At 62.2% G+C, this 57,671-nt stretch carries 43 protein-coding genes and 1 pseudogene (1 of these 44 running past the window's edge); 31 read left to right on the forward strand and 13 right to left on the reverse strand.

The genetic code is table 11. The features are described 5' to 3' along the window. From KBX07_RS02640 to KBX07_RS02660, 5 genes and pseudogenes are all read right to left on the reverse strand, one after another. Positions 1–725 (reverse strand): annotated as a pseudogene (locus KBX07_RS02640) (IS3 family transposase); the annotation flags it as partial. Between the two features lie 14 nt (positions 726–739). Continuing rightward, entirely contained in the window at positions 740–1,504 is a 765-nt protein-coding gene (locus KBX07_RS02645) for a hypothetical protein (RefSeq protein WP_256022910.1), read from the reverse strand. Positions 1,505–1,622: 118 nt separating this feature from the next. Further along, the gene (locus KBX07_RS02650) at positions 1,623–6,242 is read right to left on the reverse strand and encodes a DNA methyltransferase (RefSeq protein ID WP_256022912.1); all 4,620 of its coding nucleotides are present in this window, start codon (positions 6,240–6,242) and stop codon (positions 1,623–1,625) included. Positions 6,243–6,255: 13 nt separating this feature from the next. Beyond that, positions 6,256–9,156, reverse strand: a complete 2,901-nt coding sequence (locus KBX07_RS02655) for a DEAD/DEAH box helicase (protein ID WP_256022914.1) — start codon at positions 9,154–9,156, stop codon at positions 6,256–6,258. 93 nt (positions 9,157–9,249) lie between these two features. Beyond that, positions 9,250–9,870: an HAD family phosphatase gene (locus KBX07_RS02660; RefSeq protein ID WP_256022916.1), complete on the reverse strand. Its 621-nt coding sequence runs from the start codon at positions 9,868–9,870 to the stop codon at positions 9,250–9,252. Positions 9,871–10,117: 247 nt separating this feature from the next. Here KBX07_RS02660 and KBX07_RS02665 point away from each other — a divergent pair, with 247 nt between their 5' ends. The 9 genes from KBX07_RS02665 to KBX07_RS02705 all read left to right on the forward strand — a co-directional run bounded on the left by KBX07_RS02665 (position 10,118) and on the right by KBX07_RS02705 (position 21,552). Continuing rightward, a complete protein-coding gene (locus KBX07_RS02665; RefSeq protein ID WP_256022917.1) occupies positions 10,118–11,251 on the forward strand; it encodes an ABC transporter substrate-binding protein in 1,134 nt (377 codons plus the stop codon). Then, a complete protein-coding gene (locus KBX07_RS02670) occupies positions 11,251–12,204 on the forward strand; it encodes an ABC transporter permease subunit (protein WP_256022919.1) in 954 nt (317 codons plus the stop codon). Before KBX07_RS02665 ends, KBX07_RS02670 begins: the two co-directional genes overlap by 1 nt. Next, positions 12,189–13,043, forward strand: coding sequence for an ABC transporter permease (locus KBX07_RS02675; protein WP_256022920.1), 855 nt, complete (start codon positions 12,189–12,191; stop codon positions 13,041–13,043). Before KBX07_RS02670 ends, KBX07_RS02675 begins: the two co-directional genes overlap by 16 nt. Positions 13,044–13,045: 2 nt before the next feature. Next, complete coding sequence (locus KBX07_RS02680; protein WP_256022922.1) at positions 13,046–14,185, forward strand: ABC transporter ATP-binding protein; 1,140 nt, start codon at positions 13,046–13,048, stop codon at positions 14,183–14,185. Positions 14,186–14,200: 15 nt separating this feature from the next. After that, positions 14,201–15,061 carry an alkaline phosphatase family protein gene (locus tag KBX07_RS02685; RefSeq protein WP_256022923.1) on the forward strand — a complete coding sequence of 287 codons (861 nt, stop codon included), beginning with the start codon at positions 14,201–14,203 and terminating at the stop codon, positions 15,059–15,061. A gap of 107 nt (positions 15,062–15,168) precedes the next feature. After that, positions 15,169–15,582, forward strand: a complete 414-nt coding sequence (locus tag KBX07_RS02690; RefSeq protein WP_256022925.1) for a hypothetical protein — start codon at positions 15,169–15,171, stop codon at positions 15,580–15,582. Positions 15,583–15,675: 93 nt separating this feature from the next. Then, complete coding sequence (locus KBX07_RS02695) at positions 15,676–17,088, forward strand: 3'-5' exonuclease (RefSeq protein WP_256022926.1); 1,413 nt, start codon at positions 15,676–15,678, stop codon at positions 17,086–17,088. 181 nt (positions 17,089–17,269) lie between these two features. After that, the gene (locus KBX07_RS02700; RefSeq protein WP_005286230.1) at positions 17,270–20,149 is read left to right on the forward strand and encodes an exonuclease domain-containing protein; all 2,880 of its coding nucleotides are present in this window, start codon (positions 17,270–17,272) and stop codon (positions 20,147–20,149) included. Positions 20,150–20,601: 452 nt separating this feature from the next. Beyond that, complete coding sequence (locus tag KBX07_RS02705; RefSeq protein WP_005286232.1) at positions 20,602–21,552, forward strand: DUF3800 domain-containing protein; 951 nt, start codon at positions 20,602–20,604, stop codon at positions 21,550–21,552. A gap of 36 nt (positions 21,553–21,588) precedes the next feature. Here the strand turns inward: KBX07_RS02705 and KBX07_RS02710 are convergent, their stop codons facing one another. Both KBX07_RS02710 and KBX07_RS02715 read right to left on the reverse strand, forming a co-directional pair. Continuing rightward, positions 21,589–23,076 (reverse strand): dynamin family protein, encoded by a 1,488-nt coding sequence (locus KBX07_RS02710; RefSeq protein ID WP_005286235.1) that lies wholly within the window; start codon positions 23,074–23,076, stop codon positions 21,589–21,591. Between the two features lie 3 nt (positions 23,077–23,079). Continuing rightward, positions 23,080–24,906: a dynamin family protein gene (locus tag KBX07_RS02715; RefSeq protein ID WP_256022928.1), complete on the reverse strand. Its 1,827-nt coding sequence runs from the start codon at positions 24,904–24,906 to the stop codon at positions 23,080–23,082. 240 nt (positions 24,907–25,146) lie between these two features. Between KBX07_RS02715 and KBX07_RS02720 the strand changes: the two genes are divergently transcribed. The 11 genes from KBX07_RS02720 to KBX07_RS02770 all read left to right on the forward strand — a co-directional run bounded on the left by KBX07_RS02720 (position 25,147) and on the right by KBX07_RS02770 (position 33,712). Next, the gene (locus tag KBX07_RS02720) at positions 25,147–26,649 is read left to right on the forward strand and encodes a hypothetical protein (RefSeq protein ID WP_256018263.1); all 1,503 of its coding nucleotides are present in this window, start codon (positions 25,147–25,149) and stop codon (positions 26,647–26,649) included. A 124-nt stretch (positions 26,650–26,773) separates the two neighbouring features. After that, positions 26,774–28,591 carry an Hsp70 family protein gene (locus KBX07_RS02725; protein ID WP_256022930.1) on the forward strand — a complete coding sequence of 606 codons (1,818 nt, stop codon included), beginning with the start codon at positions 26,774–26,776 and terminating at the stop codon, positions 28,589–28,591. A gap of 4 nt (positions 28,592–28,595) precedes the next feature. Further along, positions 28,596–28,949 carry a hypothetical protein gene (locus KBX07_RS02730; RefSeq protein WP_005286248.1) on the forward strand — a complete coding sequence of 118 codons (354 nt, stop codon included), beginning with the start codon at positions 28,596–28,598 and terminating at the stop codon, positions 28,947–28,949. 68 nt (positions 28,950–29,017) lie between these two features. After that, positions 29,018–29,566, forward strand: coding sequence for an RNA polymerase sigma factor (locus KBX07_RS02735; protein ID WP_005286250.1), 549 nt, complete (start codon positions 29,018–29,020; stop codon positions 29,564–29,566). Between the two features lie 62 nt (positions 29,567–29,628). Then, on the forward strand, positions 29,629–30,345 hold the full coding sequence (locus tag KBX07_RS02740) for a hypothetical protein (RefSeq protein ID WP_005286253.1): 717 nt from the start codon (positions 29,629–29,631) through the stop codon (positions 30,343–30,345). Positions 30,346–30,428: 83 nt separating this feature from the next. Further along, entirely contained in the window at positions 30,429–31,946 is a 1,518-nt protein-coding gene (locus tag KBX07_RS02745) for an acyl-CoA carboxylase subunit beta (RefSeq protein WP_005286256.1), read from the forward strand. A gap of 23 nt (positions 31,947–31,969) precedes the next feature. Beyond that, complete coding sequence (locus tag KBX07_RS02750) at positions 31,970–32,194, forward strand: acyl-CoA carboxylase subunit epsilon (protein ID WP_005286259.1); 225 nt, start codon at positions 31,970–31,972, stop codon at positions 32,192–32,194. After that, the gene (locus KBX07_RS02755; RefSeq protein WP_256022932.1) at positions 32,194–32,784 is read left to right on the forward strand and encodes a nucleoside triphosphate pyrophosphatase; all 591 of its coding nucleotides are present in this window, start codon (positions 32,194–32,196) and stop codon (positions 32,782–32,784) included. The genes KBX07_RS02750 and KBX07_RS02755 overlap by 1 nt, the downstream gene beginning before the upstream one ends. A 10-nt stretch (positions 32,785–32,794) precedes the next feature. Continuing rightward, positions 32,795–33,169: a MauE/DoxX family redox-associated membrane protein gene (locus tag KBX07_RS02760; RefSeq protein ID WP_256022933.1), complete on the forward strand. Its 375-nt coding sequence runs from the start codon at positions 32,795–32,797 to the stop codon at positions 33,167–33,169. 53 nt (positions 33,170–33,222) lie between these two features. Continuing rightward, positions 33,223–33,312 carry a hypothetical protein gene (locus tag KBX07_RS02765; RefSeq protein WP_256018251.1) on the forward strand — a complete coding sequence of 30 codons (90 nt, stop codon included), beginning with the start codon at positions 33,223–33,225 and terminating at the stop codon, positions 33,310–33,312. 4 nt (positions 33,313–33,316) lie between these two features. Beyond that, positions 33,317–33,712 carry a DUF3151 domain-containing protein gene (locus tag KBX07_RS02770; protein WP_005286270.1) on the forward strand — a complete coding sequence of 132 codons (396 nt, stop codon included), beginning with the start codon at positions 33,317–33,319 and terminating at the stop codon, positions 33,710–33,712. A gap of 7 nt (positions 33,713–33,719) precedes the next feature. Here KBX07_RS02770 and KBX07_RS02775 read toward each other — a convergent pair whose 3' ends face one another. Further along, positions 33,720–34,943 carry a DUF4282 domain-containing protein gene (locus KBX07_RS02775; protein ID WP_256022935.1) on the reverse strand — a complete coding sequence of 408 codons (1,224 nt, stop codon included), beginning with the start codon at positions 34,941–34,943 and terminating at the stop codon, positions 33,720–33,722. Between the two features lie 245 nt (positions 34,944–35,188). On the opposite strand from KBX07_RS02775, the gene betT reads away from it, so the two are divergent. The 3 genes from betT to KBX07_RS02790 are packed head-to-tail and all read left to right on the forward strand — an operon-like array spanning position 35,189 to position 40,522. Next, the gene (betT, locus tag KBX07_RS02780) at positions 35,189–37,405 is read left to right on the forward strand and encodes a choline BCCT transporter BetT (protein WP_256022936.1); all 2,217 of its coding nucleotides are present in this window, start codon (positions 35,189–35,191) and stop codon (positions 37,403–37,405) included. Positions 37,406–37,456: 51 nt separating this feature from the next. Further along, the gene (locus KBX07_RS02785) at positions 37,457–38,941 is read left to right on the forward strand and encodes an aldehyde dehydrogenase family protein (protein WP_256022938.1); all 1,485 of its coding nucleotides are present in this window, start codon (positions 37,457–37,459) and stop codon (positions 38,939–38,941) included. A 15-nt stretch (positions 38,942–38,956) separates the two neighbouring features. Further along, on the forward strand, positions 38,957–40,522 hold the full coding sequence (locus tag KBX07_RS02790; RefSeq protein WP_255998149.1) for a GMC family oxidoreductase: 1,566 nt from the start codon (positions 38,957–38,959) through the stop codon (positions 40,520–40,522). An 87-nt stretch (positions 40,523–40,609) separates the two neighbouring features. Here KBX07_RS02790 and KBX07_RS02795 read toward each other — a convergent pair whose 3' ends face one another. Beyond that, positions 40,610–41,671 (reverse strand): Cj0069 family protein, encoded by a 1,062-nt coding sequence (locus KBX07_RS02795; protein WP_256022939.1) that lies wholly within the window; start codon positions 41,669–41,671, stop codon positions 40,610–40,612. 221 nt (positions 41,672–41,892) lie between these two features. On the opposite strand from KBX07_RS02795, the gene KBX07_RS02800 reads away from it, so the two are divergent. After that, on the forward strand, positions 41,893–42,771 hold the full coding sequence (locus tag KBX07_RS02800; protein WP_256022941.1) for a sulfurtransferase: 879 nt from the start codon (positions 41,893–41,895) through the stop codon (positions 42,769–42,771). A 146-nt stretch (positions 42,772–42,917) separates the two neighbouring features. Then, entirely contained in the window at positions 42,918–44,678 is a 1,761-nt protein-coding gene (locus tag KBX07_RS02805; RefSeq protein ID WP_005286290.1) for an acetyl/propionyl/methylcrotonyl-CoA carboxylase subunit alpha, read from the forward strand. Between the two features lie 67 nt (positions 44,679–44,745). Here KBX07_RS02805 and KBX07_RS02810 read toward each other — a convergent pair whose 3' ends face one another. The 3 genes from KBX07_RS02810 to KBX07_RS02820 form a co-directional block, all read right to left on the reverse strand. Next, on the reverse strand, positions 44,746–45,990 hold the full coding sequence (locus tag KBX07_RS02810) for an amino acid permease (RefSeq protein ID WP_005286293.1): 1,245 nt from the start codon (positions 45,988–45,990) through the stop codon (positions 44,746–44,748). Between the two features lie 104 nt (positions 45,991–46,094). Beyond that, positions 46,095–47,585: an NAD-dependent succinate-semialdehyde dehydrogenase gene (locus KBX07_RS02815; RefSeq protein WP_040423411.1), complete on the reverse strand. Its 1,491-nt coding sequence runs from the start codon at positions 47,583–47,585 to the stop codon at positions 46,095–46,097. 152 nt (positions 47,586–47,737) lie between these two features. Further along, the gene (locus KBX07_RS02820; protein WP_256022943.1) at positions 47,738–49,291 is read right to left on the reverse strand and encodes a PucR family transcriptional regulator; all 1,554 of its coding nucleotides are present in this window, start codon (positions 49,289–49,291) and stop codon (positions 47,738–47,740) included. A 141-nt stretch (positions 49,292–49,432) separates the two neighbouring features. Between KBX07_RS02820 and gabT the strand changes: the two genes are divergently transcribed. Next, entirely contained in the window at positions 49,433–50,761 is a 1,329-nt protein-coding gene (gene gabT / locus KBX07_RS02825; RefSeq protein WP_256002365.1) for a 4-aminobutyrate--2-oxoglutarate transaminase, read from the forward strand. A gap of 6 nt (positions 50,762–50,767) precedes the next feature. Here the strand turns inward: gabT and KBX07_RS02830 are convergent, their stop codons facing one another. Beyond that, complete coding sequence (locus KBX07_RS02830) at positions 50,768–51,442, reverse strand: TetR/AcrR family transcriptional regulator (protein WP_005286304.1); 675 nt, start codon at positions 51,440–51,442, stop codon at positions 50,768–50,770. Between the two features lie 113 nt (positions 51,443–51,555). Here KBX07_RS02830 and KBX07_RS02835 point away from each other — a divergent pair, with 113 nt between their 5' ends. The 5 genes from KBX07_RS02835 to KBX07_RS02855 form a co-directional block, all read left to right on the forward strand. Further along, positions 51,556–53,052: an NAD(P)/FAD-dependent oxidoreductase gene (locus tag KBX07_RS02835; protein WP_255994502.1), complete on the forward strand. Its 1,497-nt coding sequence runs from the start codon at positions 51,556–51,558 to the stop codon at positions 53,050–53,052. 11 nt (positions 53,053–53,063) lie between these two features. Further along, positions 53,064–53,996, forward strand: a complete 933-nt coding sequence (locus KBX07_RS02840; RefSeq protein ID WP_255994501.1) for a universal stress protein — start codon at positions 53,064–53,066, stop codon at positions 53,994–53,996. Then, positions 53,993–55,546: an APC family permease gene (locus KBX07_RS02845; protein ID WP_005286311.1), complete on the forward strand. Its 1,554-nt coding sequence runs from the start codon at positions 53,993–53,995 to the stop codon at positions 55,544–55,546. The genes KBX07_RS02840 and KBX07_RS02845 overlap by 4 nt, the downstream gene beginning before the upstream one ends. A gap of 110 nt (positions 55,547–55,656) precedes the next feature. Continuing rightward, positions 55,657–57,042, forward strand: a complete 1,386-nt coding sequence (locus KBX07_RS02850) for an NAD-dependent succinate-semialdehyde dehydrogenase (protein WP_005286313.1) — start codon at positions 55,657–55,659, stop codon at positions 57,040–57,042. A 155-nt stretch (positions 57,043–57,197) separates the two neighbouring features. Next, positions 57,198–57,671, forward strand: the 5' portion of a protein-coding gene (locus KBX07_RS02855; RefSeq protein ID WP_005286315.1) for a GNAT family N-acetyltransferase. Its footprint extends 6 nt past the window's final position; the window shows 474 of its 480 coding nt (coding positions 1–474); it begins with the start codon at positions 57,198–57,200; its stop codon lies off the right edge, out of view.

Here is a 57,671-nt window from a genome sequence, read left to right on the forward strand (position 1 = left end):
AGCGACCCACAGCCGGTGCGGCGCTGACGCGGTGAAGTCACGATTGACCAGATCAGGACGACAATCCGGGACATCAGTCCGAAGCGTTGTGATCGGAGTGCGGCCCCTTCTGCGGCCTTGGATGCCGGCGAGTTTCATCAACCGGGCGGTCTGATCACGACCGATGTCCCAGCCGGCGCGCTGCATGGCCTTCCACATCTTGCGTACCCCGTACACGCTGAAGTTGTCCTTGAAGACTTTCACCAATTCGGGGATAAGCAGCGCGTCTGACAAGCTCCTGGCTGACGGGGCTCGTGTTTTCGCTGCTCGGTAGCCGCGAGAGGTGATAAACCCACACTCTGTCTCTTTCAATGTGCGACAGATGGCCTCGACCCCGAAGCGATCGCGATACGTGTCGATGTATTCGATCATCTTCTGGTGGGACGGTCGAGTTCCGCTGCGAAAAAAGCTGACGCGGTCTTTAAGATCTCGTTTGACCTGCGCAGCTCTTTGTTCTCTTGCCGCAGACGCTTCAGTTCGTCGTCGACCGACTCGCCAGTGCTCCGCTGAACGTCGGGGGACGCTTTGACAGGTTTCAACCAGTTGTTGAGCGTGTGCGCCGAGACGCCGAGCTTCTCGCCGATCTCCTCCGCCGCCGCCCACTTCGAACACCCCTCAAGCTCAACGAGCTCCTCGGCTAACCGCACCGCCTTGTCCTTGAACTCGTCACTGAACTTCCTAGGCATGATCCAATCCTCCTCTAGAAACGATCGGAACTAAACCCAGGACACTTCACTAGTAGGCCAGTGACATAAAAGTACCCATCTAACGCCCTGATGAAGCGGCCTCCCGGCATCCCTCGAAAAGGGTATTCCTTGTACTGAAAACGGCCCCACTCATCCGAATATTCGTAACAATCTTCGCTATCGGGCCCTAGATCAGTACGCTTGAAGAGTTCAAATTGGAAGACAAGTTGCATGCCGAACGTATGAAGGAATGTTCTAACTTCTTCTGCACGGACTTCTACCGTCCAGCCGTCAACTCCAGCCTGGAACCGGGCCAGCTTTCTTTCCTCGCCACCGAGCGTTAAATACCTCCATTCATCCCCTACTTGATAGGCATCCCAAAACCAGAGGAATGGTTGAGCAAGGAATATCTGGTGTCGGTTAGCACCAGGGGGCTTATTGGCACCACAGAAGAATTCAAGTTTGTTATCGCCGACCTCTTCATTTAAACCCGATGAAACAGCTGTACCTTTTTGCAGATGAGTTATGGACACTTCTCCGAGTTGTCTGCCTACCCATCCGTGACCGAACTGCTGGTCTCGTTCGAATGAAGGTGGCGCCAGGACCGCGCTCACCCCACCCCAAATCCCCGTTCCCTGGTAGGGGATGTCCTCCCCTACGATCAACCAACCAATGGGCGCTCGGCCAGCCTCAGTGACTTTCTTGTGGGGAAGATAGCGTTTGAGCTCACGATCTAGCTCTTGCCACTCGAATTGCCTCGACTGTGAACCTGCAGTCATGTTTCTCCTTCATATAACTAATTGAATCGATGAAAGATGGGTAAGGGGATCGGGCCCGCCAAAACAAACGAATAGCTGAAGGCTAGCTGCCACGTCGTAGCCCCGCTGACGGCCTGAATTAAGAACTAGTAACCATCCCCTCAAACCGCGCATACGCCTCCCGCATATCCGCCTCCCGATCCAACTGCCTAAACGGATAGTCGTAGACGTACTCCACACCCGATTGCGGATGCACCCACGTCCGATCCGTCACCGACAACTCTTCACCCTCACGCAACTTCGCCTGCAACTTCAACACATCCTTCGGCAGCTTCCGGCCATTGGCATCAAAGCGATCCTCCTGGTCATAACGCCGCATCACCGGAAACTGCGTCCGATAAATCATGCACAGCTCATCCACCCTCACATCCAGCGACAACGCCACAATCGCATCAATCTCCACCTGCGCAGCCCGACGCTCCTCATCCTTTCGCAAAGGCTTATCGACGCCCCAGGGTTCCCCCATAATCTCCTCCCACAAAGGCGAATACGCTTCGGTAAGGCAGTTGAGCCGGAGGTAGTTCTCGAGGAGCTGATCTCTAGCCGCATGAACCCCTAGCGGTAGCCCCTCCACCAAGGGATAAGACATCTCACTTGCTCCGGTCGATCGAGCCCAGAAATCGCAAATAAGCGACGACATCGCAGCACCAATTACCGCTGTCTTCCTGGTGTTATTTACCACTGCCGCGGAATGCACCGGGTGGACATGTTTTGCCCCTGGTGGAATCAACGCCGGATAAAGAGTTCTGAACCCGGTAGTTGCAGCCATCCTGCGCCAAGCTATACGGAAGAACAGACCGGAGGATTTCCGGTCTGTTCCCGTGGACCATTTCGGATAATCCGCATCATAACTCGGTCGTGCCGTGCGATCTGGCTGATAGGCCGTCGCAGGAATGAAGTTGGCGGGCATCGCCTCGAGGTCGTTCTCGGACCAGTCTTGGTTGTGCTTCAACGTGGGGTTGGGTTGCTTAATCATCGGTGTCGATACGCCAAGATGCGGGCCTTGGAGGATGACATCGTCCCATGAATCGGGATGCACCCAGCCTGTATCGAAGTATCCGGCTTTCTTGTCGATCGACTCGTCCCAACCGCGGGAGAATTGAAGTCCGAGCTCGCGGATACGGGGTGCGGCGGCAAGCTTCTCGAGCACTGCCGCGGCTTCGGTGTTGACCGTGTAGGCCATGCGGGACTCGATAGCCGGAACGGAGTCATCCTCAAGTATCGAGTGCCACACCTCGAGCGCATTGAGATCAACCGTTTGGATCCGGTCACGGTGGGGCCGTAGATCCCAATTCCCGTTATCGTCTTTCAGGCCAGGAAGATTGCCAGATCCGTCATGGGGGAGCGACTCTTGCACGGTGGAGGGGTGGTACAACGAGGCGGCGTGGTCGAAGCTTGGCACCTCTTGCTGTGGCCCGTAAACGTGCACACCGTACGCGTTGTGGTGGTCAATGTCGAACAGCACCAACTCGTTGATGAACTGCCAGTGGCGCCGCAATCGCAAGTAGGCACCCCGCCGGAGAGATGCAGCCTTCTTCTCGGTGAAGTGGGACTCAGGGTGGATGAGGGAGGTTGCGCCATCCTCCGACGCGTTACCCCACGTCCGCTCCATGAACCCTCGGTAGAGATCGGGCTGCTGGCCCACGAGGTGTGGGTAGCGCGTCACGTCGGAGAGCACCGCTGCGGTTGCAACCGATTCACCGAGGCCTCGGTAGATAGCCTCGCGCGCAGCGAGATCAGCGTTCCATTGCTCGCGTCGGTCGTTCTTTGCAGCTTGGGTCGGCTTGTGGGCGAGGGAGAACCATGGGTCGGCCTCGGAGTACAGCGCATCAAGGTCCGTACGCGGCCGCACCCACGGCGGGTTGCCCACCTGTAGATCGAAGCCACCGCGCGCGAAGACAGCCGCGAAGTCGAGGTCCCAGTGGAAGAAGCCTTGGTCGGCAGAGACGGATTGGACTGTTTCGAGCCACGGATGGTTTGCCATCACGGTCTCGATCTTGCGGGCACCGGAGAGGCCGATCTCAGTGCGTTCCAGCTCCACCAGTTCGTCCCAGTTGGTAGCGCTGGCCAAGCGGATCTGGTTGGTGTCGCGGGCCTGGGTGTCAACGCCGAGGAGGTCCGTAAGTGTGGCGAGCCACTCGTCGAGGTCGGGAAGCTGGTCCACTTCGGTCAATGGCCAGAAGGTCAGCGCGTTCCATGCGTCCATAGCGACGCGGAGGCGGAGGTAGGCACCGTCGGCATCGTGAAGCAGTTCTTGCTCGATCTGCTCGCGGCGCACATTCTTCGCGCTGTGCTCGGTGTCGCGGCCCCAGAGGTCGATGTCGCGGCGGATCTGGTCCTCCGCGATGCGCATCTTGGACAGCGTGATGGCCCAGAGGGACTCCACGCGCGCGGCGAGGTTGGTCAGCTTCTTCGCCTGCTCTTTGGTAGGCACCTTGCCGGTGACGGATTTGCGCCACGCTTTCATGGCCTTGATGTCGTCGGCGGCGAGGGTCTTCAGGTCCTTGGCGTCGGCAGCAGCACCCCACGTTGCGGAGGGCAAGAGGAACTGGTGGATGCGGCCGGCGGCGTTGATGTCGCGGGGCTCTCCGGCATCGATAGCTTCGGCGAGGTTCTGGACGGACTCCCGGCGCGGGACGGCGCTGAGCCACTCGCGCTTCTTCAGCTGGGCTGTGGAGTAGGTAGAGCGCAGTGCGCCGATGAGTGAGTTACCGCGGCGCAGGTGAAGGCCGAACCACGGGGCCTTGAGCTGGCTGGTCATGGTGTCCAGCCACAGGGAGATTTCGGCGAGCTCCACCGCGGTGGGGTTCAGGTCCACGCCGTAGACCTGGTGCAGGGCGATGTAGGCCTTGACCTTTTGTAGTTCGATCGCGCGCTGCTCGGGTTCAACCTGGGTGTCCAGTTCGTCCTCGCGAAGCTTGAGATAGAGCTCCGCAAGTTGGCGTACGGCCTCCACGGCGAAGGCGCCGGAGCCCATGGCGGGCTCGCAGATGGTGAGGCTGAGCACGTCCTCAGAGGTTTCGATGCGGCCTTCCTCTTGGAGGACCTCGATGGCCTGGCCGACGGTGAACTCGGTGAGCACCTGCGGGGTGTAGAAGGACGCCGAACGTTCGCGGTCACGGCTGGACTGACGGAAGACGAAGGAGCCCTCGGGGTGCAGGCGACGGGTCTTAGCGGTGCCGCCTTCCTCCATCTCCTTCGTCTCCATGACGAAGCTGTCTTGAGGGACGGTATCGGCACGGTCGGTAGGAAGCACCCACGAGCCTTTGGAGGCATCGCCCTTCGGCGCTACCTCGTACAGGTCTTCTTGGGCGATGAAGCCGTGATAGGACATCAGGCCCTCGTACACCTGCCCCAGCTCGGTCACGCCGAGGGTGGCATAGGAGATGAATCCGCGGTCTTTGCCTGCGGAGACCTTGGACAAAAGGAGGTTCTGCAGCACTTGGGTGAGGGCGGCGTTGGAGAGCTTGGTGTCGTCGATAAGCGATGTGCTCTCGCGCTTGAATAGGTCGGCCTCGAGGTTGCGGAACGTCAGGCCCTCGTTCTGCGCGTCCTTGTCGGCGCCGGGAGTCTCCAGCGGATCGTGACCGTGGTTGACCTGGGTGAACAGGAGCTGCAGCGAGTCGTAGAGGTGTGTTCCGCGGCGTGCTTTATCGGTGACAGGTGGATTGAGGATCTGGTCGCGCAGTCGGTCTAGCCCATAACCATCGACGTACTCGGGCGCGCCGGTGGGCAAGATGGCAAGCTCCGGGGACGCTTCCGCGAAGAGCAGGAAGAGGATGCGGTAGAGGTAGCGCAGGGATTGGCGGGCCAGCTCGTTGCCGTCGAGGTCGTCGATGGGCAGGTTCTGTTCGCGGCGCCGGTCCAACACGTCGTTGCCGATGATCTCGATGGATTCGCGCACCGCGTCGCGCAGGTCGCCGGAGACTTTCACTGCGTGCTGCTGAGATTCCTCGCGGGTTTGAACCCACCATGTGGTGCCGTGGGCGGCGCGCTCGAGATTCTCGCGGGCGAGGATGACGGCAATGCGTTCCAGCTCGCCCGCCTTCTTCGTGTCATTGCGTTCGACGGCCAGTTGCAGATTAATCGCCAAGTAACGGCCGAGCGGCCACGATTCGCGCTCAGCGACAAGCACCCACGTTCCCGCGATGACCACGATGAATTCGGGCGCGTCCTGCGAGAGAAACAGATCACCGATGAGCTTGGACACTGTGACTGTGGTGGGCTGCGGTTCCTTGCCTGCTGGGGTCACTCCCCCTGCGACGGGGAGGGTGACGAGGTTGTCTACCGTGACGTCATCGTCTGCTCCGTTTTCTTCTCCGTCATCGCTGTTGGTTGCGGGTGCCGCGCTCAGGACGATCAGGGTGCCGGCATTGCCGTGCCAGCCGCCGTAAATCAGTTCTTCGCCAGCGCGCTCGTAGGTCGTCTGCGATGGTGCCCCGAACCCGAAAGCTGTGCGGATGAGCGAATCGGTGGCGTTGGCATCGGCGTTGGTCGCGAACGCTTTTTGGAGATCGCCGCGGTACTGCTGGAAACGCTTGACCGGCGAGAGTGTTCCGGTCTCCTCTTCCAGTTCGGACCATTCCTTGGTGCGGTTCTTCACGCGTTTGGTGAAGGACTCGCCCTTGTTCTCATCGGTGGTGAAGTAGTGGTCGCTGATCCACTCGTCGACGTTGAGGATGGAATCGTATGAAGCCATTGGTGTGCGTCTCCTAATTTTCGCCTGCGTGTGGCTCGGCGTTGGTGTCGGCGGGCAGGATGAGGACGAGTGGGCGAATCAGTTCGCGGTCGGGTTCGAGTGAGGAGATGAGTGCTTTCTCTTCGCTGATTAGCGACGCCGAGCGGCCGACGCGCAGCATTGTCTGGCTTTCGTTTTTGGCGTGCTGCCAACGGTCCGCTCGGTCGATCCAGTACCCAATACGGTCCTCCGCATGTGAGCGCGCAGCAGACATCATCGGTTGCAGCTGACCACTGGCTACGTGCACTGACTGAGCAATGAGCTCTTGAGCATTATCAGGCAGAGTGAGCGTGCCCGGATTGATGGCTTGCTCGGTGAGTCCGATACCGCGCAACCACCCGATGGGATCCGGCACGTCCTGTGGGATCATGCCGTCCATCACCGCCACGAATGCGCGGGAGACGACCTGGCCCCGCTTGTTGGTCAACGTCGCCATGAGCAACACGGTCGGGGTGGGGACGTCGCCGGTGATGGCGGTGATCTGACCGGCGGAGAGCGACGCGAGCGCGCGGTCAGCGGCCCAATCTGTCACTGGGTGCAGTGGTCCGAGGAAGTGGGCCTTCGGCCACGTGGAACCGTCCTGCCCCGTGCGGGCGCGGCGCATGACCTCGTTTCCGATGTCCGTGTTGGTGGCCAGCTGGAATCGTTCGCGAACCTTGCGGTCCGCCAGGTAGTCCTGCGGAAGCACTTCCAGGCGGCGGCGCAGGTCCTCCGGCGGAGTGAGTTCAGCAACCTGGTTCGGGTGACGGACGTAACCCACGCCGTTAGCTGCGATGTCTTTCTCCGGGGCGTCATGGAACGCTTCGCTCAATGCGTCTTCGAGGTAGTCGATCTCGGACGCGTAGAGGCTGCCGCGGTTGGTACTTCCCGCTGTGATGTGGGTGTGCGGATCAGCGGAGTCGATGTCCTGTTCGTCGAGCTCAAGGCCGAACCCTGCCATCCATTGGTCAATGAGATCTTCTTCAGTGTGCGCGGTTTCTTCAGCGATGTGTTCCGGGGACTTCACAACGTCATCGAAACCAGCTTGATTCTGAATGATTCTGCGGATCTCGTCTTCCTCGCCTTTCACGGAGTGCTGTCCGATGAGTGAACCGACGTCACCGAGGATTTCATGGGCCTGGTGCTCGCGCTCGATGAGCTTCTGCAGCACGTGAAGCTCACCGACGTAGCCCCCTTGCGCGGTGTCGAGCAAAAGAGCAGTGATCTGTGGCGACTGCGTTTGGCCGTAACGGTCGATGCGGCCGTTGCGTTGCTGAATGCGGATGAGCGACCACGGAATGTCGTAGTGGACGAGGTCGTGGCACAGCGTGTGAAGGTTCACGCCCTCTGAAGCGACGTCGCCGGTAACGAGGATGCGGAGTTTGGAATCTTCGCGCTTGAATTCGTCGACAAGCCTCATTTGCTCCTCGTCCGAGAGCCCGCCGTGCATCACGGCGACGGCATCTTTGGGCAGCTTGAGGTCTTTAATGAGGTTGTCTTGCAGCCAGTGGAGAGTGGCAACGCGTTCCGAGAAGATCACCGCGCGGGTGTCACTTCCCTTTTTCACGCCGATGTCGTGCAGGTAGTTAATCAGCGCCGCGTACTTGTTGGAGTTCTGGCGGGTCACCGTGGAGTTCAGGTCTTTGAGCCGCTCCAGCGCCTCGCGTTGGTTCGGGTCGCTGGCAGGGACCCGCTTGAGGCGGTTCGTGACCGTGTCCTCGAGCGCGGCGGGCGAGGACAGAAATGCTTTGACCAGAGTCCACGGGAAGAGCCGATCCTGCGCCGGAATTTGGCCGTTCTCCGGGTTGATCCATATGGCCTCGAGTTCGCCGGCGACCGCGTTTTCTTCCGCTGATGCCTCCACCGGAATATTCAGTGGATCTTGCCGGACAGCCCACTGCTCCCCCACCACCGAAGCCACTTCATCACTGTGGCGATGGCGGCGGATGAGAAGACGGCTCACCGCAGTCTTGTCAATCGTGCCGTCCGGCATGACAGCAGTCGGGTCCAGCAGACGGAGGATCTCCTTGAAAGATTCGGGGTCACCGTTGTGCGGAGTCGCGGATGCGAGGAGCAAAGCTTCCGTGGTCGGCGCAAGCGTGCGGGCAAGTTCGTTGTTCTGGGTGCCCACATTCGTCGCATTGTGAATCTCGTCCATGACCACCGCGTCCCAGCGGACTTTCTCCAGCTGCGCGCGGTACTTCGGGCTTTTCAGCGTGTCCATGGAGACGATGACGCGTGAGAAGTACGTGAACGGGTTCCGGCTGGCGGGGAGAATCCGGCGCACGCGTTGAATTCCTGCAGAATCCAGACGCACGAGCGGGATAGCGAAGCGCGACCACATTTCTTGCTGGAACTGCTCCATGATGTGCTTCGGGGTCACCACGAGAATGCGGTCCCCGCGGCCACGGCGGATGAGCTCTGAGAGGATCATCCCGATTTCGAGGGTCTTTCCCAAACCGACGGCGTCGGCAATGAGAACGCGGGGGCGGAGGTTATCGTCGGAAAGCGCCTTGCGGACCGCAGTGAGTTGGTAGTCGAGCGGATCCATGAGCATCTCTTCCGCAACCGAGAGCTCTTTCTGGTACAGCGGAACCGGAGTCTGGCGCAGCGTTGTCTCCAGCCACAATCGCGTGGTGCGGTATCCGGGCGATTCATCAGCAACGACCTCGACCCTGGATGGGTCGAAAACCTCTACCTCATCAATTGCCGTGTAGAAGCTCGCCGTGGTGTCACGCACGTAATCGGACAGGCCACGCACCTTCAGAAGGTAGCCGTCCACGGATTGGGTGACATGGGTAATCAGCCAGAGCTCGTCACGGACTCGGACCATCAGGCCCGGTGCGTAGGAGGCCTGGCTGTGCTCAGCGGGATCAACCGACATCGGCGTGCTCATGGGTGTAAACATTAGCCACCTCTTCGGGTTTCCGAAGCAACAATAGAAGTCGAACGGCCTGAGCTCATCCGGTAGGCGGGGTGAGCGCGTAACTTAATTGCCGAGGTACGCCCGGGCTGCGTCATCCATACTCGGAAAGTGAGCGATCAGCCCGTCTGCTTCCACCAGGTGGGGACCAATGCCGACGGCACGAATGCCAGCACGTGTGAGCGCTTCCACCCCGGCCCGGGAGTCTTCGAACCCGATGATCCTGTCGGTGGGCACGCCGATGCTCTCTGCCCCGAGCAGAAACCCCTCGGGATCAAGTTTACCGTGGGTGACGTCTTCAATGGCGACGCTACGCTCCCCTACCGCAGCGAGCCCGGCTTGGGCTAAGCCGCTCTGCATCAGTGCGCGGAAGGTTCCGGTGACCACGGCGACGCGCTTGCCGTCGTCGATAAGCGAAGAGACGAACCGAGCCGACGCGCTCGTGATCGTCGGATGCTCAGCCACCGCCAATGTGTATGCGTCGGATAGGTGGCCGACGAGCGCATCGAACGCATCCGACGACCGCGCCGCCAAAAGCCGGCGGGCGATGTCGGGATCGGACAGGCCGACCAGGGATTCATATTCACTGGAACGTAAGCCGTCGAGCCCCACGTTCTGCAGGGCCGTGTCGTATGCCGCTTCCAGAACCGGCTCGTCATCGCTGAGCGTGCCGTTGAAGTCGAACAAGACACCGTCGCAATCCTAGAGCTTTTCTAAGAACATATCGGTCACGCAACCGATTGTGCCATGACCCGTTTTGGTGACGCGTAACCTTTTGACCAGCAGTTTTCATGGCAACTAGCGCAAAATAAAGATCAACTTCTGTTCGCCGATTTGTCACGATCCTGCCACCAATCATTAAGAAACCTGTGAAACCTTTGAGCGGAAAGCGGGCAAACTCCTGCCCTGCTTCGCCCGATTGGAAAGGCTCTACATGTTCTTTAATAAGAAGTCTGCGGCTGCACGCGTAGCAGCAGTCAGCTTCGCAGTCGCTACCACTCTCGGCCTCGCGGCCTGCGGTGGTGGGGGCGATGACGGCGCCTCGGCAAACGTTGGTGGGTCCCCGGAAGAGATCGCTCAGCTGGCCAAGGAGGAGGGTGAAGTCCGCCTCATCGCGTACCCGAAGACCTGGGCTAACTACGAAGGCCACTTCAACGAGTTCACCTCGAAGTACGACGTGAAGGTCGCCGTCGACTCCCCGGACGCGTCCTCCGCAGAGGAGCTGCAGGCTGTCCAGAACCTCAAGGGCCAGGACTCCCAGCCTGACGTGTTGGACATCGGCTATTCCTTCACCAACCCGGCCATTGACCAAGGTCTGGTGGAGCCGTTCAAGCCGTCCACCTTCGACGAGATCCCGGACGACTTCAAGGACCCGGAGGGTAAGTGGGTCTCCGCCTACTACGGCGTGATCGAGTTCGGTGTGAACACCAAGAAGGTCGATGACGTTCCGAAGACCTTCAAGGACCTCCTCGACCCGAAGTACAAGGGCCAGATCGCTCTGTCCGGTGACCCGCGCCAGGGCGCATCCTCCATCGCCGGCGTGTTCGCTGCGTCGCTGGCTAACGGCGGTTCCCTCGACGACATCGAGCCGGGTGTGGCGTTCTTCGAGGAGCTGTCCAAGTCCGGCAACCTCGTGAGCATCTCTGACCCGGCTGCCGCCCTGACCACCGGTGAGGCTGCCATTGTCCTCGACTGGAACTACAACTGGGTCGGCGCCACCGAGCAGCTGGAGAAGGACGGCGTCGACCTTGAGCGTGTTGTTCCGGAAGACGGTGTCTTCGGCAACTTCTACGCTCAGCCGATCTCGGTCAACCCGAAGCGCCCGAACGCGGCACGCCTGTGGGTTGAGTGGCTCAACTCCGACGAGGGCGCAGAGCAGTACGCTCTCGGTGGCGCTATCCCGTCCCGCTTCACCAAGCTGGCAGAGGAAGGCAAGCTCTCCGATGAGGCTATGGAGAAGCTGCCGGACCCGGCTGTCCTGGAAAAGGTGCAGGTCCCGTCCGTTGAGCAGGGTGACAAGGCCAACGAGGTCATCGCTACCGAGTGGGCAAAGAGGGTCCGCAACTAATGTCTAACGTCGTCTCTTCTTCCCAGGACGCGGTCGAACCGCAATCTACTCTGGGGCATGATGAGAACGGCAAGAAGAAGGAAAAGCGGGAGCGCACACCCAAAGGGAAGTTCAGTTTCAACCCTGCTTCCCTCGGTGCGCTCCCGTACTTCCTTTTTCTGGCTGTCTTCCTGATCATGCCGATCCTGGCGAACACCCTGAAGTCGTTCCAAGATCCCCAAGGCAACTTCACTCTCGCGACAATGGGCGAGGCAATGGGTTCGACCTACCGCAGCGCGTTCGTCCTCACCTTCAACCTGTCACTATTCACCGCTGTCGTCGGTGGCGTCTTCGGCGTGCTGCTCGCGTGGGCGCTGACCAACGACAAGCGGCCAGGCAAGCTCTCCGGGTTGATCAACAGCTTCTCCGCTCTCGCCGCCCAGTCCGGTGGTGTGGGTCTGGCCTACGCCTTCATCGCTCTTCTGGGCACTGAGGGTCTGCTCACCGTGGCCATCTCCAACGGCTGGCCCGGTTTCCGCGATGTCTTCTCCCTGACCGGTTTCTGGGGTGTGTCCTTGGTGTACCTCTACTTCCAAATTCCGCTGATGGCCACGCTGATGCTGCCGGCCATGCAGGGCATCCGCAAAGAGTGGTACGACGCTGCATCGTCTCTCGGCGCCACCCGCAGCCAATACATCAAGGATGTGGTCATCCCCGTTCTGTGGCCCGCCATCCTGGGTTCCCTGCTGCTCCTGTTCGCTAACGCATTCGCTGCCTACGCCACCGCGTACGCCCTGGCCGGCGGTTCGCTCAACCTGGTGCCGATCCTCATCGGCTTCTTCATCAGCGGCAACGTGCTGCTCAACCCGGGCCTTGCAGCTGCGCTGGTCACCTGGATGATGCTCATCATCATCGCGGCGATGGCTCTGCGCATCTACTTCACCAGAAGGAGTGAAAAATGGCTCAACCAGTAACGACAGCTCCGGCCGAGGAAGCCATCGACCCCGCGTCCGACAAGAAAGTTCGCCGCCGCAACCAGCACAAGACGTCGGCAGCCTCGACCGCGATCCTCATCGTCGCTGCGATCTACTTCGCACTGCCCTGGCTAGCGGCCGCCATCTTCGGTTTCACCCGTCCGGGTGTCGGTTTCACCACGGACACCCTGATGGAGACCTTCAACCACTCGCGCGCAGGCGAATCCCTGATCAACACGTTGCTGTTGACCGTGGTGACCACCCTGGTCATGCTGCTCCTTCTGGTGCCCACCATCATCTTCTTGAACCTCAAGGCCCCGCAGATGGCAAAGGCAGCCGAGTTCCTATCGGTTCTCCCTCTCGTCGTTCCGGCCGTGGCTCTGGTCAACGGTGTATCGGTGTTCTTCCGGCCGTTTGCCCCGGGCTTGCTCACCTCGATGTGGATCCTCGTTCCGCTATACGTCATCAACGCGCTGCCGCTGTGTTACCGCGCCATTGACGCTGGTGTAAAGGCCTTGGACCTGCGCACGATGTTCGCTGCGTCGTCGTCGCTGGGTGCGACTACCTGGCAGACGTTGAGCGGCGTGGTCATCCCCAACCTGCGCGTCGCCATGCTGTCCGCGTCGCTGCTCTGCATCGCAATGGTGGTCAGCGAGTTCGCTATCGCCTCCCTGCTCCTGCAGTACACCTTCCCCGTGTTCATGGTCGAAGTGTCCTCGACGAACCCGCGCGGTATCGCCGCCCTGTCGTTCTTCGTCATGATCTTCACCTGGATTCTGCTCAGTTTGATCTCGGCGGCATCCAACATCTCGCTCAAAAAGAATAGAAAGGCCTCGTAGCCATGGCTGAGCCCTTTGTGATCCTCAAGGATCTAGTCAAGTCCTACGGTGAAAAAACCGTCCTGCGTAACTTCAACATGTCCATCGGCGAGGGCGAGATGGTCGCTCTCCTCGGCCCCTCCGGTTGCGGTAAGTCCACCTCGCTGAAGATCCTCGCCGGCCTTGAGCAGGCAGATTCCGGCGACGTCATCATCAACGGCCGCGAGGTGTCGGGCCTACCTACCCGCAAGCGCAACCTGGGCATCGTGTTCCAGGCGTACTCCCTGTTCCCGCACATGGATGCGGTGGAGAACGTCGCATACGGCCTGAAGATCCGTGGCGTTGATGCGGGAGCTCGCCGTAAGCGCGCGGAAGAGCTCGTTGAGCTCGTCGGCCTGAATGAGCACGCCGAAAAGTACCCGGGACAGATGTCGGGTGGTCAGCAGCAGCGTGTCGCGCTCGCTCGCGCTCTCGCGGTGGAGCCGGAAGTGTTGCTTCTCGACGAGCCGCTGTCCGCCCTCGACGCCAAGGTCCGTGTGCAGCTGCGCGACGAGATCCGCCGCATTCAGCTGCAAGAGGGCATCGCTACCCTCATGGTGACCCACGACCAGGAGGAAGCTCTGGTCATGGCGGACCGCATCGGTGTCATGAATGAGGGTGTCATTGCCCAGATCGGCACCCCGGCTGAGATCTACCGCCACCCGGAATCCCCGTTCATTTCCTCCTTCGTCGGCATCACCAACCGCATCCCGGGCGTGGTGGGTAACGGCCGACTCAACGTGATGGATGTCGAAATGGACATTGTGAACAAGGACATGCCCGCTTCCGACGGCGACATCATGATCGCGCTTCTCCGCCCGGAGGAGTTCGAGCTGCGTCACGACGAGCAGGGGCGTTTCACGGTGCACGACATTCAGCTCCGTGGCATCTTCTCCGCCGTCATGCTCGACCACGACGACTACCCGGGCCAGGTGCGTGTCGACGTCTCCACGACAAAGGCCGACCAGATCGCCCCGGGCCAGCGAGTGAAGTTGGACTTGGTCCGTTCGGAGACAGTCATTGACACCCCGACCGATGAGGAGCGCACCGTCGCCCAGGAGCTGTACGCGAAGCGTCCGCTGGGCACCTACCCGACGCTCCAAGCAGGTCAGCCGCACGAGTAAGGAACAGGTTCACACATGCTGATCCCAAGCAACGAGCCTCAGGGCTCGAACGATGTCGGCCCGGGTGCGCACCGGCCCATCTTGATCATCGGTCTCGACGGGACCCGATGGGACCTCGTCCAGCGCGACGGCGTCGGTGACGTTCTGCCCCGCCTGGCGGAGGAGGGCCGCTTCTCCACCATCACGATGGAAGTGCCGACCATCTCCGGGCCAGGGTGGGCCTCCCTGCTGACAGGCGCATCGCACGCGGAGCACGGGATCGTGGACAACACCATGGTGGGAAGCCACCACTGGGCCTACCCCGACGTTCTCTCCTTGGCGTTCCACCGGGACACCACCACGCGCACCTTCGCCGCTGCCGGCTGGCCGGTGCTGATCGACCCGGCAGGACTTGGACCGATCCTCCACCCGCGGGAAGATCAGCAAAAGGCTGGCCTGCACCGCATCGTCGCACGCGACGGAGAAACCCATGGCTACATTGCTACCGACGCAGAGTGCGTGGCCTACGCCCACGCAGCGCTACGCGGACCAGCATTCGACACGGGGTTCGTCTACTGCTGCGATGTGGACGACGCCGGCCACGTGTACGGCGCAGTGTCGGATGAATACGCCGACGCAATCCGCCGGGTGGATGCGCACGTTCAGACCCTGGTGGAGGACATCCAGTTCCGCTACGACACCTTCGATGAAGACTGGCTCGTGGTGATTACCACTGACCACGGTCACGTGGACGCCGGTGGCCACGGCGGCGACTCCCCTGAAGAACGCGCCTCCTGGGCCATCGCTTGGGCCCCGAGCGGAACCCTGCCAGACTGGCCGGAGGAACTGGAGCCGACCCAGCTCACACCCTTGATTCTCGAGGCCCGATACGGGTAAACTCACGCACCGAATTCAGACCAAAACGCGAGGTCACACATCACAGTGGCCTCGCGTTACGCATACCGTGATATCCACATCGGCTCCCAGAGGAAGGCGACAGCGACATGGCTCACCCCAACGGAAGGCCGGAGAGCTACTGGAATCAGTTCGAGCCAGAACCCGGGCCGAACGATCCCCCGCCGAGCACGTGGCTGCCGCGCGCTGGATCGCGCCTGCCGGCGGCGTCGACTCAATCCTCTCAGGAGATCGTTAAAGCGCATGAGTCGAAACTTTCGAGGCAGTGGAAGAAGGGCATCGCGGGGCTGTTCATCGTCTCCCTCGTCGGGGCCGTGATCTCGGGCATCGCGCTATTAGCGATTGTCAGGTCGACCGGTTCAGTCACGAACAGCCTTTGGGGTGTTGTGATGTTCAACGTGCTTCTCTTCTCCGCAACCTGCACGGTCGCTGCTGTGTTCGCCGCGGTGTGGGGCCGGTACATGAGAAGAAAGTTACGCAAAGAACTCTTCCCAGCTGACTAACTCCTTCGCACACCCGCACGAACGTGCTCCCAGCACTGTCCGCAACGTGAACTACGTTTAGACGTAATTCACCAGCAGGAGGTACGTAGCGCAATGTCTCGGAACCACGGGTACGCGGTCATCGATTTTGAGACGACCGGCGTGCACAACCAGCACGCGATCATCGAGATTGGTGTCGTTCTGCTGCGCCCAGACCTTTCCGTGGAGAAGACGTGGGAGGCGCTGGTGAACCCCCAGCAACCTATTCCGAACAGCCGCATTCACGGCATCACGGACCAAGACGTCGCACAGGCTCCCATTTTCGAAGAGCTTGCACCGCACCTGAAGTACCTCCTGCATGGGCGGGTGCTGGTGGCGCACAACGTCGGGTTTGAGAAGCGCTTCCTGCGCAACGAGTTCCAGCGGGCAGGGATGCGCGACTCGGTCCCAGATTCGTGGGTGGACACGATGACGTTGTCCTCGCACTACCTCGGCGTGAAAAAGCTCGGCGAAGCGCTGGCGATCGCCGACATTCCGAATCCACTCGCGCACCGCGCGCTTTCCGACGCTTCAGCAACCGCCGACCTGCTCCGCTACCTCCATGCCGAACACCTAGCACCGCTCACGGGGTACCCCACGGCGGCCTTTGCGGAACGGTCGCCTTCGCAACCAGCGAGGACGCCCACGCGCTCAGGCGGAGCGCAGCCAACGACTGCGGGCTCGGGATCCACACGGCAGCCCAAGGTGATCCCCCAACAGGTGAAGGTTCCCAAACCCGAAGTGCCTACGCGGTACGCAGGTGCTGGCCTGTTCCCGTGGCTCGCATCGGTATCACACCGTCCATCTGCCCAGGACCATGCGGGGATCGCGCAAGCGTGGATCGCCACCTTCCCGAAGAAGCCGCTGGCATGGATCGCGGAAAACCTGCACCCCACCACCCAGATCGACGGGGCCGGTACCGGCCTTGAGCCATATATCGCACTGTGGAAACAGGAAAGTCCAAAGATGCTCGCTATGAGTGCGGATAAGTTGCTCGCGCTGCCTGGGGTGGGGAAACGTCGTCAAGCAATGCTCGTGGAGCTCGTGGTCGCTGCAGCCGCCGGGCAAGCGGTGCCGCAAGCGACACCGGCACAGCCTGAGCCAACACAAACAAAGCCGGCTCAGCCAAAGCCGGCACCAGTTGAGTCGCCCAGGCCTCACCTTGGGGACCCAATCATTCCGCGCACGTCGAACCAGTCTGCGCCGTACAAGTCACCTACCGCGCTACCCGCGGCGCCGCATGCTGCAGGCACGCACGAACTGGCGCACCAGACGAAGCGAAGCGATGGTGCCGCCACCTGGTTCAAGTGGTCGGCAGCCGTTTCAGTGGCCACGTTCCTAGCCTTAGGTATCGGCGGTGGATACATGGGTCTAGACCCAGAGTCAGGACTGTCCATCACGTTGGCACTCGGATGGATGGTCTCCACCTTCGTGGCAGTGGTCTCCGGTGTCATCGCCTTCTTCAGATGGGCCGGCAGGAGAGACTGACTGAAGGGCGTAAAACGGACCTGGCACTGGACGCCGCCGGTGAAGTTGAGGGGTACTTCCTGAACACCACCGTTGAATATCCGCAGTAGCCCTTCCAGCCCGATCTTTCGCCGTGCGCCCCACTGGAGGGTGAACTACCGTGGGGGAGTCCTAGCCCCTTCCTGCTGGAGAATTTTCTGCCATGAGCCCGCACCCCGGCTTCGCTGTCATCGACGTTGTGACAACCGGTTTTGGTGGTTCTGATCGCATCGTCGAAGTCGGTGTCGTGCTGCTGGACCAGCAGCTGCGGGAGCAGGGAACGTGGGAGACATTGGTGCAGCCGAACCGGGACATTGCCACCTGCCACGTGCACAAGCTCACCGCAACGCATTTGAAGAACGCGCCGACGTGGGAAGAAGTCGCGCCCGAACTTGCTCAAGTGATCAGGGGAAGGATCGGGGTGGCGCACAACGCGTCGTTTGAGAAGCGGTTCCTTTCGAAGGAGTTTTGTCGCGTGGGCATTGCCACGAACGTCGGTGAGGCCCACTGGGTAGATACGAAGGACTTGGCCACGGCGCAGCTGGGCTGCGGTAGCCTCGCCGACGCACTCGAGGCAGCAGGTCTGACCAATAGCGAGCCACACGCCGCACTACCTAACGCGGCAGCGACAGCGGAACTCTTGCGCACGCTCTCCGGCACACTCATTGGCGTTCCCCTGCTTTTCACCGGTGCCATGACCCCCACCAACGCCGCTCTGGTGACCCGGAAAGATCTCACTGCGACGCCCCCTGTGGAGACCGCTGAAACCACCAAGCTCAACGGGCTCAACGGGACCGCCAAGCCCGATGAAACGGCCGAGCACACCGAGCACACCGAGCACACCGAGACGGCCGAATCCAATGAGCTAGGCGATGAGGAGAACTGGCTCGCGCGTCTCATCCAATCGCTTCCCGCAGGCGGCGACACGGACACGGACCAGTACAGCGAGCTGTTGCGGGTCTGCCTCGGCGACCGGCACCTCACCCCGGCGGAGTTCTACGGCCTGGCCCGTTTCGCCCACGACACAGGACTCACCGAGGAGGATGTCGCGAAGATCCACGAGGAGTTCATCCGCCAGATCGCCAGCAAAGCCTGGGTCGACGGTGTCATCACCGAACGCGAGAAAACCGAACTGTGCACGCTGGCCGAACAACTCGCCGTTGACCCGGCCTTGGTCCATGAGCTCATCGCCACGCCTCAGATGGACAACGATCACGATGAGGAATGGGTCGAGCTGATCCCACACGACCGCATCGCATTCACCGGTTCCATGGACGTGTCGCGCGAAGAGTGGAGAACCCGGGCACTCAGCCACGGCCTAACGGTCGGCGGGGTAGGACAGAATACTGCGCTCCTCGTTGCTGCGAACCCGGACACCATGAGCCGCAAGGCCCGCCGTGCCCGCGAACTAAACATCCCGATTGTCAGCGAGCTGCACTTTTCCCGGTTGCTGGCCAGCATGGAGACAGAACAACCGCAGGATCAGCCGGCATCACCCGCAGACGCACCCGACGAGCCGCTGGCGTCCGCCGACCCCGGCCCCGATGACGCCACAGAGTCGGAGACGGAGGCTGAAATCGGAAAGGAACTGGATATTCTCGCTGGCTGGCTCACGCTGACGGGGACGGAGTTGCCGCGTGGGGTAAGGGGGTTGGCACCGGGCGTCGAAAAGCGCATGGCGGGAGACGCGATTGCGGGACTGTTCGCGCGGTGCGTCGAAGAACTAGCCGCAGCGTGCGCGGACGATCCGATGAAGATGACCATGATATCCATGCACTACATGGGTGACACGACACTGGAAGAGCTGGGCGAACTCTACAACATCTCGCAAAAGCGCATCCAGCAGCTCGACGCGGAGATCAGACACGACGTCGTGGGGACCACCGCCCTATCAACTGACGTTGCACACCATCTCGCGGCGAGGTTCCTGCCGCTGTCAGCAACCGCCTCGGTGAACGCGCAGCTTCCAGCTCTGGCAATGGATGCAGAGCCGTTCACTGGCACGTACGAGCACTACTTCCGCATGTGGGGCTTGTGGGACACCGACGAAACGTGGATCGCCGCGCCGGGTTTCGCAAACGCTGTCGACGCGGCGCTGGCAGAGCTTGTCGACGAGCATAACGCGGCGCTTATCAGCGCAGCCGCCGAGTCTTTAGGGACCGACCGCGATCTTCTCGCGGAATGGATGTCGCAGCGCAACGGGCTGGTCGTGCTTTCCGACGACGCGCACGTCCTCATCGCGTCCAGCCACCAAGACTTCGCCGCGGGCGTGCTGTCGCTCAATGGAGAGCCGATGAGCACCGCGGAGATCGCCCAGGCAACGCCGATGGACATCAATGAGCGCTTTATCACCAACGCCGTGAACGTCGATGAGCGCATTATTCGTGTGGCATCTGACCTCTACGGGCTACGCGAGTGGGGTCTGGAGGCCTATGCCGGTGGGGCGGATTCCGTGCTCCACGACCACTCCGATGCCACCGGCGATTCTGATACCAGCCGGGGTGAGACGACCGAGGTTGACCCGCAGGATGACCCGGACCTCTACTGGCGCGACGATGCGTGGTGCATGCTGCTCACTGTCAACCACGATCACTTGGGAGGATCCGGCTTCAGCCTGCCGCTCGGTGTGGCCAGTATCTACGGTGTACCGGCGGGCGGTGAAGTCGCTGTGCCGAGCCGCCTGGGTGACCAGTTCGTGGGCGTGAACGCAGCGGAGCAGTCCGACACATCCACGATCCGCCGCTTCCTTCTCGAGGCCGAGGTATCCGTGGGCGACCGGGTGTGGCTCCGCTTCGCTCCGGAGGAATTCGCGGTTTTCCCCGCTCCCGCTCGTGCATTTCCCGCAGATGACGCAGTGGTAGACCTGGCTCACCTACTGGACTCGATGGGCCTCGATCCGGCTCTCGCCGGCAACTCTGAATCAGCGCTTGCCGCCATCAATGAAGCTCTTCACCTTGAACCAACTACCCCGCGTCGCCGCACCGTCGCCGTGTTCCGTCACCGCGGCCAGGACGAATACGGCGACCTGATCCAAGGGCTGTGAGGCTCAGCGCTCCGGTTTTATCAATTTATCAATCGGTGAACCATGTGATCACTTAACGGCTCGAGCAAGCCGAAGGAGAGCATCTGCATCAGGGACCGGCGCTCGCGAATACGGTCCAGAACCGGCCAGGGATTCGCGTTCGGCGGTAACCCAGCATGGGCGAGCCGTGCCGCTTCGTGGATGAACTCCTCGGAAGCATGCGCTGCCAGAAACGACTAGCACAGAGTGACGCACCACATGGACCTTGCTTTCCTGGGTTTTGGTGTGTCAGCTGGACTTGAGAACAAGGTTTGAAATGTGAAGCATCGTCTTATCCCGCTTGCGATCGCGCAAAGCACCATCTAAAGTTGGGACCACAGTGGCGGCGTTGAAACACACGTACCGCGCTATTTCCGGTGGCCGGGTCGCTTTGAGCGACTCGGCCACTGAGCTATCTGCTGGGGGCTTCACGAATGCTTATCGCTTATATTGACGAGTTTGGACACCAAGGTCCGTACATCTCTCACGACCACGCGAAATACAACACGCATCCGTGTTTCGGTTACGCAGGTTACATCTTGCCTGCTGAGAACGTTCGCGAGATGAGTGGCTATTTCAAGTACGTTAAAGAGCAGCTACTCGCTGTGGAGATCGAACTATCCGGAGTGCCGTCAGACCAGTGGGAAAAGAAAGGTTCTGCATTACTCACGACGCGAAACATTAAGCGCTACGGGGACGAACTAGCCCCGGCGCTCTCCCGTATCTACCGGAAGCTGGGAAAGTTGGGCGGACATCTCTTCTTCTACGGACAGCAGAAACCCGTTGGTCCAGTGAGTAAAACAAGAGAGGAATCCCAGGACAGGGAGAACCATTGTCTTATTCAAGCCATCAACAGGCTCGGATCCCTTGCCTCAGACGAGGAAGAGCTAATACTCGTAGTTATGGATGCTACGGAAACTGACAACCGTGAACGCGCAGTGGCCACTCTGAGCGCCACGATTTACTCGCGCAGTAACAAGTCGAATCGCAGCATCGTCGAAACTCCATTACAGACCGAGAGCCATCTTTACAACACCGTTCAGCTAGCTGACTGGACTTGCGCTCTTTTGGGGAGGTTGACGGACTACCACTTCGCGGAGGAGTCCCAGTTCGCTTGGTCAGTAGATCTAGGACGAGAGATTTTTAAGCTCTCGCATCCGACCGATAATTCTGTTGTATGGTCCAATTCTCCGACGAAGGATTCTACTTGTTTTCCAAATCAGCTCACCAAGGCTACTAGGTTCTGGGAGGTAGAGCAGCGACGTGAAGCGGAGCAGGAAAGGAAGCGCTTACGAAATGATGGAATGTTCCAACGCTTGATCGATGCGGGTTCACCAGACCTTCAGGAGAAACTCTACAAAATCCGTAGCGGCGAACCTTGCTAAGTGCTTCGATGCAACAAAAGCAGCGCTAGGCTCCGCTTAGGTCAGCGCCTGGGTGTCGCGCTCCATCTGGTCGTAGGCCTGGTTAAACACGACCATCGCTTCTTCCTCCGAAGGGTCGAGCAGCCCGAAGGAGAGCATCTGCATTTGGGAACGACGCTCGCGGATGCGGTCCAGAACCGTCCACGGGTTCGCGTTCGGCGGCAGGTCCAAGCGCGTCGGCGGCGGACCAGCATGGGCGAGCCGCGCGGCTTCGTGGATGAACTCCTCGGAAGCATGCGCTGCCAGCAGCGACTTCAGCGTGATCAACAACTTCGCCGGGATGGCAACGGGGTGGTTGCGCAGGGTGTGCAGCGTGTGTCGGATCGGCTCGGTGAAGGCCGGGTGGCGGTAGACCAGCCCCTCAAGGTCAGTGAGGATCTCACCAGCGCGGTGCAGGTAGGCGTACCAGGACAGGTCGCGCTCCAGCGCCTCGCGGATCGCACCGATGCCAGAGGCGCGGATCAGCCAGTCATTGAACGCCGCGCCGCCCTTGACGGCTTCCTCGTGGCCGCGGAACAGGCCGTACTCACCAATCAGGTCGACGACGTTCTCGATGCGGTGCGCTGCGTGCCGGTTCGGGTCCGGGGCCGCTTGAAGGGAGTGGGCGGAGAAGCTGGCATCGATGTTGCGGGGTCCACCGGAACCCTTATTGCCTTTCGAGTAGAGGGCGGAGACAAGCTCCAAACGCGACTGCGATGTCACCGCGGCGATCTCACGGGTCAAGGACTCACTGACCACGCCCGTCGCCACTGTTTGCGCCAACAGGGCGGAAACCGGCATGACCCGGGATACGAAACCGCCCAGCTGCTGGGACAGGCGCGCAGCGTGCTCGTGGGCTTTCATGATCGGGTCTTCGTCGCCCAAGGCCCCCTCACCGAAGGAGTCCGCGCGCGACAGCACGCCCAGCGTGTTCAAGGGTGTGAAACCGAGCTGCTGGATGAACTCGACCTCGTCGCGGCGGGGTGCAGAGTCAAACAGGAACACGGCAGCATCGGCGTCGACGGAGGCGGAACGGGTTTGCTCGTAGCCGTCGATAAGCGCGGCGCGCGTTGTGGCTTCATTTTCCGCTGTCAGCGTTGCTGTACCCGGGGTATCGATGAGCGTGTACCTGCTCACCGCTTGCGACGGCAACCAGCGGTCGATGAACGCGATCTCCGCCGCCGGCACCGGCAACTGGGACACGCGCCCACGCTGGATCGGGATGGGGACCTGCTCGCCGCTGCGCAGGTAGGCCACGGCGCGATCCGGCATGCCGTTTTGGAACACGGTGACCACGTTGGTGGCCTCCAGCGCGCGGGTCTCCGCGACAGGCGCGCCGACGAGCGCGTTGAGCAGCGTCGACTTGCCGGCCTTGATGCGGCCGACAATGACGATGCGCGGCGGCGTCTGCACGCGCGCGATGAGCGGGCCGCAGGCGTGGGCCATCTCCGGCGACAGCGACGCCAAGCGGTGCAGCTCATTCGCAATCAATTCGAGAATGGACATGTACTACCCCGCTTTCCGTGCCGTGAGCTGATCGATCATGGTCTCTGCATCACCGTGAGCCTTGCGCACGCGCGACCGGTTCTTCTTGATCACTTCCAGGCGCCGATTCCGTGTCTCCTGCCGCTGATTAATGGTCTTTTGAGCACGCGCGATGCGCTGCTTCAAGTCACCCAGTTGCGCTTCCAACTGGGCTGTGTAACGGGCGGAGATCAGCGGTTGAGCCACCAGTGTGAACTGCGTCAAGATGTTGTTGGTGTGCTTCACCGCCGAATTGCGGGACTCATTGAGCCAACTCTTCAGCTGGGATTTACCCGACTTGATGGCACGGAACCCGAAGGTCACGCCGAACCACGCGGCACCCGCAATGATGCCCACGCCGGGCACCAGGGCCGCACCGAGCAGACCACCAATGGTGGAACCGCCGGAGAAACCCATCATGAGCATCATCGGGTCGAACGTGTCGCGCATGTTGCGGTTCACTTCAGCCGTACGGATTTCCCCGATGTGCAGCTGCTCGCGGATCTCCGCGATGATCTCGTCTGGGACGGTGGAGTTGCCGAAGATCTTGTGCAGATAGGCCTCCACATCATTACCGAACTGGCTGACCGACACCACCACCGCACGCTGGAAATCCTCTTCCATCAAACGGGTGAAGTGCTGCGGATCCTTGCGCAGGACCTGGATGCCGTGCTTGTCGATGAAATCCGTCCACTTCGTGCGGATCTCCATGAGATCCTCATCCAACTTGTCCGCGGCAGACTGGCGCATGAGCTGGAGGTCGCGGTTCAAGTGGCGTTCCCACACTTTGGCCTGCTGGCGCAGCTCTTCGAAGCTGGCCTTCTGCTCCTCCAGTTCAGGCAGAACATCCTCGGCCTGCTCGAGATCGCGCTGCTCCGTCTCCATTTCCGCTTCGATGTCTTCCAGCGCACGGTTCATGATCCGCAGCGCGTTGGCCACCGGTAGCGACTCCGCGCTGGCGAAGCGATCCGCGATCTCTTTACGCAGCCGTGCCAAGCCGGCGAAGGCATCGACATTGTCGTCGTCAGTGCCCAGTTCTGCGAACGGCAGTAGCGAGGACACACCGATGACGGGAATGTTTTCGCCCACGTGGGCGGCAATGAGCTTCTCGTCCTCGGCGACGATATCGCGCCACCGCGTCATGTTCTTATCCGTCTTGGTCACCGCCACGACCACGGACGCGGAGACCTCGTGGGCGTGCTTGAGAAAGTCCATCTCCGGCTTGGTCAACGGGCTAGAAGCATCTGCCACCACAACGACCACACTGGCGAAGTTCTCCGTGTCCGCCTGCACAGCTGAGTCCGCAGAGCCGATGCCGCCGATGCCGGGAGTGTCAATGACGATGGTGTCGCCCATCTTGGAACCGTCGACAGCAATGTGCGCACGGGTGGGCACGAATCCGTCAAAGGACTGCAACGCGCGATCCACGCGGCTGGGCAATTCGGTCAGCGGATGAATCTCCGTTCCTTCGGCCGAGATCAAGGCCGCACTACCGGCTGGGATTTCCTCGGTTTCAGGTCCGATGGCGATGGGAATGACCGTCGTAAAGTCCGTGCTCGACGGTGAGACTCGCTGCCACCCCACAAGCGCGTTCGCCAACGAACTCTTGCCGCGGTTGACCTCGCCGGCGAGAATCACCGTATTCGTTTGCAGCTCCGCCGACGCCGCTTGTTTGACCCGCACCGACACCTTCGCCCGTCCGCGCTTGTCCAAGATCCCCTCGCAGACACGGTCAATGTAGCCCTTGGCCTTGGCGTGCACGCCCTCCTGCTGGGCTGCAGGCGCTGCGGTGGATTGATCCGGCTGGGTCACTTCTTAAGCTTTCTCACGTGTGGGGGTTAGCTAGAGGGAAGTATATGCGTCCCCCATTGTGGCGGAGATATCGCCGGGCGGGGCAGGGACAGCCCCTTTCCACGCGCGCGGAGGAAAGATATGCCAGACTCTTATGCAAAATTCAGAACGAAACCGCCCTCTAAGGTGTAACCTTCGCAGGCTTTCCCCGCATCCAAACTGTGACCGCATCGCACCTTCATGAAGAAAGGTCCCTCCCCCGTGTCCCGTATCAGCACCCGCGTCGCCGCGATCCTCACCACCGTTGCCGCTGCCGGCGCGCTGACCGGCTGCTCCGTGCTGGAGCAGTTCCAGCAGCCAGAAGAGCAGCAAGCCTCCGAAGAGCAGGCCACCTCCGAGGTCCCCGAAGAAGAGAAATACGACACCGGCCAGTACCGCAAGGAACCTCACCCGGGATGGCCCGAAACCCCGGTTGACATGACTTCCTACTCAGAGGGCAACCAGATCGGCTACCAAACCCTGCTGCCCTACGAGGTCGACCCAGAACGGTTCACCCAAGGCCGCATGCCAGTGCGCTACAACACGTTCGGCCGGATCAGCCTGGTCTTCCCCGACGCAGTGAACGAAGCGACCAAGCCGTTTGAGAAGAACTACATCTCCGGCTACATTCACCCCGCCAGCGACGAGGACGGCAACCAGATCGCCGAAAACTACATCTGGCGCTTCACCGACCCGACCTCTGCCGAAGGGTTCGCCAACGCAATTCGCGACACTTACCTGGCAGAGGGCGGCATCAACTGGGAAGACGACACGACCTACCCGTTGGAGTACATCGACATTCCAGGCCACCCCGGCGCCGCCGGCATGAAGGATGAAGAAGGCGACCAAGTCCACATGGTGACCACGTACAACGAGTTCGTCATCTTCGCCAACGCCATGGACAACCGGGACCTGGATATGGCCGAAGAGGAAAAGAACCAAGACCTGACGTGGGCGGTGGACTACATGTCGAAGTTCCTCACCATGCAGCTTCCGATGATGGATGACATTGAAACCCACAAGACCGAAGAAGGCTTCGGCAAACACGACAAACTGCAGCCGATGGACCCGGACAACATCCTGAAGTACGTCGTGATGTCCCCAGAGGGCGTGGAGATGAACGGCCCTGTCCCCGCCCACATGAACAAGCGCGCGATGAACGGCATGTTCAAGGCCACCGGTGAGGTCTCCCGCCTGCTGGACCAAGCCGACATCGAGGCCATGGCGATCGGTGAATCCACTCTCTTCCGTCTGGCCAACCCGCAGAACGCGGAAATGATGCTGGCGTCCTTCCGTGCCCTGGACTCCGAAGACGAACCGGAGAAGTTCGACGAGCCGCAGGGCGTGCCCGGCACCGAGTGCTACTCCACCTACGAGGGCAGCGGAAAGCTCCACTACTGCTACCTGAAGTATGAGAACTACTACGCCCACATCTCCAAGTTCGAAAACACTTCGGCGAACTCCGAAGCGACCATTGGCAACGACCCGGAAGAAGAAGCAAACAAGGTCGACCCGAAGACCCAGCTGTCCCAGATGGTTGCCGCCCAGTACCTGATGCTGCGCGCTGCGGTAGCTGAGGCAGAGGGCAACGCGGACGGCGCTGCAGAGAGCTCGGCGGAGGACACCGCAGAAAACACTGCAGAGAACACGGCCGAAAACAATGCGGATAGCGCCGCGAAAACCCTCTCTGAAACGACTGCTGAAACCCCAGCAGCGGAGTCTTAGAACCCCTTCCTTGGAAAGGCCGGATACCCTCCGGTTTTTCCGGGGCGGGGTGTAACCTCCCGCCCCGCCCCGGCATCTAACTACTGTTAGCCATGAAGACCACCTACTGCTAGGGAGGACCCCCATGTCCAAGGACTGGACTCTGTCCATTGACTTCGGCACATCCAACACCGCGGCGGCGCACACGAACCCGACCCGCGGTGGTGTGGAAGCCGTCAGCCTGTCCCACGACAGGATGACCATGCCGTCGTCGGTGTACATTGAGACCCCCGAACACGTCGAGACTGGCGACGTGGCCCTGAACAAGGCGGAGGGCAACCCGGACGGCTTCCTCGCCGCGCCGAAGCGCGTCATCCCGCAGCAGATCTTCCAGATCAACGGCTACGACATTCCTGCCTCCACCCCGGTTGCTGCCGTGTTGGAGTCGGTGGTGCGCCGGGCGTCCCGCGAGCACAATGACCACCGCCCGGCTGAGCTCGTGCTCACCCACCCGGAGGCGTGGACGGACGCGGAGATCAAGGTGCTTCTCGACGCTGCAACGCAGCTCGGCCTCAACGCCACCAACATCCGCACGGTTTCTGAGCCAAAGGCAGCCGCCCAGTACTACTCGGCGAACCAGCCGTTGGAACCGGGCGACAAGATCGCCGTCTTCGACTTCGGCGGCGGCACCCTCGACGTGGCTGTGCTGGAGGCGCAAAACGACGGGTCCTTCCACATCGTTGCCGCCCGCGGCGACAACTCTCTGGGCGGCAAGAGCTTCGATGCTCTGATTCGCCGTTGGGTCGACCGGCAGCTCGAGGACGACCACCCGGACCAGATCGAATACCTCCGCCGCCGTGCGCCCCTGTCCGACCGCCACGCCGTCGAAGACAGCATCCGCCGCGCGAAGGAGGTCCTCTCCGAATCCCCCACCGCGACGATCACCGTCCCCGGCGAGTCCGAATCTGTCCGGTTGACGCTGACCCGCAACGAGTTCGAGGACATCATCCGCCAGCCCGTCCAGCGTGCGACTGACCTGACGCGCCAGACGCTTATCGACGCTGGCGTCACCTCCCCCGGCGACCTGAAAGCCCTCTACATGACCGGCGGGTCATCCCGCGTCCCGATGGTTCAGGAGGAGATCAAGAGCCTCGGCCCGGTGGCCAACCTCGACGACCCGAAGATGGTGGTCGCCCAGGGTGCGCTGTCTGCCGTCGCGCCGATTGTCACCGGTCTGCATACCTCGACTGCGCCCACCACACCGACGTACGCCGGCCAGCCCGGTCCTGCAAGTCGGCCGGGCCAGCCGAGCCAGACCGGCCAGCCTAGCCAGGCCGAGCCCCGCAAGAAGAACCGCACCGCCCTGGCTGTCGGCGCAGTCTTGGGTTCGGTTCTCCTCATCGGCGGCATCGGTGCCTTCGCCCTGACCCGCGGTGGTAACGACCCCGCTGAGAACCAGGCGCAGGATGGAGGCACCGCGGCTGAATCCGCCGGCGAATCCACGGCACCAACCCAAACTGAGTCCGCAGAGCCGAAGACCGGCGAAGAGATCTATGCAGCACTACCGGAGAAGCTCCAGGGCGCCGTCCAGAACTGCTCAATGAACAGTTCCGGTATCCTCGCCGCGTCGAGCATCCAGTGCAAGATCAACGTGAATAGCGAGGGGGTCGAGCACTTCCGTGAGGTAGGCCGCTACGCCTCCGCCTACGTGAACCTCGCCGTGAGCCAGGAGGCCGCGAAGCGCGAACGCGCCTTGATCAAACAGGGCCGCTACTCCAAGTCCGATGAGGGGATCATGGAGGAAAGCTCCGACGGTTCCGCCGCCGTGGGAGTCGACTCTGACAATCTCTACGATGCTTCAGTCACCTATGCCGATACTGAGACCGGCGTAGTCATGAGCTCGTTCGACTTCGCTTCGCCCCAGGATGCCGTTGACTGGTTCAAAACCTACGACCTTCTCTAACGCCATGATCACACCAGAACCGATCCCAGAAGGCTTGACCGAATGCTCCCTGAACACCGCGTTCACCACCGAAGAGTGGCCGGAGTGGGACGAGGCTGACCTCGTTCCCGATGTCGCCGCCGAGGACGACGCGATCGACACCATCGAAGACGATGACCTCGCGCTCGACGCCCCGGCCGACGCCGAGACCGCCCCAGCTACCACCGAGCCAGACACTGACCCTGCGCCAGAAACCGACCCCGAGATGCCGGACTCTGCCGACCCAACGGAGAGCTTCGATGGCGCAGCGGACACCGACGACACGGACGACATGTCCCTCGACGACTACGAGGATCTCGACGTCGATCCGGACTTCTAACCCCCGCGCCGGCATATCTGCAAGGGTTATGCGGACAGTCCGGGCTGCCCTAAAGTAGCCTGTCCGTTATGCACGAATCCCAGCTCATCGCTAACGCCAAGGCCGGCGACCAATCGGCCTTCGCTGAGCTGGTGAAACAGCATGAAGTGAAGCTGTTCAACGTGTGCCTGCGCATCACGGCGAACCACCACGATGCCGAGGATGCCTTCGCGGCGGCGATGTACCTCGGATGGAAGAACCTGGAGAAGTTCCGGGGCAAGTCGGGCTTTGGCACGTGGATGTACCGCATCGCCTCGAATGCGTCGCTGGAGATAGTTCGGAAGCGGCGCCCAGAAGTCTCCATCGATTCCCCGCTCGGCGACAACGATGATGCAGGCCCGTTAGAGATCGAAGACGTCGCCGCAGAGTTCGAGGAATCCATCGCCGACAATGACTCGTTGACCAAGGCCCTGGCCGCCATCCCCGACCAGTCCCGCGAAGCGCTCGTGCTCGCCGAGGTCGCCGGATTCACGCTCGCGGAGATCGCTGAGCACCAAGACTCCTCCCTCTCTGCAACAAAGGTGCGGGTGCACCGGGCACGGAAGAGCCTGCGCGAGCTACTCGCCGCCAACGCTTAGCGAGTGTGGACTGTCACCCTCAACCGCAGGTCCACGGGGCCGCTGCGGTGTAATCTGCTGACATGTCTTCCTCGCCGCTTATTCTTCGCACCCGCTTCACCACAATGCTTGCCGCTACAACGACAGCGTTCGCCTGCGCTTTCGCGCTTGCAGGCTGCTCGCAGTCCACGCTCCCCGATTCGGAGGAGCCCGCCCTGACGACAGCAGCCGCCCCTGACGCGCAGGACGATAGTGACGCCGAGGGCCCGGCCACCGTCATCGAGACAGTCACCGAAAAGCCCAAGGAGAAGCAAAAACAAAACGAGAAGTGCACGCAGCTGCCGAAGGACCCGCGCGAGCAGTACCCGTCGCGCTCAGCTCCGGGTCGCATGCCCTCGACGGACGGATCGGACTTTAACTACTGGATCGAGGACATCGATAACCACTACGACCCGTGCGCGCCGGTGAGCTGGATCATCTTCCACGGTGGCCGCGGCAGCGTCGACGGGCCCGCTGGCACCGGCGCCGCTGTGTCGGATGGCATCGCGTTCTACATCGACGGTAAGCCCGATGGAGACATGCGTACCTTCCGCGGGATCACCAACGTGACCCTCAACGGCGACACCATCGACTTTTCCTGGAGCGAGCGCCAGCAGGACCTCACTGGAAGCGTGAAGCTGCAGAACCACGTCACGCTCGGATTCGACAACGGACGCATTGCACCGATCAGTGGCGATGTCGAGGCGTTCAATCAGTACTGGAACGGCAGCCAGTACATGCTCGGCCACTACGGCGAGTAGGGCCCAGGACAAGGGTGGTTAACGGTGGGGGAGGTTGCGTCGATAAGCGAATGGATGCACCCGACCCCGTAGGATGAGGCGTTATGACCGACAAGAAGCCCGACATGACCACCACCGCCGGCAAAATCGCGGACCTGCGCAACCGTTTGGCGGAGGCTCGCGAGCCGATGGGCAGCGAAGCCGCGCGCACCGCAGGTGAAGCCGGTATTTCCACGGCCCGCCAGCGCGTGGAAGCGCTGGTTGACCCCGACACGTTTGTGGAGACGGACGCCTTGGCGCGCCACCGCGTCGAGGAGCACGGCATGGACCGCACCAAGCCCGTCACTGACGGTGTGGTCACGGGCTATGGGCTTATCGACGGCCGACGCGTCGCCGTCTACGCCCACGACGCCTCGATTTTCGACGGGCAGCTCGGCGAGGTCTACGCCGAGAAGATCCTGAAGGTCTACGACTTGGCCATCAAGACTGGTGTGCCCGTCATCGCGATTCATGACTCCACCGGCGCACGCTTGCAGGAAGGCGTGGTCACCGCCGCAATGTCGGCGCGGATCCTGCGCAAGGCGACAGAAGCCTCCGGTGTCGTGCCGCAGATCTCTGTAGTGGCGGGCGAAGTCGCTTCCCTGGCGGCGCTGCTCGTGCCGCTGAGCGACCTGGTGGTCATGGTCGAGTCCGCCACGATGCACCTGACTTCCGTTTCGGCAGTGACCAAGGTGACCCGCCGCGTGGCCACCGCGAAGTCCCTCGGCGGTGCCGACATTCACCAGACGGTCACCGGCGTGGCGCACCTGACCGCCGGATCCGACTTGGAGGCCATCCAGACCGTGCGCGAGCTGGCCGCGTTCCTGCCGGAGAACAACCGCGCCGCCTCCCCGATCAACGACAACTCCGCCGAGCCGGACACCAGCTCCCTGGACACCTACATCCCGGACAATGATTCCGCGGCGTACGACGTCCGCGAGATCATCACCCGCGTCACCGACAAGGGCCTGGTCGAGCTGGGCCGCGGTTACGCCGACAACGTTGTCGTCGGTTTCGCGCACATCTCCGGCCGCGCCGTGGGCATTGTGGCCAACCAGCCGAGCGTGCTGGCCGGCTGCCTCGATCACGCCGCCGCGAAGAAGGCGGCCGCGTTCATCCGCGTCTGCGACTCCTTCAACCTGCCCATCGTCGAGTTCGTTGACTCCCCTGGCTTCTTCCCCTCCGAGGAGGAAGAGCACCTTGGTTCCGCCAAGTACGGTGCGGCGCTTGCCTTCGCCTACGCGGAGGCCCAGGTGGGCAAGATCACCGTGATCACCCGCCGCGCTATCGGCCCGTCGTACGTGGTCATGGGCTCGAAGGACTTGGGCGCCGACATGGTCTTCGCGTGGCCCACCGCGCAGATCGCGCTTGCGGACGCCACAACCGCCGCCGAGCACCTCGGCGTCGACGCCGACGAGTACGCCGCAGCCCACCTCACCCCCTACGTGGCCACCGAGCGCGGGCTTGTCGACGCTGTCATCGAACCCTCCCACACCCGCACCCAGGTCACCGAAGCTCTGCGTCTGCTGGAGCGCAAGGTGGTCTACGCCATCCCGAAGAAGCACGGCAACATTCCGCTGTAGCGAGATCTGGAAGGAAGCTAACCATGACACAGTCACAGTCCTCATCGCAGCCACAGTTCACCGTGGTCAAGGGCAACCCGACTGAGGCCGAACTCGCCGCTTTGACCCAGGTCTTGAGCGACCTGCAGCAGGAGGCGAAGTCCCGCACCGCCGGCGGCCACCGCAACCTGTGGGGCCGTCCCTCCAACCGCGTGCACGGGCCGGTGGTGTTCAACCCGTCGGCGTTCAACTCGACCGCGCTGTTCTAGTGCGTCTTGTCTTAGCGTCCCAGTCGCCGTCGCGGCTGATGATCTTGCGCAACGCCGGCGTTGAGCCCGTGGTCAAGCCTGCGCACATCGACGAAGATGTCCTGCTCGCCTCGCTTATCGACGCCTCCCCCGCCGACTCCGTGTGCGCCCTCGCCCACGCTAAAGCCGAGGCCGTCGCACCGGCCTACCCGGACGACATCGTGGTCGGCTGCGATTCCATGCTCTTTCTGGGCGGCCAGCTGCAGGGCAAGCCGCACACCGTCGAGGAGACGATCCGCCGCTGGCAGGCCCAGCGCGGCCAGACCGCCGAGCTGATCACCGGCCACGCCATCGGTTACAACGGCACGTGGATCACCGATGCGGTGTCCACGAAGATCCGCTTCGGCGATGTTTCCGATGCCGACATCAAGGCCTACGCTCGCTCCGGTGAACCGCTCGAGTGCGCCGGTGCGTTCACCCTGGAAGCCCTGGGCGGTTGGTTCATCGACTCGATTCAGGGTGACCAGACCAGCGTCATCGGCCTGTCGCTGCCGCTGCTGCGCAAGGCGCTCTACTCGTTCGGGGTCAACGCCTCCGAGTTGTGGGGCTAGACTCGCGGGCATGGCCCTGAACCTCACTGACTTTTTCCGGAAGCAAATGGCGTCCATGTTCGCCGCCAGCGGCACGCTGCACTTCGTGGCACCCCAGGTCTTCGACGAGATTGTGCCGCCGCAGCTGCCCGGCGAACGGCGCACCTACACATTGGCGTCCGGGCTGGCCGAGCTCGCCTGCGCCGCGTTGGTCGCGCTCCCCCGCACGCGCGCCCTCGGCGGGTACGCCTCTGCGCTGCTGCTGGCCGGTGTGTTCCCCGCCAACCTCTACATGGCCTACCTGTGGCGGAAGAAGCCCCTGCCCATGCAGGCCGTCGCCCTGGCACGGTTGCCGCTCCAGGTGCCGATGATCAGCGGCGCGCTCGACATTGCCCGGGGGCGTTAGGTGGGGTTGGGGGAAGAGATCGTCGCTAAGCTGGCGGAGCGCAAACCGGAACGGTGATCATCACCCAGGGCGACCGCGAAGTCGACATGGCCGCGGCGAAAGGCCCGATCCGCATCCGCCGCGGCCCGAAGTGGCAGGATTGACCCCATGGAATTCAAGGACATGATGGCCCCGCCGCCCGTGCAGCTACCGGACGACCCCGCTGCAGGCAAAGACTTGCTCAACGACGACACCGCCCTTACCCACCCCGACTCCCCCAGTGTGTGGGCCGCCCGCGCCCGCCGCGAACTAGATGGCGGTGACGTGCTCGTGGCGTATGCCTACGCGCGCACCGGCTACCACCGTTCGCTGGACCGTCTGCGCGCCAACGGGTGGAAGGGTTGGGGCCCGGTGCCCTACTCCCACGAACCCAACCGCGGCGTTCTCGAATCGATCGCAATGCTGGCCTTGACCTCTCAGGCCATCGGTGACAACGCGGAGTACGACCGGTGCCGCCAGATGCTGTCGGATGCGGATCCGGCGGCCGCCGAAAAGCTGCTGTAAGCCGCTTTTACTTGGTGGTGTCTTCAGCGCTGTCGACGCTCACAGCGTCCTCGGCGCCCTTTTCCTCATCCACCAGATCAGTCGTGTTCTGAGCGATGCGGACCACCGACACGAGAGCCTCCAGGCCGACGCGAATGAGGATGATCTGCAGCAGCGTCGCCAGCGTGCCGAAGATCAGCCAGCCGAACAGGAACATGATGCCGGTGCCTGCGCCCGCCTGGAAGCCCGAGAAGGACGCGATCAGGCCCACAACCCAGCCGACGACAGAGGCTGCCAACAGCACGATGTAGATGATCTTCACGAAGTCGATCGTGATGAACTCGCGGAAGCTGAAGTCGAACAACGAGCTGAAGAAGCCCTTGCCCTTCTCCTGCGGGACCTTGTCGAACTGCTGCATTTGGTCGAACTGCTGCTGTTCAAACTGCTGCTGCTGGCCGTACGGCTGGTTAGCACCGTACGGTTGGTCAGCGCCGTAGGCCTGGTTGGAGCTGCGGATCTCGTAGGCCTGCTCGGAGCTGAGGAACTGGCCACCGAACTGCGCCTGGGACTGTGCCTGCTGGCCCTGCTGGGGCTGGCCGAAGTTGCTCGGCTGCTGCCCGAACTGGTTGCCCGGCTGGTTCGTCTGCGTCGACTGTGCCGGTTGACCCGGCTGCCCAGGCTGGCCTGCCGGCGTGCCGTACGACGACGGGTACTGGTTACCGTAGGACTGCGGAGCGCTGGAAGAAGCGCTCGTACCGGCCCAATTGCCTGCGGGCTCAGCAGACTGGCCGTACTGGTAGGTGCCGACGTGCACGCCAGAACCCATGGAGCCAGCCGAACCGGTGGCGCCTGCAGAACCTGCGGAGCCGGTGGTGCCAGCAGCACCCGCGGAACCAGTGGTGCCGCTGGTGTTGCCTGCGCCCGCGGAACCAGTGCTGTAGGCCGTAGAGCCCTGGGACGACGAGTAACCCCCTGTCGAAGCAGAACCGGCGGCACCTTCGCGGTTCGTGGAGATCACCGTAGTGTCCGGGTGGGAACTATCGGACGTGCCGGCAGCGGCACCAGGCTTCCTGCGCGAAGACGGGACGGAGGATTCGACGTAGCCGGAGTACGGCGTAGAGCCAGGCGCCGAATCAGAGCCGGTGTTGTCAGAGCGGGAACCGGGTTTGGTGGTGTCGAAGCCGGATGATCCGTACTCGTTGGCGTTGGGGTTGATGGGCTCGTTTGAGTTCGGCTTATTCGGTGTAGACATTGCTAGGTCCTTCTCGGTTCGTGGCTACTTGAACGTCTGTAGTTTAACTATCTTCTGCAAAATTTCCACGGGTCGCTGCGGGGGTGACGGTGCCCGGAGTGGGGTGAGTGGAGTGCACCGCGCCACTGGAAAAGATGCAACACATGACCCTGTGTGGTGACTGTCACTACTGTGTAGTAAAGCTGGCCCCCGGTCACAGGGAGCTGGTTCTTGCAAATTTTGATCTACTTTCTCAAGGAGTCACGGTGACCACCACCGCTTCTTTCTCAGATGGTGTCGGCGGTTCGCATCCCGGTTCTTCCGGTGAATCGCAAACCGACGATGCATTGAACGAAAAAGGTTTTGCCCGGGTGAACAAGCCCGTATTCATCACCTCGGGTGTGCTCATTGTCGGTTTTGTTCTCTGGTCGGCGTTCTTCCCGGGCCAGGCAGAAAAAGTGATCTTCGGGTCAATGGACTGGATCGGAGCGAACTTGGGGTGGTACTACGTGCTCACCGCCGGTCTCATCGTGCTGTTCGTGCTCGTTGTCGCACTGAGCAGATTCGGTGATATCCGCATGGGCCCTGACCATTCACGGCCGCAGTACAGCCTGTTCACGTGGGCCTCGATGCTCTTCGCAGCCGGGATTGGCGTGGACTTGATGTTCTTCGCCATCGCGGGCCCAGCGACGAACTTCGCCACTCCCCCAGATGTCGCCCCGATGTCGGACGAGGCCGCCCGCATGGCCCCGATCTGGACGATCTTCCACTACGGCGTGCCGGGGTGGTCAATGTACGCGCTCATGGGCGTGGCGTTGGGTTTGGCAGCCTACCGCTACCACCTGCCGTTGTCGCTGCGCTCGGCTATTGCGCCGCTGTTCGGCAAGCGCGTCAAGGGCGCTGCCGGTGACGCGGTGGATGTCACCGCCACGATCGGCACGATCTTCGGTATCGCGACTTCTCTCGGTATTGGTGTGGTCTTCCTCAACTACGGTTTGTCGTCGCTATTCGGCATTCCGAACAACATCACTGTGTGGACGGCACTGATTGTCGTCTCTGTGGCGATCTCCATCGTCTCCTCGGTGTCTGGCGTCGACAAAGGCATCCGGTTCCTCTCGGAACTCAACGTCTACTTAGCGCTGGGCATGCTGGCGTGGATCCTCATCACCGGGCAGACGGCGACATTGCTCACGCAGTTGGTGCAAAACGTCGGCGACTCGATCTCCCGCTTCCCCGGCATGCTGCTGGAAACCTTCGGCTATACCGCCGGCATGAGCGAATACCCAGCCGGGCAGTGGCTGCAGGACTGGACCCTGTTCTTCTGGGCCTGGTGGATCGCCTGGACTCCGTTTGTCGGGCTCTTCCTCACCCGCATCTCCCGCGGCCGCACGCTACGCGAGTTCATTCTCGGTGTGCTGCTTGTGCCGCCGGGGTTCATTGTGCTGGTCATTTCTATCTTCGGTAATTCCGCGCTGCGTTTCTTCCGTGACGGCGACACCGACTTCCTGAATGAGGCGCTGGAAGTGCCAGAATCCGGTTTCTACAACCTGCTGCAGCAATACCCGGGTGCCACGTTCCTCATCGGGCTCGCCGTTATCGTCGGGCTGCTGTTCTACATCACGTCGGCCGACTCCGGTTCGTTGGTGATGGCGAACATGACCTCGCACGCGACGAAAGGAGATTCTGACGGTGCTCCGTGGCTGCGCATTGTGTGGGCTGTCATCATCGGTGTGCTCACTCTCGCGATGCTGCTTATCGACGGTGTGTACACCCTCCAAGCAGCCACCGTCCTTATCGGACTGCCCTTTTCGGTCGTGATGTACCTACTCATGGCTTCCGTGATGAAGGTGCTGCGCGCGGAGAAGTGGGCGATGGAATCCCAGGAGCGTGCACTGGCATCGCGGGCCGCGGCACCTGCCGGCACCGGGGAAGACTCGAAATACTGGAAGAAGCGGCTCGCCCGCCACATATCGTGGCCAACAAGCGATCAAGCCAGGGACTTCATTGGCTCCAGCGCCCAGCCCGCGCTGCGTGAGGTCTATCTGGAGATGCGCAACATGGGCCTGGATGCGACCTTCATTGAGGGGGTAGATGAGGAAAATCAGCTTCCGTTCATCGACTTGAACGTCAAATTCGATGAGCAGGACGATTTCAAATACCAGCTATGCCCCGTTGCCTACGAGATGCCGGGTTATGCCGTCGGCGCGGAAGACGACCAAGACTTCTTCTACCGCGTAGAGGTCTTCGACGCCCGCGGCACCCGCGGCCACAATGTCATGGGATACACCTCAGACCAGCTGATTTCTGATGTCTTGAATTACTACGACCAACACCGTCTCTACATGGACATGGCCGGAGACGACTTCGGAACCGTCATCGCTGATACCACCGTCGCTGCACCGACCACGTGGGAGGATGCCGGAGCATCGGCCCCGGAGGCGGACACGCAAGGATCTGTACCCTCGGGAACGTATCCACAGTAGAGAGCGCAAGAGACAGCCCTCTAGAAATTAAGGATCGAAAGGACACGGCATATGCCGGAAACTGCAACTTTGTTCATTGACGGACAATGGGTGGCCGCTTCTAACGGGGCGACGCGCACAATCATCTGCCCCGCCGACGGTTCCGAGGTCGGTGTCGTGTCGGAAGGCACCTCGGACGACGCCAACCGTGCAGTTGAGGCTGCCCGCGCAGCCTTCGACAAGGGTGAATGGCGTAACACGCCCGCTTCGGAACGCGGTGATTTCCTGATTCGGGTGGCCGAGGAAATTGAACGACGCAAAGCGGACTTCGCCAAGGCGGAGGCTCTCGACACGGGCAAGCGCCTCGTGGAGGCCGAGGGCGACATGGACGACATTGCCGGCTGCTTCCGTTACTTCGGCAAGATCGCGGACTCCAACCCCGGCAGGTTGGTCGATGCCGGAGACGACTCCGTGATCGACCGCGTCGTGTACGAGCCCATCGGAGTGTGCGGAATGATCACCCCGTGGAACTTCCCGCTGTTGCAGGCTGCGTGGAAGATCGCTCCGGCCCTGGCAACCGGTAACTCCTTCGTGATCAAACCGTCGGAACTGACCCCGCACACGACGCTGCTCATCACGGAGGTGCTCGATGACCTCGGCCTGCCGAAGGGTGTGGCCAACGTTGTCACCGGTGACGGCGCCAACGTTGGTTCCGTGCTCTCCTCCCACCCAGAAATCAACTTGGTGTCTTTCACGGGCGGGCTGGAGACGGGCCGGATCATCGCCAAGACAGCCGCAGAGGGCGTGAAGAAGGTCGCTCTCGAGCTCGGCGGGAAGAACCCCAACGTCATTTTCGCCGACGCCGACTACGACGCAGCGTTGGATAACGCGCTCAACGCCGGATTCATGGACTCCGGCCTGGTGTGCTCCGCGGGCACGCGCCTCGTGATCCACGAGTCCATCGCGGAAAAGTTCGTCGATGACCTCGTCGGGCGCGCGAAGGACATCGTCATGGGCGGCCCCTTCGACGAGCAGGCTGAAACCGGCCCGCTGATTTCCAAAGAGCACCGCGACAAGGTCACCGACTATGTTCAGCGCGGCATCGATGCCGGTGCGCGGCTGCGCTGCGGCGGCGACTGGGGCGGCCCAGAACACGAGAACGGCTACTTCTACTCCCCCACCGTTCTGGACCAGTGCGCCAGCGACAACCCCGCCGTGCAGGAGGAAGGCTTCGGCCCGGTCATCACCGTAGAGACCTTCAGCTCGGAAGAAGAGGCCGTCGCGATTGCCAACGACACCGACTACGGTCTCGCCGGCGCAGTCTGGACCTCTGACATGGGCATTGCCAACCGCGTTTCCCGTGCCCTGCAGCACGGCACCATCTGGATCAACGACTACCACCCCTACATCCCGCAGGCGGAGTGGGGCGGATTCAAAATGTCCGGCATCGGCCGCGAGCTCGGTGTCGCCGGCTTGGAGGAGTACACGCAGGCAAAGCACATCTATCACAACACTGAACCTGCTGTGACCGGCTGGTTCCCCAACAAGCAGAACTAGAAGGAGACCCCACCTATGAACCTGTCTGACGCACGCGAATCCTACGACTACATCGTCATCGGCGGCGGTTCCTCCGGAGCGGCTGTCGCCTCCCGTCTGTCGGAGAACCCGGATGTCACCGTCGCACTGCTCGAAGCCGGCCCCGACGACCGCGAGCACGACGAGGTGCTCAGCCTGAAGCGTTGGCCGGAGCTGCTCGAATCCGGCCTGGACTGGGACTACCCGATTGAGGAGCAGGAGAACGGCAATTCCTTTATGCGCCACGCCCGCGCGAAGGTGTTGGGCGGCTGCTCCTCCCACAACTCCTGCATCGCGTTCCACCCGCCGGCTGAAGACATGGAGATCTGGGAGAAGCTCGGCGCTAACGGCTGGACCCCGGAGAACATCACGCCGCTGATCAAGAAGATGGAGACTAATTCCCGCGACGGCGAGCAGTACGGCCACGATGGCCCCGTGCAGCTCATGGATGTTCCGCAGAATGACCCGGTGGGGGTTGCCGTACTCGATGCCTGCGAGGAGGCGGGGCTGCCGCGCAAGCCGTTCAACACCGGTGAGACGGTCACCCACGGCGCGAACTTCTTCCAGATCAACTCCCACGCCGACAACACCCGCGGCTCCTCTGCGGTCTCCTACCTGCACCCGAACGAGGACCGGGAGAACCTGGACATCATCACCCGCGCCTGGGTCACGCGCATCCTCTTCAGCGACGACAACACCGCCACCGGTGTCGAACTGCTTGCCGACGTGTTCAACCGCAAGACCACGATCACCGCGAACAAGGAGATCATCGTCAGCGCCGGCGCGATCAACACCCCGCAGTTGCTCATGCTCTCTGGCATCGGGCCGCGCGAGCACTTGGAAGAGTTCGGCATCGATGTGCTTGTCGACGCCCCTGGTGTCGGCGAGAACCTCCAGGACCACCCGGAAGCTGTCATCCAGTTCGAGTCCAACGTGCCGATGGTGCGCGACTCGACCCAGTGGTGGGAGATCGGCATCTTCACCCAGATCGAGGGCGACACCGACCTACCGGACCTGATGATGCACTACGGGTGCACCCCATTTGACATGCACACCGCACGCCAGGGTTACCCGCAGGCCGACGAAGCGTTCGCGCTGACACCGAACGTCTGCCACGCCCGCTCCCGCGGCACGGTAAAGCTGCGCTCCAACGACTACCGCGACAAGCCGAAGGTCGATCCGCGCTACTTCACGGATGAAGAGGGCTACGACATGCACATCGCCGTCGAGGGCATCAAGCTGGCCCGCAAGATCGCGGCGCAGCCGGCCCTGAAGGACGTTGTAAAGCGCGAGCTGTCCCCCGGCCCGGAGGCGCAGACGGACGAGGAGATCGCGGACTACATCCGCAAGACCCACAACACCGTCTACCACCCGGTGGGAACAGTACGTATGGGCTCTGCGGATGACCCGATGTCGCCGGTCGACCCAGAGCTGCGCGTCAAGGGCACAAAGAACTTGCGTGTCGCCGACGCCTCCGTGATGCCGCAGATCGTGGCAGTCAACCCGAACATCACCTGCTACATCATCGGTGAGCGCGCCGCCCAGCTGATCGCCGGCGAGTAATCCTCCCGGCCGTCACACCGGCCCCAGCAACGAAAAGGTTCCCTGCCTGGAAGGGCGGGGAACCTTTTCACGTCGATAAGCACGCGCTTAGGCGTTCTTTTCCTCGATGCGCTTGATCGCCTCGTCAGCGACCATCTCCTGGATGCCCATGTCCAGCTCGGAGGTGAAGCCGACGCAGGAGCAGTTGATCTCGCCGAGGACGTAGGTGTCCTCACCGGTCTCGTCATCGTCGGCGAGCATGAAGTCGGCGGTCCAGATCAGCGGGATGTTGTCGCCGCCGAGGTTCTCGGCGATGACCGGGCGGGCCTCGGCGAACATGTCGACGAGCTCCTGCCACTCCTCCGGCTTCTGGTAGGTGTACTTCGCGCCGGAGAACAGGGTCGCGGAGAATGCGTCGCCGCCCTCAGCCGGCTTCTTGTGCACGACGAAGACCGGGTGCGGGCCGACGAGGAGGATGCGGATTTCGCCCTCGGTGATGCGCGGCATGAAGCGCATGTCCACGAGCATGCCGTTGTCGCCGACGATGTACTGGTCGCAGAAGTCCATGAACTCGCCCAGCTCGCGCTCCTCGGTGTGGTTGTCCACAGCCTCGGTGCACTTGAGCTTGGTGTCCAGCGGCAGGGCGGTGCCCGGCTCGACAGATTCAGCCAGGGACTCGTCGGCGAGGCGGACGCGCCAGATGCCGGAGCCGGTGGAGCCGCGGTTCTGCTTCAGCACGCGCTCGCCGTAGGAAAGGGAAGTCGGGAAGGTCTCGTGGAAGGACTCGACGTCGTAGTAAGCGGCGGTGTCTTCCGGGACGAGGTCGGTCTTGTTCAGCTTGACCAGGGCGTCCTTCGCGCCGTAGGAGATCATCTCTGCCGGGGTGGACATGCCCACCAGGCCAGCCTCGGACAGGCGGGTCAGCAGGTCGAAGTAACCCTTCTCACCGCCGGGGATGTTGCCCGGGTTGACGCGGGAGATGTAGCCGTCGAAGTTCTCGGAAACGTAGTTGAAGATGTCGTCGGACCACTCGGGGCGGAAGAAGACCACCTCGGAGTGCCAGCCCTTGTCCTTGATGGAGTTGACAATCGGCATGGTGTCGCGACGGTGACCGTCGAAGTACTTGTCAGAACCGCCCTCAACCTCGAAGACGACGATAGCCTTGTGCACGTGAGTTCCCTTTCGATCAGTGCTTGTACGTCTGCGGACCTCCACCAGGTAAAGGGTGATCCGCACCTGAGATTAAGCCCTTTTTCAGGTCGTCGCTCGGCGAGTGGCGGGGATAGTAATTAACTTCACACCGGGTGTGCATCACTCTAAATGCGCTCGGCAGGAATGGTTGACGAGTAAGGTTAGGCAGTGACCGTTTTCACGCCGTAGAGGAATCTCGCATGGCCATAGAATTTGACCCGTTTCCGCAGTTCCAGGACTTTGCCCACCCGGAGAAGTTCGTCTCCGCGTCGTGGCTGTCGGCCCGCTTGGGGGTCGACGGTTTGCGGGTGGTGGAGTCAGACGAGGACGCGTTCCTGTACGACATCGGGCACATTCCCGGGGCGGTGCGCATTGACTGGCACCGCGACTTGAACGATCCGGTGCAGCGCGATTTCATCGACGGGGAAGCCTTTGCCGCGCTGATGGATGCCCGCGGCATCAGCCGCGATGACACGGTGGTGGTCTACGGCGACCGCAACAACTGGTGGGCCGCCTACACCGCGTGGGTGTTTGAGCTGTTCGGCCACCCCGACGTGCGCCTGCTCGATGGCGGGCGCGACGCGTGGATGGGCGAAGAGCGCGACACCTCTTTCGCTGTGCCCGAGTACCCGGCGCAGGGCTACCCCGTGGTCGAGCGCGACGACAGCACGTGGCGCAGCTTCGTGGAGCACGTCCGGTCGCGGCCCGAGGACACATTGCTTATCGACGTCCGCGGCCCCGAATACTTCGCCGGCGCCGAGGTTGAAGTAGCCCCGGATTCCAACTGCGCCTCCCCTGTGTTGCGCCACGGCCACATTCCGGGTGCTGTGAACCACCCGTGGGGTGACTCCGTCCACCCCAACGGACGCGTGAAAGACCGCGAGTCCATCGCCGCCGCCTACACTGATGTGCCCGCCGGTGCTCCGGTGATCACCTACTGCAGTGCCGGTCAGTCCGCCGCCCACACCTGGTACATCCTCCGCCACGTGCTGGGCGTGGAGAACGTCTCGCTTTACGACGGATCCTGGTACGAATGGGGCAACATGGTCCGCATGCCGATTGAGCGGGACACAGAGTAAGCGGCTGCTTGGGGTGCGGGGGAAACGTCGATAAGCGTTTTTGCGATTAGTCATCCGTAACTGCCCGGTTGAAGTTCAGCTGTGCTTGCGCTGTGCTTTACCCTTGGCGATAACTGTCTGTACACCCGGCTAGAAGGAAGATCCCCGTGACAATCTCGAAGGTTCTCATTGCCAACCGTGGCGAAATCGCCGTGCGCGTGATCCGCGCCGCGAAAGATGCCGGCCTCGCATCCGTCGCTGTCTACGCGGAGCCGGACGCGGACGCCCCGTTCGTGGGCCTGGCTGATGAGGCGTTCGCGCTCGGTGGGACCAACGCCGCCGATTCCTACCTGAGCTTCGACCGGATCATCGGAGCCGCCCAGGCCTCCGGTGCGGACGCGATCCACCCCGGGTACGGCTTCCTGTCCGAGAACGCCGATTTCGCCCGCCGCGTTATCGACGAAGGCTTCACCTGGATCGGCCCCTCGCCGGAGGCCATCGCGCTGCTGGGCGACAAGGTCGAGGCCCGCCGCATCGCCGAGAAGGTCGGCGCGCCGATGGCACCGGGCACTAAAGAGCCGGTCAGCTCGGTCGACGAGGTTCTCGCGTTTGCCGACGAACACGGCCTGCCCATCGCCATCAAGGCCGCATTCGGTGGCGGCGGCCGCGGCATGAAGGTCGCCCACACCCGAGAAGAGATCCCCGAGCTGTTCGAGTCCGCCACGCGCGAGGCCGTCGCAGCGTTCGGCCGCGGCGAGTGCTTCGTCGAGCGCTACCTCGACCGCGCCCGCCACGTCGAAGCCCAGGTGCTTGCCGACGTTCACGGCAACGTCATCGTCGCCGGCACTCGCGACTGCACCCTGCAGCGCCGCTTCCAGAAGCTCGTGGAGGAAGCTCCTGCACCGTTCTTGTCCGATGCTCAGCGCGAGGCGATTCACTCCTCTGCCAAGGCCATCGTGAAAGAAGCCGGCTACCACGGTGCTGGCACCGTCGAATACCTGGTCAGCCCTGCCGACGAGCAGAACCCGGAGGGCATCATCTCCTTCCTGGAGGTCAACACCCGCCTGCAGGTCGAGCACCCCGTCACCGAGGAGACCGCAGGCATCGACCTGGTACGCGAGCAATTCCGTATTGCGAACGGCGAGAAGCTGCGCCACACCGAGGATCCGGCCCCGCGCGGCCACTCCATCGAGTTCCGCATCAACGGCGAGGACCCGGGCATGAACTTCATGCCGGCACCGGGCACGATCTCCCGCTATGTCGAGCCCGCCGGCACCGGCATCCGCGTCGACTCCGGCGTGCGCACCGGCAATGTGATCGGCGGCCAGTTCGACTCCATGCTGGCCAAGCTCATTGTCACCGGTGAGACCCGCGAGGAAGCCATCCAGCGCGCCCGCCGTGCTCTCGACGAGTTCATCGTCGACGGCCTGCCCACCGTGATCCCCTTCCACCGCGCAGTGCTGAACGACCCAGCCTTCATCGGCGACGAGAACGGTTTCGGCGTCTACACCCGCTGGATCGAGGAGGAGTTCACCGCCGAGATCCCGCCGTATACCGACGATGAGGAAGAAGGCGAGGAGCCGGGCACAAAGCGCACCTACGCCGTGGAGATCGACGGCCGTCGTGTCGAGGTCGCCCTTCCCGCTTCGCTCGTGATCGGTGGCAGCGGTAAGCGCAAGGCCAAGAAGCGCCGCAATTCCGCGGCAGCCCTGTCCGGCGATGCCGTGCCCGCCCCGATGCAAGGCACGGTGGTCAAGGTGAACGTCGCAGAGGGCGACACCGTCAACGAGAGCGATATCCTCCTCGTGCTCGAGGCCATGAAGATGGAAAACCCCGTCAAGGCGCACAAGTCCGGCACCGTGAAGGGGCTCGCTGTTGAGCAGGGCGATCAGGTGAATAAGACCGCCGTGCTCCTAGAAATCCGCTAACTACTGGTTGGCGTACGGGTCGCACCGCTTTCCGGGGAGGGTTCAAGCTCTTCCCCCGGTGTTTCTCTTATGCCCAGCCAGCCGGGACAAGCCCCAGCAGCGAGATAATGGAGTAGATGAACGCCGCCACGTAGACGATGATGATGAGCGCCTGGATGACGGTGTTGTCTACTCCGCGCACCTGCCACACCGGAGTCTGATCCCCGTTCGCCCGGGCGCGGCGAAGCAGCAACACGGGAACGACCGACATGATGGCGCCAGCGAAACCGCCGGCGTAAGTCAGCGCAGAGACGAAACCGCCAAGGCCCGCCACGGCAATCACGAGAGGCGGAAGCACCGTCAGTCCAGTTGCGGCGAGACGCTGCCACCCGTGTTCCGGCCAATGGAAGATGTCCAGCACGTTGCGCATCGCAGTGAAGCCGATGGCCAAGAAGGACGTGAACATGGCCAGCAGCGCGAACAAGTTGGCCATGTAGTAAGCCGCAGTCCCGAGTTTCTCGCCCCAGGCGATGGTGACCACCTCAGTCACCTCGGTGCCCAGCAGGCCGAGCGCCGCGAACGGCACAGCCGCGAGGGTGAACGCGGTGATGCACATGCCCGCGATGATCGCTTTCGGCAGTATTTCCGGCTTGGTGGCGGCCATGCCGCGCGCCATCTCCGGCACCACGTACTGGGCCAGGAATGTGAACACGGCCAGATTCATGATCGGGATGATGAAGTAGGGCTTGAGCACCCAAAGGTTCGCGGGCTCAATGCCGGGACCGGCGATTGTCCACACCACCAGCGTGAAGATGATGATCGCCATGCCGCTGGTGATCAGCCCTTCCACCTTCCCTGTGGCTTGCAGGCCCTTCCACATGATGAAGGCACCCAGGGCATAGAAGATCAAGGTGCCCGCCAAGGAAGGCAGGTTGAACAGGTTGTGCATGAGATTGCCGGAGCCGGATGCGTACGCAATCAATGCACCGACGCTGTTGACCATGATCGCGGTGAAGACGAGGAAGCGGCCGGTCTGACCCAGGTACTTCTCCGCCAAGCCGGACAACTGGAGCGGCTCTTTTGTCCGGAGGGAGACTTCCGCGACGTAGAGCATGGAAATAGTGGTCAGGGTGCCTGCGATCGCGAGCGCCACCACTAGAGCGAGGAAGCCGCCGTTGCGGGCCGCGTACGGCAGGGAGAGAATTCCGGCGCCAATGTTGGTGCCGAAGATCAGGGCTACGCCCTTCCAGAAACCGAGGGCGTGACCCGCTTCATCGGAACGGGCAGATTCGTCGTCGCGCAACGGCGCGTGCACAGAAGTGGTTGATGACATAGCGAGAATGTAGCAACAACTTGACCGGGGTCACACTTGAGGTCCTATGTGGCCCAGATGTCACCCCGGTCCGTGCGTCGTCAACTGCGCGGAACGCGCTGGTTCTACTGGTTGGCGTACGGGTCGCGGACACCGATGTACTGCACCTCGGTGTACTCGTCGATGCCCTCTGCTCCGCCTTCGCGGCCCAAGCCGGAGTGCTTCACGCCGCCGAACGGGACAGCTGCATTGGAGACGACACCGGCGTTGAAGCCGACGATGCCGAATTCCAGGCCGTCAGCCAACCGCCACATGCGGTCCGGGTCCTCCGAATAGACGTAGGAGGCGAGGCCGTATTCAGTGGAATTGGCCAGCTCGATCACCTCGTCCTCATCGCTGAACTCGTAGACCGATGCGACCGGCCCGAAGATCTCTTCCTTGAAGATCCGGGAATCAGTGCTGGCGCCACGCAGGACCGTCGGTTGGAAGAAGTAGCCATCACCCTCAGCGGCACCGCCGCCAGTGAGAACCTCGGCGCCGTTCTGTTTCGCGTCTTCCACGAGCGCGGCGACATTCTTGCGTGCCTTCTCCTCGATCAGCGGGCCGACGTTGACGCCCTCGTCGAGGCCGTTGCCCACGGTGAGCGCTTCCATCGCCGCGACGAGCTTCTCGGTGAACTCATCGGCGATGCTCTCGTGCACGAGGAAACGGTTCGCCGCAGTGCAGGCCTCGCCGATATTGCGCATCTTCGCTGCCATTGCGCCGGTGATCGCCTGCTCAATGTCCGCGTCCTCAAAGACGATGAACGGCGCGTTGCCACCAAGCTCCATGGAGGTGCGCAACACTGAATCAGCTGCCTGCTTCATCAGGATCTTGCCCACCGCCGTTGAGCCTGTGAAGGAGACCTTGCGCAGACGCGGGTCCGCGATGAGAGGCTCGGAGATAGCTGCCGGATCGGTACCGCAGACAACGTTGAGCACACCTGCCGGTAGGCCTGCCTCAACCATGGTCTGAACGAAGTAGTAGGTGGTCAGCGGCGTAAGCTCAGCCGGCTTGAGCACCATCGTGCAGCCCGCAGCGATCGCCGGGGCGATCTTGCGGGTCGCCATCGCCAGCGGGAAGTTCCACGGGGTGATCAGCAGGCACGGGCCGACCGGCTTGCGCCGAGTGACCATGCGGATGCCGCCCTCTGGCACTTCCTGGGAGCGGCCGTACTGACGGACGGTCTCTTCGGCGAACCAGCGCAGGTATTCCGCGCCGTACTTCACCTCACCGCGTGCTTCCGCCAGCGGCTTACCCATTTCTAGAGTCATGAGCGTGGCGAATTCCTCGGTGCGTTCGGTGACCAGATCGTACGCACGTCGCAGGATCTCACTGCGCTCGCGGGCCGGGGTGCGTGCCCAGTCCTTTTGCACCTCGACCGCAGCGTCTAGCGCCGCAACCGCGTCGTCGCTATTCGCGGACTGGAGTGTCACCAGGACTTCGCCGGTGGCCGGGTTCTCCACATCGAATGTCTCGTTGGTGGACGCGTCACGCCACTGGCCACCGATAAACAGACCGGTGGGCAGGGAATCGAGCAGTTGTGCAGTATCGACAGCGCCGTTGGAATCAGCCATGATCTCGCCTTTCGTAGATTGATTTCGCCGGTGTTCAGCGAACTGGCTCACGCCAGCCTTTTCTCGAAAACACGCTATACCGCTGCAGGCTACTCAGCGTACGGTTGCCGCACGCCCCCGTTCAGGGGCATTGAAAACGCCAAACTCCTGTGCTAGGAGTTCGATCCTGCAGCGTTGAGCAGCACAAGAATCTCCGCGCGGCCGAGCGGGTCATCCAAAGGCAACCCGTAGCGTTGCTCGGCGCGGTCGATGCGCGCCTTCAGGGTGTGTCTGTGAATGCTGAGAGACTCAGCGGCAGCACGGATCTCGCAACCATGCACCAAATAGGCTTGGACTGCATCGAGCAGGGCTGGGTCATCCTCTGCGAGCGGCGCGAGCACTTCCTTATAGCGGCGGGACAGCACTTGCCTGACCCCCGTGTCTTCCGTCCAGTCGAGCCGCCGAGGGAGATATTCGTCGACGGTGCCCGGCGGAAGCGCGCGCGCACGGTCGAGCAATGCCTGCAGCTCGTCACGGCCTAGCTCGCGCCAGGACTGTTGCCGACCGGACAAGACGCGCAGCCGGGCCCCGAAATCACCGATAAGCTCCGTCACGGCGGCCTCGGAGATCACCCTGCGTGATAAGAACACGAAGCCGTCCGGGGCGAGTCTCACATGCGCCAACGGGTTGTCGCGCAGATTGAGTCCTTCATCCAAACGAGCTAGCGACCTGTTAGACGCGGCCTTATTCGCGGCGACGATCGCGACTGGGACGACAGCCCCGTCAGCGTCCGCGGCACGATCCAGCAAACGCGCGGCTGCTGGAGAAGCCTCCTGGCCTTCGAGAAAAGTCTCTAGGGCCGACCCGTGCAGTTGCGTTTCCGCGCTCCTGAGCGCCTGCGGATCTCTCAATACGATTTCCGCGAGCCCCACGAAATGCTTCACGGCACTGCGCGCGAGCGGCGGCAGAGGGCGCGGGGAATCCACCACAGCGACGAAGTATTTTCCTCCCATCGCCCGCATCCGCTGGACGATCATGGTGCGGTTCTCCGTCCGGTACGCGCGGCTCCGCCCGTTATCGGCAACGGCCAGACGAAGGGCCTTCAACGCGCGCTCCGTTGGCTTCGCAGGGGCTGAGGAGATGATTCTGCCGGTGTTGTCCCCGATCAGCACATCGGCGCCGACTGCTGTCCGGGTGCGTCCAACGAGTGCATCGACTCCGCCATTCCATGCTGCGCGGTTGAGACCTTCCGCAGCCTCGAGAATCTCGTTGGCCGCGACTGCTTGCAATCGCGCATACTCCTCCCCCACCACCTTTGAGATCAAGGCGAAGGGGGTCGCCCGCGGCACCTCGAATAGCGGCAGAGCCGCGTCGGCGCAGGCCCGGATGAGGGCGGGAGGAATCTCGGCATGCTGCAGCCCCGTACCGAAGCCAAGGGCCGCCACCCCGGACTCTTTCAACTGCTCCACGTAGTGAGCGATGCCTGCTTCATCGTCCGGCTGAATGCGCAGGCCCAACGTGAGAATGACAGAGAAAGGCCGGAAGAACTCAGCGGTCTCCACAATCTCACTGGCTTGGACAGACTCGAATCGCCCCCGCCTGAGGTCTCCGACGGGGTCGAGGTTCAAGGCTCTGATTCCGTACAACCAACTGAGATCTAGGAGATCAACGGCGGTCTCCCACTCGGGATGACCGCTTCGTGCGTCGTCAAGCACATCCTTGCTCATGGACACAGTGTAGAAGTTTCACGAAGAAGATCGACACTGTGTCGGTTGCTTTGAGGGTGGGCGGGGGACGGATACTACAGCCATGAACCACTGTCCGTTTTCGGGCAGCCCGCTGGATTGAATTGGAAAGGAACCCGCACCATGCAGGATCTCGAGTATCGCCTCCCCCAGGTCCGTCGAATCGACACCGAGCTGCCGGGACCGGCAAGCGCAGAACTGGACAAGCGCCGCGCAGCGAGCGTGGCCTCCGCCTTGAGCCCGGGCTTGCCCGGCTACATCGTCGACGCCGACGGTGGTGTGCTTGTCGACGCCGATGGCAACTCCTTCGTCGACTTCGCATCCGGCATCGCTGTGACCTCGGTGGGCGCTTCCAATAAGCGTGTTGCAAGCGCAGTCGCCGATGCCGCCGGCCACTTCACTCACACCTGCTTCATGGTCAGCCCCTACGAGAGCTACCTGCAGGTCGCTGAGCTGCTCAACGAGTTGACCCCAGGCGATTTCGAGAAGCGCACTGTCCTGTTCAACTCCGGTGCGGAGGCAGTGGAGAACGCCGTGAAGATCGCCCGCTCCCACACCCGCAAGACGGGTGTGGCCGTTTTCGACTACGCCTACCACGGCCGCACCAACCTGACGATGGCCATGACGGCGAAGAATAAGCCGTACAAGTCGACCTTCGGACCGTTCGCCAGCGAGGTGCACCGCGCGCCAATGTCTTACCCGCTGCGCGACGGCCTGAAGGGCCCGGAAGCCGCTGAGCGCACCATCCGTTTCCTCGAGCAGAATGTCGGCGCCGAGAACCTCGCCTGCGTGGTGATCGAGCCAATCCAGGGCGAGGGTGGCTTCATCGAGCCGGCCGAAGGCTTCCTGCCCGCCATCGTCGACTGGTGCCGCGAGAACAACGTCGTCTTCGTCGCCGACGAGATCCAGGCCGGCTTCTGCCGTTCGGGCGAGTGGTTCTCCTCCAGCTTCGAAGGCATCGAGCCGGACCTGGTCACTACCGCAAAGGGCATCGCCGGCGGCATGCCGCTGTCCGCTGTGACCGGCCGCGCCGAGATCATGAACGCCCCGATGGCCGGCGGTTTGGGTGGCACCTACGGCGGCAACCCGGTGGCCTGCGCGGCCGCTATCGCCGCGATCGAGGAGATGAAGGAGCACAACCTCGCTCTGCGCGCCAAGGAGATCGCCGAGATCATCCACGAGGAGCTCGACCCGCTGACCGAGCTGGACGAGGTCGCTGAGATCCGCGGCCGCGGCGCGATGATCGCTATGGAGCTCGTCACCAAGGACGGCAAGCCGAACGCTGAGCTGACCGCCAAGGTCGCCGCCGAATGCAAGGATGCTGGCGTGCTCATCCTCACATGCGGCCTCGACGGAAATGTCGTCCGCCTCCTGCCGTCGCTGGTCATCCCAGAGGAGCTGCTCCGCGACGGCCTGCGTGTCATGGCTGAGGCCGTGCGCAACAACGCCTAATTACAGCTAGTTGGACGGATCCGTAATTCCGTCCAACAGATCTTTCAGGCCAGCTTCAAAAGGCTGGTCGGCATAAGGGTTAGCGTCATGCTGACCCTTTTTTGCTGCCCGGGCACGCATGGCATCCGCCACTCGGCGCAACTCCGCGTGTTCCGGGGAAATCGCGGCGGGATCGAAGAGGTCCGCCGGCGCAGTAGCATCCCATGCGGAGCCGTAGATGAAGGATTCGAGCGCGATGATGCGCTCCATCACCTTCTCGTGCGGGCAGCCGGCGGCAGAGACTGCGCGAGCGACGATCTCGTACATTTCCTGGGTACGTGGCGAATCGCCGATGGGCTGCCGTGCGATGACCGGGATCAACGGGGTATGCCCGGCGAACACATCGCGGTAAGAGTGTGCCCACGCCTCGAGCGCCTCCCGGTAGCCTTCGCCTGCGGCGATGGCGTGCTGCAGCGATGTGACGTCGACAAGCTGCATGACCGCATCCTGGAGCAAATAAAGCAGCTCTCCCTTGCCCGAGATGTGGTTGTACAAAGCGCTGGGCGCCACCCCGATTTCGCGAGCTACTGCGGCCATTGTCAACGTCTCGTAGCCCCGTTCGGAGGCAATACTTAGTGCGGCGAAACCAATTTTTTCGCGACTGACCAGGGGTTCAGCCGGGCGACCACGTTCATTTCCCATGTGACTCTTCCTTCTACCCGAACTCGAATGTATCCTGAATCACACCATTAATGAATGGCGTTCATTACCCGCGACGGTCGGATCCATCCGGCCTCAAGAACAGGAGCAGAAGCATGAATCCTAGCGCACAACGCACAGAAATCGAGCGCGACGTTGTCGTCGTCGGCGCTGGCCCTGCGGGCCTGATGGCGGCACGCACCCTGTCCAAGGCCGGCAAGTCCGTTGCCGTCCTCGAGGCGCGCGAGCGAGTCGGTGGCCGCACATGGAACGGCCGCGTGCGCGACGACAACGGCGTCGACCACTTCGTCGAGCTCGGCGGTCAGTGGATCTCCCCCGACCAGACCCGCCTCATCGAGCTTGTCGACGAGCTGGGCCTGTCCACCTTCCAGCGTTACCGCGAAGGCAAGTCCATCTACCTCTCCCCCAACGGTGAGCGCCACGAGTACGAGGGCCCGGTCTTTCCGGCTGCCGACAGCACTCAGGCCGAGATGGACAAACTGATCAAGATTCTCGACGATTTGGCAGCCGAGATCGGAGCCAAGGAGCCGTGGGCGCACCCGAAGGCCGCGGAGCTCGACTCCATCTCCTTCCGTCACTGGCTCGAGCAGCAGTCCGACGACGAAGAGGCGATCGACAACATCTCCATCTACGTCGCGTCCGGCATGCTGACCAAGCCGTCCTTCACGTTCTCCGCCCTGCAGGCCGTGCTGATGGCCGCCTCCGCTGGCTCCTTCTCCAATCTCGTGGATGAGGACTTCATCCTCGACCGCCGTGTCGAAGGCGGCATGATGTCTGTCTCCGAGACCCTGGCCGCAGAGCTCGGCGACGATGTCTTCTTGGGCACCCCGGTCCGCGAGATCCAGTGGGCTCAGCCTGACCCGTCCACCGAAGACAGCCTGAACAACGTCAAGCCGGACGTGCGCAACGGCATCCCGAACAACGGCGAGCCGGGTGAGGTCACCGTCGTCTCCGACCAGGTGACCGTCCGCGCCAAGAACGTCGTCATCGCTGTTCCGCCGAACCTGTACAACCGCATTTCCTACGTCCCGCCGATGCCGCGCGACCTGCATATCGCCCACCAGCACATCTCCATGGGCCTGGTCATCAAGGTGCACGCCATTTACGAAACGCCGTTCTGGCGCGACAAGGGCCTGTCCGGCACCGGCTTCGGTGGCGGTCGTCTGGTCCAGGAGGTCTACGACAACACCAACCGCGGCCAGAACATCGCTGGTGGCACCGCTGGCGAAGAGGACGCCTACGGCACGCTCGTGGGCTTCGTCTCCGATGTCTACGCCGAGGAGATGTGGCACTTGCCGGAGGAAGAGCGCAAGCAGCGCATTTTGTCCGCCATGGCCGAGTACCTGGGGCCGGAGACCATGGAGCCGATCGCGTTCTACCTCTCCGACATGGCTGCTGAGGAGTGGACTCGTGGCGCCTACGCCACCAGCTACGACCTGGGCGGCCTGTCCCGCTGGGGCCACCTGCAGAACCAGCCGGTCGGACCGATCCACTTCGCCTGCTCCGATATCGCCGACGAGGGCTACCAGCACGTCGACGGCGCTATCCGCCAGGGCGAGCGCGCTGCGAACGCCATCCTCGATAACGGATAGGAATAGGTGATATGACACAACCGTCACCACAACCCACTGACCAGGGACCGGCGAAGATCCTGGTCGGATACCTCGCCACTCCGTCCGGCAGCGATGCCTTGAACCTCGGCATCGGCCTGGCGCGGAGTTGGAATGCCGACCTCGAAATCGCGATGGTCGTCCCCCACTCCGAGGCACATTCCGGCACGTACCCGCACACACGGGCGCATGAGACGGTGATCAGCCGCAAGCTGAGCACATGGCTGGAAGACGCGCTCGCGAAAGTTCCCGACGAGATCAACGCCACCGGCCGGGTCGTGTCGGGAAGCGACGCTGCGCGCTCACTCCACCGCACTGCGAAGGAGCTGGACTGCGACCTGATCATTCTGGGGACCCGCGGTGGCGGACTACTCCGTCGGTTCAGCATCGGGTCGTCGGCGAACACGCTGCTGCATTCGTCGTCGATCCCCGTCGCACTGGCACCGCCACGCTACGAGGCTCCCGAGCGCATCAGCCGCATCTCCTGCATGTTCGGCACGCTCTCCGGGTCGCACGAGCTAATCGACACCGCGATCCAGACAGCGAAGAAGTCCGGCAGCGAGCTCCGCCTCATCTCCTTCCTCACCCAGGAAGACGCAGGCGCGCTCAACCAGGAAGTCAGCCACAAGGTGCTGGAAAACGTCGAGGCGAACGCGAACCGCTACCTCGCGGAACAAGCAAAGCAGCTTGTCGACGCCGGGTCTGCCTCCACCGAGATCGTCACCGGAAAGACGGTCGCTGAGGCAGCCACCGAACTGGAGTGGAACGACGACGAAATCCTGCTCGCCGGGTCGTCGCGCCTGGCCACTGCAGGCCGAGTGTTCATGGGCCCGCGCGCTGCGAAGGTGCTTCGAACCTTGCCGATCCCGCTCGTGATCACTCCCGCACTGGAAAAGAAGGACGAGTCCGAGGAGGCGGGTGAATGAGCAAGCGTAAGAAGGTAGAGAACCTGGCACACCAGCCGTCGCAAAGCGAAAAGGGCCTCATCGCAGGACGTGTCGGCCTCATCGGTGCCGTCGTGATCGGCGTGAGCTGCATCGCCCCCTCGTACACGCTGACATCCGGTCTCGGCCCGACGATCTCTGAAGTCGGCGACCACGTCCCCGCTATCCTGCTGCTGGGTTTCTTCCCCATGCTGCTCGTCGCGTTTGCCTACCGCGAGCTGAATAACCGAGTGCCCGACTCGGGAACCTCGTTCACGTGGGCAACGAAAGCATTCGGCCCCTGGGTCGGCTGGATGGGCGGATGGGGCCTGATCACCGCGACGATCCTGGTGCTGTCGAATCTCGCAGCTGTGGCCGTGGACTTCTTCTATATCCTGCTCGCCCAGCTGACCGGCAATGAGGCGATCGCGGATCTCACCCGCAACCTATGGGTGAATATTCCGACGACGATCGCACTACTCGCAGTCGCCGCATACATCTCGTACCGCGGGCTCGAGTCCACGGAGAAACTCCAGTACTTCCTGGTCGCCTTGCAGCTGTTCACTCTCGTGCTCTTCGGCGGAATGGCGCTCTGGAACGCGTACCACGGCAAAGGCTTCGATTTTCACCCGGTTGAGGCGGATTGGTTCAATCCGCTGACCATCGGTGACTTCTCGACAGTGGCAGCTGGCATTTCCCTGTCGATCTTCATGTTCTGGGGCTGGGACGTCACCCTGACCATGAACGAGGAGACGAAGGATCCGGAGAAGACCCCGGGCCGCGCGGCCACGCTCACCGTGCTCGTGGTCATCACCGTCTATGTCCTCACCGCTGTCGCGGTCGTGGCCTGGGCAGGCACCGGCGACACCGGCTTAGGCGCCGGCAACCCGGAGAACCAAGAATCGATCTTCGCCGCGCTGGCGAGCCCGGTCATGGGACCGTGGGCGATTCTGATGTCGATTTCGGTGCTGGCGAGTTCATTCGCCTCCCTGCAGTCGACGATGGTCGGGCCTGCCCGCACCTTGCTGGCGATGGGCTTCTACAAGGCGCTGCCGCCGATCTTCGCGCAGATTAGCCCGAAGTTCCACACCCCGGCAGTGGCCACTGCTGCCTCCGCTATCGCGGCAGGCGGGTTCTACACCGTGACCCGAATCGCGTCGGAAAATGCGCTGTGGGACACGATCACCGCCTTGGGCCTGATGATCTGCTTCTACTACGGCATCACCGCGTTTGCCTGTGTGTGGTTCTTCCGCAAGGAGATCACGGATTCGGTGCGCGGCTTCATCTTCCGCTTCTTGCTGCCATTGATCGGCGGCACGATGCTTCTGGCGATGTTCTTCGTCACCGCATTCGACTCGATCGATCCGTCCTACGGCTCCGGCTCCTCGATCTTTGGCGTGGGAACCGTGTTCGTGCTCGGCATGGGCATCCTCCTGCTTGGCGCCGTGCTCATGCTGTTCACACGCCTACGGCACCCGGCATTCTTCCGCAACGAGACCCTGCCACGGACCACGGCTGAAGACGATGAGCAAGGCGAGATGTTGACCATCTAGGCAGCGCACAAGGCACATCTGATTCACAGGGCGCCTCCCTACACTGGGCCGCACAAAAGAACACAGACAACGAGCACAGATAACGAAAGCTCTACGAATTAAGGAGAAACATGGCTGAGAAAGATATGTCCTACCGGGTAGAAAACCCGGCCACCGGCGAGGTCATCACGACCTTCCCCACCGCTACCGACGATGAGATCCAGGAGGTGCTCGCCGCCTCGGAAAAGGGCTTTAAAGAATGGTCCGCCCTCGACATTGCTGAGCGTAAGAAGTACGTGCTGCGCATCGCCGAGCTTTTCGACGAGCGCCAGGACGAGCTCGTCGAGATCATCGGCCGCGAAATGGGCAAGTCTCGCCCCCACGCCATCGACGAGGTGGAGCTGTCCGCCAACATCTTCCGCTACTACGCGAATAACGGCGAAGAGTTCGCCGCCGACCGGAAGATCGAGAGCTTCAACGGCGGCACCGCTGTGATCCGTCACCTCCCGCTCGGTGCCCTGGTGGGCATCATGCCGTGGAACTTCCCCTACTACCAGGTCGCACGTTTCGCGGCGCCGAACCTGATGAACGGAAACTCCATCATTCTCAAGCACGCTGAGATCTGTCCGGAGTCCTCCGCCGCGATCCAGAAGATCATCGAGGATGCTGGTGTCCCCGCGGGCGTGTACCAGAACGTGTACGCCTCCCACGATCAGATCACCACGATGATCGAGGATCCTCGCGTTCAGGGCGTCTCTTTGACCGGTTCCGAGCGCGCCGGTGCCGCTGTCGGCGCGACGGCAGGCAAGAACCTGAAGAAGGCAGTCTTGGAGCTCGGCGGGAACGACCCCTACGTGCTGCTGGACACCGACGACGTGAAGGCCGCCGCTGAGCTGGCGTGGGAGACCCGCATCTACAACATGGGCCAAGTCTGCAACGGCAATAAGCGCATGATCGTCATGGATGACATCTACGACGAGTTCGTCGACGAGCTGGTCAAGCTGGCCGAGCAAGCGAAGCCCGGCACGCCTGAGGAAGCTGGCGAGAACGGCATCTACTCCCCGCTGTCCTCCCGCGACGCCGCCGAGCGTCTCGACGAGCAGGTCACCCGCGCCGTCAAGGAAGGCGCAATGCTTCGCGCCGGTGGCGGCCTCGGTGACAACGCCTACTTTGCCCCGGCCGTGATCACCGACTTGGGCAAGGACAACTCGGTGTACAGCGAAGAGCTCTTCGGCCCGATCGCCCTCGTCTTCAAGGTTTCCTCCGACGAGGAAGCTCTCGAGCTGGCCAACGACACCCAGTACGGCCTCGGCGGCGCCGTCTTCTCCCAGGACACGGAGCGCGCACGCGCAATCGCCCGCCAGATCAACTCCGGCATGGCTAACGTGAACACCCCCGCAGGAGAGGGCGAAGAGATTCCATTCGGTGGCGTGAAGCGCTCTGGCTTCGGTCGCGAGCTCGGACCGCTGGGCATGGACGAATTCGTCAACAAGCAGCTGTACTTCGAAGAGGACTAAGCAGCCCGCCCCCCCATCACAACTGCCACTGCCCCTCTGTCTCTGCCGCTGCCGCGGAAACCAGAGACGAAGGGGCAGTTTTCTATGTCATTAAGGATAATTAGATTCTCATAAGTGGCGTCTATTAATCGTGCGTTTCGTTATAATTGGTGTTTATGGAATTCAGACTCAAGCCCGCCACCGAATCGGACCGCACCTACATCCGTCGTCTGTACTACTTGGCAGATGTTTTCGGAGACGAGTCCAAGCGACTCAGCAGCGGCCAGGAGAAGGTCAAGGCATTTGTCGACGATTGGTCGCCCGAGAATGACGGTGGCTGGATCGCCCACGACCAGGACCAAACCCCGGCCGGTGGCATCTGGCTGCGCTACTGGGAAAATGGCGACAAGACCAGCGAGGCCAACCTGGGCCCGGACGTGCCGGAGCTGATCCTCGCTGTGGAGGAGCGCTCCCACGGCTACGGCCTCAGTGCCGTGCTGCTGCACTCCGTGTGCGAGCTTGCCATCGACCAGGGCGCGAAGCGCATTGCGCTCGAGGTCATGCCTGAAAACAAGCGTGCGCGCTACGTGTACGACAAGTTCGGCTTCATCCCCACCAAGGAGAACCCGAACGTGATGTACCGCGACCTG

It is taken from the genome of Corynebacterium sp. CCUG 70398, assembly GCF_024454055.1.
In the GTDB taxonomy this organism is placed as follows: domain Bacteria; phylum Actinomycetota; class Actinomycetes; order Mycobacteriales; family Mycobacteriaceae; genus Corynebacterium; species Corynebacterium genitalium.

Bases quoted from the DNA above. Each gene is read 5' to 3' on its own strand.
- KBX07_RS02645 (WP_256022910.1), bottom strand. From the start codon at position 1,504: ATGACTGCAGGTTCACAGTCGAGGCAATTCGAGTGGCAAGAGCTAGAT.
- KBX07_RS02650 (WP_256022912.1), bottom strand. From the start codon at position 6,242: ATGGCTTCATACGATTCCATCCTCAACGTCGACGAGTGGATCAGCGAC.
- KBX07_RS02655 (WP_256022914.1), bottom strand. From the start codon at position 9,156: ATGAGCACGCCGATGTCGGTTGATCCCGCTGAGCACAGCCAGGCCTCC.
- KBX07_RS02665 (WP_256022917.1), top strand. From the start codon at position 10,118: ATGTTCTTTAATAAGAAGTCTGCGGCTGCACGCGTAGCAGCAGTCAGC.
- KBX07_RS02670 (WP_256022919.1), top strand. From the start codon at position 11,251: ATGTCTAACGTCGTCTCTTCTTCCCAGGACGCGGTCGAACCGCAATCT.
- KBX07_RS02675 (WP_256022920.1), top strand. From the start codon at position 12,189: ATGGCTCAACCAGTAACGACAGCTCCGGCCGAGGAAGCCATCGACCCC.
- KBX07_RS02680 (WP_256022922.1), top strand. From the start codon at position 13,046: ATGGCTGAGCCCTTTGTGATCCTCAAGGATCTAGTCAAGTCCTACGGT.
- KBX07_RS02685 (WP_256022923.1), top strand. From the start codon at position 14,201: ATGCTGATCCCAAGCAACGAGCCTCAGGGCTCGAACGATGTCGGCCCG.
- KBX07_RS02690 (WP_256022925.1), top strand. From the start codon at position 15,169: ATGGCTCACCCCAACGGAAGGCCGGAGAGCTACTGGAATCAGTTCGAG.
- KBX07_RS02695 (WP_256022926.1), top strand. From the start codon at position 15,676: ATGTCTCGGAACCACGGGTACGCGGTCATCGATTTTGAGACGACCGGC.
- KBX07_RS02700 (WP_005286230.1), top strand. From the start codon at position 17,270: ATGAGCCCGCACCCCGGCTTCGCTGTCATCGACGTTGTGACAACCGGT.
- KBX07_RS02705 (WP_005286232.1), top strand. From the start codon at position 20,602: ATGCTTATCGCTTATATTGACGAGTTTGGACACCAAGGTCCGTACATC.
- KBX07_RS02710 (WP_005286235.1), bottom strand. From the start codon at position 23,076: ATGTCCATTCTCGAATTGATTGCGAATGAGCTGCACCGCTTGGCGTCG.
- KBX07_RS02725 (WP_256022930.1), top strand. From the start codon at position 26,774: ATGTCCAAGGACTGGACTCTGTCCATTGACTTCGGCACATCCAACACC.
- KBX07_RS02730 (WP_005286248.1), top strand. From the start codon at position 28,596: ATGATCACACCAGAACCGATCCCAGAAGGCTTGACCGAATGCTCCCTG.
- KBX07_RS02735 (WP_005286250.1), top strand. From the start codon at position 29,018: ATGCACGAATCCCAGCTCATCGCTAACGCCAAGGCCGGCGACCAATCG.
- KBX07_RS02740 (WP_005286253.1), top strand. From the start codon at position 29,629: ATGTCTTCCTCGCCGCTTATTCTTCGCACCCGCTTCACCACAATGCTT.
- KBX07_RS02745 (WP_005286256.1), top strand. From the start codon at position 30,429: ATGACCGACAAGAAGCCCGACATGACCACCACCGCCGGCAAAATCGCG.
- KBX07_RS02750 (WP_005286259.1), top strand. From the start codon at position 31,970: ATGACACAGTCACAGTCCTCATCGCAGCCACAGTTCACCGTGGTCAAG.
- KBX07_RS02760 (WP_256022933.1), top strand. From the start codon at position 32,795: ATGGCCCTGAACCTCACTGACTTTTTCCGGAAGCAAATGGCGTCCATG.
- KBX07_RS02770 (WP_005286270.1), top strand. From the start codon at position 33,317: ATGGAATTCAAGGACATGATGGCCCCGCCGCCCGTGCAGCTACCGGAC.
- KBX07_RS02775 (WP_256022935.1), bottom strand. From the start codon at position 34,943: ATGTCTACACCGAATAAGCCGAACTCAAACGAGCCCATCAACCCCAAC.
- KBX07_RS02785 (WP_256022938.1), top strand. From the start codon at position 37,457: ATGCCGGAAACTGCAACTTTGTTCATTGACGGACAATGGGTGGCCGCT.
- KBX07_RS02790 (WP_255998149.1), top strand. From the start codon at position 38,957: ATGAACCTGTCTGACGCACGCGAATCCTACGACTACATCGTCATCGGC.
- KBX07_RS02800 (WP_256022941.1), top strand. From the start codon at position 41,893: ATGGCCATAGAATTTGACCCGTTTCCGCAGTTCCAGGACTTTGCCCAC.
- KBX07_RS02810 (WP_005286293.1), bottom strand. From the start codon at position 45,990: ATGTCATCAACCACTTCTGTGCACGCGCCGTTGCGCGACGACGAATCT.
- KBX07_RS02815 (WP_040423411.1), bottom strand. From the start codon at position 47,585: ATGGCTGATTCCAACGGCGCTGTCGATACTGCACAACTGCTCGATTCC.
- KBX07_RS02820 (WP_256022943.1), bottom strand. From the start codon at position 49,291: ATGAGCAAGGATGTGCTTGACGACGCACGAAGCGGTCATCCCGAGTGG.
- gabT (WP_256002365.1), top strand. From the start codon at position 49,433: ATGCAGGATCTCGAGTATCGCCTCCCCCAGGTCCGTCGAATCGACACC.
- KBX07_RS02830 (WP_005286304.1), bottom strand. From the start codon at position 51,442: ATGGGAAATGAACGTGGTCGCCCGGCTGAACCCCTGGTCAGTCGCGAA.
- KBX07_RS02835 (WP_255994502.1), top strand. From the start codon at position 51,556: ATGAATCCTAGCGCACAACGCACAGAAATCGAGCGCGACGTTGTCGTC.
- KBX07_RS02840 (WP_255994501.1), top strand. From the start codon at position 53,064: ATGACACAACCGTCACCACAACCCACTGACCAGGGACCGGCGAAGATC.
- KBX07_RS02845 (WP_005286311.1), top strand. From the start codon at position 53,993: ATGAGCAAGCGTAAGAAGGTAGAGAACCTGGCACACCAGCCGTCGCAA.
- KBX07_RS02850 (WP_005286313.1), top strand. From the start codon at position 55,657: ATGGCTGAGAAAGATATGTCCTACCGGGTAGAAAACCCGGCCACCGGC.